Annotated in this window: 51 protein-coding genes and 1 pseudogene (1 of these 52 running past the window's edge); 26 read left to right on the top strand and 26 right to left on the bottom strand. The window is 58.9% G+C overall.

All coding sequences use genetic code 11. The features are described from left to right. Positions 1-2,340, bottom strand: the 5' portion of a protein-coding gene (locus C7477_RS12410) for a hybrid sensor histidine kinase/response regulator (protein ID WP_110752562.1). 1,029 nt of this gene lie to the left of the window's left edge; the window shows 2,340 of its 3,369 coding nt (coding positions 1-2,340); its start codon is at positions 2,338-2,340; the stop codon falls past the left edge of the window. Positions 2,341-2,605: 265 nt separating this feature from the next. Between C7477_RS12410 and C7477_RS12405 the strand changes: the two genes are divergently transcribed. From C7477_RS12405 to C7477_RS12365, 7 genes are all read left to right on the top strand, one after another. After that, the gene (locus C7477_RS12405) at positions 2,606-3,355 is read left to right on the top strand and encodes a transporter substrate-binding domain-containing protein (RefSeq protein WP_245411827.1); all 750 of its coding nucleotides are present in this window, start codon (positions 2,606-2,608) and stop codon (positions 3,353-3,355) included. Positions 3,356-3,602: 247 nt separating this feature from the next. Continuing rightward, positions 3,603-4,274 carry an amino acid ABC transporter permease gene (locus C7477_RS12395; protein WP_110752556.1) on the top strand — a complete coding sequence of 224 codons (672 nt, stop codon included), beginning with the start codon at positions 3,603-3,605 and terminating at the stop codon, positions 4,272-4,274. Then, on the top strand, positions 4,271-4,930 hold the full coding sequence (locus C7477_RS12390) for an amino acid ABC transporter permease (protein WP_110752554.1): 660 nt from the start codon (positions 4,271-4,273) through the stop codon (positions 4,928-4,930). Before C7477_RS12395 ends, C7477_RS12390 begins: the two co-directional genes overlap by 4 nt. Then, positions 4,908-5,633 (top strand): amino acid ABC transporter ATP-binding protein, encoded by a 726-nt coding sequence (locus C7477_RS12385; protein WP_110752551.1) that lies wholly within the window; start codon positions 4,908-4,910, stop codon positions 5,631-5,633. The genes C7477_RS12390 and C7477_RS12385 overlap by 23 nt, the downstream gene beginning before the upstream one ends. A gap of 221 nt (positions 5,634-5,854) precedes the next feature. After that, on the top strand, positions 5,855-6,793 hold the full coding sequence (gene puuE / locus C7477_RS12375) for an allantoinase PuuE (protein WP_110752549.1): 939 nt from the start codon (positions 5,855-5,857) through the stop codon (positions 6,791-6,793). Continuing rightward, the gene (gene alc / locus C7477_RS12370; RefSeq protein ID WP_110752547.1) at positions 6,794-7,816 is read left to right on the top strand and encodes an allantoicase; all 1,023 of its coding nucleotides are present in this window, start codon (positions 6,794-6,796) and stop codon (positions 7,814-7,816) included. After that, positions 7,813-8,319: an ureidoglycolate lyase gene (locus C7477_RS12365; protein WP_110752545.1), complete on the top strand. Its 507-nt coding sequence runs from the start codon at positions 7,813-7,815 to the stop codon at positions 8,317-8,319. The genes alc and C7477_RS12365 overlap by 4 nt, the downstream gene beginning before the upstream one ends. A gap of 179 nt (positions 8,320-8,498) precedes the next feature. Here the strand turns inward: C7477_RS12365 and C7477_RS12360 are convergent, their stop codons facing one another. The 5 genes from C7477_RS12360 to C7477_RS12340 all read right to left on the bottom strand — a co-directional run bounded on the left by C7477_RS12360 (position 8,499) and on the right by C7477_RS12340 (position 13,595). Continuing rightward, a complete protein-coding gene (locus C7477_RS12360; protein WP_110752543.1) occupies positions 8,499-9,230 on the bottom strand; it encodes an aspartate/glutamate racemase family protein in 732 nt (243 codons plus the stop codon). A gap of 33 nt (positions 9,231-9,263) precedes the next feature. Continuing rightward, complete coding sequence (locus C7477_RS12355) at positions 9,264-10,082, bottom strand: ABC transporter permease (RefSeq protein WP_110752541.1); 819 nt, start codon at positions 10,080-10,082, stop codon at positions 9,264-9,266. A gap of 1 nt (position 10,083) precedes the next feature. Then, a complete protein-coding gene (locus C7477_RS12350; protein ID WP_425373562.1) occupies positions 10,084-10,989 on the bottom strand; it encodes an ABC transporter permease in 906 nt (301 codons plus the stop codon). Positions 10,990-11,189: 200 nt separating this feature from the next. Continuing rightward, positions 11,190-12,473 (bottom strand): ABC transporter substrate-binding protein, encoded by a 1,284-nt coding sequence (locus tag C7477_RS12345; RefSeq protein WP_110752538.1) that lies wholly within the window; start codon positions 12,471-12,473, stop codon positions 11,190-11,192. A gap of 33 nt (positions 12,474-12,506) precedes the next feature. Continuing rightward, on the bottom strand, positions 12,507-13,595 hold the full coding sequence (locus C7477_RS12340) for an ABC transporter ATP-binding protein (protein ID WP_110752536.1): 1,089 nt from the start codon (positions 13,593-13,595) through the stop codon (positions 12,507-12,509). A 401-nt stretch (positions 13,596-13,996) separates the two neighbouring features. Here C7477_RS12340 and aztD point away from each other — a divergent pair, with 401 nt between their 5' ends. Next, positions 13,997-15,805 (top strand): zinc metallochaperone AztD, encoded by a 1,809-nt coding sequence (aztD, locus tag C7477_RS12335; protein WP_181418408.1) that lies wholly within the window; start codon positions 13,997-13,999, stop codon positions 15,803-15,805. A 302-nt stretch (positions 15,806-16,107) separates the two neighbouring features. On the opposite strand, the gene C7477_RS12330 is transcribed toward aztD, so the two are convergent. The 5 genes from C7477_RS12330 to wecB form a co-directional block, all read right to left on the bottom strand. Next, positions 16,108-17,448, bottom strand: a complete 1,341-nt coding sequence (locus C7477_RS12330; protein ID WP_146226097.1) for a hypothetical protein — start codon at positions 17,446-17,448, stop codon at positions 16,108-16,110. 29 nt (positions 17,449-17,477) lie between these two features. Further along, positions 17,478-18,056 (bottom strand): sugar transferase, encoded by a 579-nt coding sequence (locus C7477_RS12325; protein ID WP_110752532.1) that lies wholly within the window; start codon positions 18,054-18,056, stop codon positions 17,478-17,480. A gap of 17 nt (positions 18,057-18,073) precedes the next feature. Then, the gene (locus C7477_RS12320) at positions 18,074-19,564 is read right to left on the bottom strand and encodes an O-antigen polymerase (protein WP_110752530.1); all 1,491 of its coding nucleotides are present in this window, start codon (positions 19,562-19,564) and stop codon (positions 18,074-18,076) included. A gap of 94 nt (positions 19,565-19,658) precedes the next feature. Then, entirely contained in the window at positions 19,659-20,915 is a 1,257-nt protein-coding gene (gene wecC, locus C7477_RS12315) for a UDP-N-acetyl-D-mannosamine dehydrogenase (protein WP_110752528.1), read from the bottom strand. Positions 20,916-20,963: 48 nt separating this feature from the next. Further along, the gene (gene wecB / locus C7477_RS12310; RefSeq protein WP_281032542.1) at positions 20,964-22,097 is read right to left on the bottom strand and encodes a non-hydrolyzing UDP-N-acetylglucosamine 2-epimerase; all 1,134 of its coding nucleotides are present in this window, start codon (positions 22,095-22,097) and stop codon (positions 20,964-20,966) included. Positions 22,098-22,364: 267 nt separating this feature from the next. On the opposite strand from wecB, the gene rfbC reads away from it, so the two are divergent. Genes rfbC through rfbA form a run of 4 tightly spaced genes read left to right on the top strand, consistent with a single transcriptional unit; the run spans position 22,365 to position 25,815 of the window. Further along, the gene (gene rfbC, locus C7477_RS12305; RefSeq protein ID WP_110752524.1) at positions 22,365-22,922 is read left to right on the top strand and encodes a dTDP-4-dehydrorhamnose 3,5-epimerase; all 558 of its coding nucleotides are present in this window, start codon (positions 22,365-22,367) and stop codon (positions 22,920-22,922) included. Positions 22,923-22,940: 18 nt separating this feature from the next. Continuing rightward, on the top strand, positions 22,941-23,996 hold the full coding sequence (gene rfbB / locus C7477_RS12300) for a dTDP-glucose 4,6-dehydratase (protein ID WP_110752522.1): 1,056 nt from the start codon (positions 22,941-22,943) through the stop codon (positions 23,994-23,996). A 2-nt stretch (positions 23,997-23,998) separates the two neighbouring features. Further along, positions 23,999-24,874, top strand: a complete 876-nt coding sequence (gene rfbD, locus C7477_RS12295; protein WP_110752520.1) for a dTDP-4-dehydrorhamnose reductase — start codon at positions 23,999-24,001, stop codon at positions 24,872-24,874. 56 nt (positions 24,875-24,930) lie between these two features. Then, positions 24,931-25,815: a glucose-1-phosphate thymidylyltransferase RfbA gene (gene rfbA / locus C7477_RS12290; RefSeq protein WP_110752518.1), complete on the top strand. Its 885-nt coding sequence runs from the start codon at positions 24,931-24,933 to the stop codon at positions 25,813-25,815. A gap of 170 nt (positions 25,816-25,985) precedes the next feature. Here the strand turns inward: rfbA and C7477_RS12285 are convergent, their stop codons facing one another. The 7 genes from C7477_RS12285 to C7477_RS12255 all read right to left on the bottom strand — a co-directional run bounded on the left by C7477_RS12285 (position 25,986) and on the right by C7477_RS12255 (position 35,412). Continuing rightward, positions 25,986-27,176, bottom strand: coding sequence for a glycosyltransferase family 4 protein (locus tag C7477_RS12285; RefSeq protein WP_210206147.1), 1,191 nt, complete (start codon positions 27,174-27,176; stop codon positions 25,986-25,988). Continuing rightward, positions 27,173-28,810, bottom strand: a complete 1,638-nt coding sequence (locus C7477_RS12280; protein ID WP_110752514.1) for a heparinase II/III family protein — start codon at positions 28,808-28,810, stop codon at positions 27,173-27,175. The genes C7477_RS12285 and C7477_RS12280 overlap by 4 nt, the downstream gene beginning before the upstream one ends. Before the next feature lie 131 nt (positions 28,811-28,941). Next, the gene (locus C7477_RS12275) at positions 28,942-31,089 is read right to left on the bottom strand and encodes a bi-domain-containing oxidoreductase (protein WP_110752512.1); all 2,148 of its coding nucleotides are present in this window, start codon (positions 31,087-31,089) and stop codon (positions 28,942-28,944) included. A gap of 83 nt (positions 31,090-31,172) precedes the next feature. Then, complete coding sequence (locus C7477_RS12270; protein ID WP_110752510.1) at positions 31,173-32,897, bottom strand: family 78 glycoside hydrolase catalytic domain; 1,725 nt, start codon at positions 32,895-32,897, stop codon at positions 31,173-31,175. A gap of 11 nt (positions 32,898-32,908) precedes the next feature. After that, complete coding sequence (locus tag C7477_RS12265; protein WP_110752508.1) at positions 32,909-33,664, bottom strand: AglZ/HisF2 family acetamidino modification protein; 756 nt, start codon at positions 33,662-33,664, stop codon at positions 32,909-32,911. 3 nt (positions 33,665-33,667) lie between these two features. Next, positions 33,668-34,282 (bottom strand): imidazole glycerol phosphate synthase subunit HisH, encoded by a 615-nt coding sequence (hisH, locus tag C7477_RS12260; protein ID WP_110752506.1) that lies wholly within the window; start codon positions 34,280-34,282, stop codon positions 33,668-33,670. Beyond that, positions 34,279-35,412 (bottom strand): N-acetyl sugar amidotransferase, encoded by a 1,134-nt coding sequence (locus C7477_RS12255; protein WP_110752654.1) that lies wholly within the window; start codon positions 35,410-35,412, stop codon positions 34,279-34,281. The genes hisH and C7477_RS12255 overlap by 4 nt, the downstream gene beginning before the upstream one ends. 327 nt (positions 35,413-35,739) lie before the next feature. On the opposite strand from C7477_RS12255, the gene C7477_RS12250 reads away from it, so the two are divergent. The 9 genes from C7477_RS12250 (at position 35,740) to arsK (ending at position 46,330) form a co-directional block, all read left to right on the top strand. Next, entirely contained in the window at positions 35,740-37,032 is a 1,293-nt protein-coding gene (locus tag C7477_RS12250) for an oligosaccharide flippase family protein (RefSeq protein WP_110752504.1), read from the top strand. A 90-nt stretch (positions 37,033-37,122) separates the two neighbouring features. Beyond that, entirely contained in the window at positions 37,123-37,941 is an 819-nt protein-coding gene (locus C7477_RS12245) for a glycosyltransferase family 2 protein (RefSeq protein ID WP_110752502.1), read from the top strand. A gap of 221 nt (positions 37,942-38,162) precedes the next feature. Further along, complete coding sequence (gene xdhA, locus C7477_RS12240) at positions 38,163-39,647, top strand: xanthine dehydrogenase small subunit (RefSeq protein WP_110752500.1); 1,485 nt, start codon at positions 38,163-38,165, stop codon at positions 39,645-39,647. A gap of 2 nt (positions 39,648-39,649) precedes the next feature. Further along, positions 39,650-41,989 carry a xanthine dehydrogenase molybdopterin binding subunit gene (gene xdhB / locus C7477_RS12235; protein ID WP_110752652.1) on the top strand — a complete coding sequence of 780 codons (2,340 nt, stop codon included), beginning with the start codon at positions 39,650-39,652 and terminating at the stop codon, positions 41,987-41,989. Next, positions 41,989-42,810, top strand: coding sequence for a xanthine dehydrogenase accessory protein XdhC (xdhC, locus tag C7477_RS12230; RefSeq protein ID WP_110752498.1), 822 nt, complete (start codon positions 41,989-41,991; stop codon positions 42,808-42,810). Before xdhB ends, xdhC begins: the two co-directional genes overlap by 1 nt. A gap of 44 nt (positions 42,811-42,854) precedes the next feature. Continuing rightward, positions 42,855-44,120, top strand: coding sequence for a urate hydroxylase PuuD (puuD, locus tag C7477_RS12225; RefSeq protein WP_110752495.1), 1,266 nt, complete (start codon positions 42,855-42,857; stop codon positions 44,118-44,120). Continuing rightward, positions 44,107-44,625 carry a 2-oxo-4-hydroxy-4-carboxy-5-ureidoimidazoline decarboxylase gene (gene uraD / locus C7477_RS12220; RefSeq protein ID WP_110752493.1) on the top strand — a complete coding sequence of 173 codons (519 nt, stop codon included), beginning with the start codon at positions 44,107-44,109 and terminating at the stop codon, positions 44,623-44,625. The genes puuD and uraD overlap by 14 nt, the downstream gene beginning before the upstream one ends. A gap of 28 nt (positions 44,626-44,653) precedes the next feature. After that, positions 44,654-45,010: a hydroxyisourate hydrolase gene (gene uraH / locus C7477_RS12215; protein ID WP_110752650.1), complete on the top strand. Its 357-nt coding sequence runs from the start codon at positions 44,654-44,656 to the stop codon at positions 45,008-45,010. Between the two features lie 69 nt (positions 45,011-45,079). Continuing rightward, positions 45,080-46,330, top strand: a complete 1,251-nt coding sequence (gene arsK, locus C7477_RS12210) for an arsenite efflux MFS transporter ArsK (RefSeq protein ID WP_110752648.1) — start codon at positions 45,080-45,082, stop codon at positions 46,328-46,330. 73 nt (positions 46,331-46,403) lie between these two features. Here the strand turns inward: arsK and arsC are convergent, their stop codons facing one another. The 4 genes from arsC to C7477_RS12185 form a co-directional block, all read right to left on the bottom strand. Then, the gene (gene arsC, locus C7477_RS12200) at positions 46,404-46,832 is read right to left on the bottom strand and encodes an arsenate reductase (glutaredoxin) (RefSeq protein WP_181418407.1); all 429 of its coding nucleotides are present in this window, start codon (positions 46,830-46,832) and stop codon (positions 46,404-46,406) included. 37 nt (positions 46,833-46,869) lie between these two features. Then, positions 46,870-47,505, bottom strand: coding sequence for an NrsF family protein (locus tag C7477_RS12195; protein WP_110752489.1), 636 nt, complete (start codon positions 47,503-47,505; stop codon positions 46,870-46,872). Between the two features lie 167 nt (positions 47,506-47,672). After that, complete coding sequence (locus C7477_RS12190; RefSeq protein ID WP_110752487.1) at positions 47,673-48,239, bottom strand: sigma-70 family RNA polymerase sigma factor; 567 nt, start codon at positions 48,237-48,239, stop codon at positions 47,673-47,675. 90 nt (positions 48,240-48,329) lie between these two features. Then, positions 48,330-48,944, bottom strand: coding sequence for a TetR/AcrR family transcriptional regulator (locus C7477_RS12185; RefSeq protein WP_110752485.1), 615 nt, complete (start codon positions 48,942-48,944; stop codon positions 48,330-48,332). A 253-nt stretch (positions 48,945-49,197) separates the two neighbouring features. Here C7477_RS12185 and C7477_RS12180 point away from each other — a divergent pair, with 253 nt between their 5' ends. From C7477_RS12180 to C7477_RS12160, 5 genes are read left to right on the top strand one after another with little or no spacing between them, the layout of a single operon-like run. Continuing rightward, complete coding sequence (locus C7477_RS12180; RefSeq protein ID WP_110752483.1) at positions 49,198-50,526, top strand: tetratricopeptide repeat protein; 1,329 nt, start codon at positions 49,198-49,200, stop codon at positions 50,524-50,526. A gap of 21 nt (positions 50,527-50,547) precedes the next feature. Continuing rightward, positions 50,548-51,030, top strand: a complete 483-nt coding sequence (locus tag C7477_RS12175; RefSeq protein WP_110752481.1) for a hypothetical protein — start codon at positions 50,548-50,550, stop codon at positions 51,028-51,030. Between the two features lie 9 nt (positions 51,031-51,039). Beyond that, complete coding sequence (locus C7477_RS12170) at positions 51,040-52,668, top strand: thiamine pyrophosphate-binding protein (protein ID WP_110752479.1); 1,629 nt, start codon at positions 51,040-51,042, stop codon at positions 52,666-52,668. Beyond that, the gene (locus C7477_RS12165) at positions 52,637-53,788 is read left to right on the top strand and encodes an OpgC family protein (protein ID WP_281032541.1); all 1,152 of its coding nucleotides are present in this window, start codon (positions 52,637-52,639) and stop codon (positions 53,786-53,788) included. Before C7477_RS12170 ends, C7477_RS12165 begins: the two co-directional genes overlap by 32 nt. A gap of 7 nt (positions 53,789-53,795) precedes the next feature. Beyond that, the gene (locus tag C7477_RS12160) at positions 53,796-55,004 is read left to right on the top strand and encodes a CaiB/BaiF CoA transferase family protein (protein ID WP_110752475.1); all 1,209 of its coding nucleotides are present in this window, start codon (positions 53,796-53,798) and stop codon (positions 55,002-55,004) included. Between the two features lie 18 nt (positions 55,005-55,022). Here C7477_RS12160 and C7477_RS12155 read toward each other — a convergent pair whose 3' ends face one another. From C7477_RS12155 to C7477_RS12140, 4 genes and pseudogenes are all read right to left on the bottom strand, one after another. Then, a complete protein-coding gene (locus C7477_RS12155) occupies positions 55,023-55,481 on the bottom strand; it encodes a YHS domain-containing (seleno)protein (protein WP_110752472.1) in 459 nt (152 codons plus the stop codon). An 18-nt stretch (positions 55,482-55,499) separates the two neighbouring features. Beyond that, on the bottom strand, positions 55,500-55,916 hold the full coding sequence (locus tag C7477_RS12150) for a DoxX family protein (RefSeq protein WP_110752469.1): 417 nt from the start codon (positions 55,914-55,916) through the stop codon (positions 55,500-55,502). 63 nt (positions 55,917-55,979) lie between these two features. Further along, positions 55,980-56,522: a hypothetical protein gene (locus C7477_RS12145; protein ID WP_110752467.1), complete on the bottom strand. Its 543-nt coding sequence runs from the start codon at positions 56,520-56,522 to the stop codon at positions 55,980-55,982. A gap of 95 nt (positions 56,523-56,617) precedes the next feature. Beyond that, a pseudogene (locus C7477_RS12140) lies at positions 56,618-57,322 on the bottom strand (SDR family NAD(P)-dependent oxidoreductase); the annotation flags it as partial. Positions 57,323-57,671 lie beyond the last annotated feature (349 nt).

Below are 57,671 nucleotides of genomic sequence, written 5' to 3'. Positions count from 1 at the left end.
CGCGCGTTCATGCTCGAAGGCGATGCCCTTCGCCTGCGCCTGCGGGCGGAACATGTCGATGATCTGGTCGAGGAAATCGTGGATGTTGATCTCGTTGGAATAGACCTGCAGCTTGCCCGCCTCTATTCGCGAAATATCGAGCAGGCCGTCGATCAGGCCCGACAGATGTTCTGCGCTGCGCCGGATCGCCGTGATTGCCGGTTGGCGCGGGGCGGGAATGGTCGTGTCGCGTTCGAGCAGCTGGGCATAGCCGAGCACGGCGTTGAGCGGCGTTCGCAATTCGTGACTAAGGCCGGTGACATAGCGGCTCTTGGCGCGGTTCGCCGCCTCCGCCGTTTCCTTCGCATCCTGCAAAGCGGCGTCGGTCTTCTTGTGCGCGGCGATTTCCTTGAGAAGCAGCGTGTTCTGGCGCGACGATTCCTCTTCCGCCACCACCCGGCTGTCATGCGCCAGCACATAGAACCAGCAGACGACGCTAGCTGCGATGGCAAAGACGAAGAAGACAATCGCCACGGTGCGCTCGACTACATCAGCCGTTTCCGGCGACGCACCGCCGGCCTGATGCGCGATCAGCACAAGGATGCTGCCGATAGCGGAGACCGAGAGCACTGCCGAAATGGCGTAGCGGCCAAGCCGCGTCGCCAGCTTCTCGATGATGGGCTGGGGGAGAGCCAGACGGGCGACGAAGGCGGCCTGCGCGTGGAAGCGCGCCTTGGGCTTGCACATGTCGTGGCAGCGGCTGTCGAGCGAGCAGCAGAGCGAGCAGATCGGCGCCGCATAGGCCGGACACCACGCCATGTCCTCCGGCTCGAACGGGTGCTCGCAGATCGAGCAGGCGATGGTGTTTTGCAGGTGCCAGTTCCGCCGCGGCTTGCGCGCCAGATAGTATTTTCCCTCCGTCCACCAAGCGATCAGCGGCGAGGCGACGAAGGCGGCTGCGGCGGCAATGAAGGGCGCAAGCGAAGCGGCGACCCCGCCGAAGGCTCCGAAATGCGCGATGAGGGCGATGCCGGCGGAGAAAAGCATCGCGCCCAAACCGACCGGATTGATATCGTAGAGATGGGCGCGCTTGAACTCGACGCCTGGTGGAGACAGGCCGAGCCTCTTGTTGACAAACAAATCCGCCGAGATGGTGCAGAGCCACGCCATGGCGATAATGGAGAAAATGCCCAGCGTCTCCTCCAGCAGCCGGTAGATGCCGAGTTCCATCAGGAGAAGCGCGATTGCCACGTTGAACACCAGCCAGACGACGCGGCCCGGATGGCTGTGGGTCAGGCGCGAGAAGAAGTTCGACCAGGCGAGCGAGCCGGCATAGGCGTTCATCACGTTGATCTTCAACTGCGAGACGACCACGAAGGCGGCCATCAGCAGCAGCGCCGCCGTTTCCGACGGCAGCATATAGCCGAAGGCGGTGAAATACATCTGCGCCGGATCCGCCGCGCGGGTCGATGGCACGCCGGCGGAGAGCGCCAGCACGACGAGGAAGGAGCCGGCGATCAGCTTCGGCGCGCCGACGATGACCCATCCGGAACCGGCGAGGAAGATAGCGACGCGGTGCCGGAGCTTGCGCTTGCCGTCTGGCGGCAGGAAGCGCAGGAAATCCACCTGCTCGCCGATCTGCGCCATCAGCGCGAAGATGACGGCGGACGCCGCGCCGAACTCCACCAGCCGGAAGGGGGCGATGGTTCCCGGCGGCCCGGAGGCATGATGAATGCCGGCATAGGCAAGCCATTCGCTAAAACTCTTGCTGTCGGCAAAGGCGATGAAGATGAAGGGCAGGATGTTGAGCACGATCCAGAACGGCTGGGTGACGAGCTGGAACCGGGAGATAAGCCGCACGCCATAGGTGACGAGCGGGATCACCGCGACCGCGCTGACGATATAGCCGATCCACAGCGGAATGCCGAGCGCCAGCTCCAGCGCCCCGGACATGATCGAGGCCTCGATGGCGAAGAGGATGAAGGTGAAGCTGGCATAGATGAGCGAGGTGACGGTCGAGCCGATATAGCCGAAGCTGGCCCCGCGGGTGAGCAGGTCGATATCGACCCCGTGGCGGATCGCGTAGCGGCTGATCGGCAGCCCGACGAGGAGAATCATGACGCTCGCGACGGCGATGGCGGCGATGGCGTTGGTCGTGCCGTAGGACATGGTGATCGCGCCGCCGATCGCCTCCAGCGCCAGAAAGGAAATCGCGCCGATGGCCGTCTGCGAGATGCGCTGCGACGAGAAACGCCGCGCGCTCTTCGCGGTGAAACGAAGCGCGTAATCCTCGAGCGTCTGGTCGGCGACCCAGCGATTATATTCGCGCCGGACCGGAATGATGCGCTGGCGGGCGGCCATGGTTCCCCTTGTCGCGCGGCTTATTTTCACCGCTGCACGATTTCCTAGCATGATTGTTAGCTGCATGAAATCGGTGCAATGTTCCAGCACTGCCAAATATTTAGGCGCATTAGAAGCGAGCTGTCGGGAAATGGTACCAAATCCTCCGGCGGCCCGGCACTTGAGCAGTTGGCATGGGAATTGCTCCACCGAAAGCACCAAAAACACATAAGGGAACATTCGGATGAAGCGCAGACAGCTACTTGCCATTTTCGGGGCCGCTTTGATGGTCATGCCGTTATTGGCGCCAAAGACGGCTTTCGCCGATACTTTGGCCGATATCACGGCGCGCGGGGTGCTGCGCGTGGCGGTGCCGCAGGATTTCCCGCCTTTCGGCAGCGTCGGCACGGATATGGCACCGATGGGCTATGACATCGACGTGGCCAATCTGATCGGCGAGAAGCTGGGCGTGAAGACCGAACTGGTGCCGGTGACGAGCGCCAACCGCATTCCCTATCTCCAGACCAACAAGGTCGATCTCGTCATTTCCAGCCTGGGCAAGAATGCCGAGCGCGAGAAGGTGATCGATTTCTCCTCCGCCTATGCGCCGTTCTTCAACGGCGTCTTCGCGCCGGATGCGGTGAGCGTATCGAAAGCGGAGGATCTGGCGGACAAGACGATAGGCGTCACGCGCGGGGCGGTTGAGGATCTCGAACTGACCAAGATCGCGCCGCAGACCGCCGTGATCAAGCGCTACGAGGACAATAACGGCACGATCTCCGCGTTCCTTTCGGGACAGGTCGATGTGGTGGCGACCGGCAATGTCGTCGCCGCGGCGATCCTCGCCAAGAACCCGCCGAAGCGACCGGAACTGAAATTCCTGATCAAGAATTCTCCCTGCTATATCGGCCTGAGCAAGGATGAGCCGGCGCTTCTGGAAAAGGTGAACAGCATCATCGCCGCCGCCAAGGCCGATGGTTCGCTGAACGCCATTTCGCAGAAATGGCTGGGTGCCGGGCTTCCAGCCGGGCTTTAGATGGAAACGCTGGCGGGACAGCATACCCCCCTCTGTCCTGCCGGACATCTCCCCCTCAAGGGGGGAGATTACGCTGTCATCGCCGTTTCCGCCAATCGCCAACATTTCCAGAATAAGTACCGTCATCGATGCAGGCCAATCTCCCCCCTTGAGGGGGAGATGGCTGGCAAGCCAGAGGGGGGTATGTCTCGCGATTCCATTAAACCATGAACCGTTCCCTCTCCTGGAAAACGCACGGGGCTTTCCCTTGAAATATGTCTTCGATTTCGCGTGGCTGGCGCAATATTGGCCGGTGCTTCTGAAAGGCCTCGGCATCACCATCGAACTCATAGCCGTCGGCGCGGTTCTGGGCGTGGCGCTGGGCATCTTCTGCGCCTGGGCAAGGGCGCTGGGCCCGAAATGGCTGCGGCCCGCCGTCACCGCCTATGTGGAGCTAATCCGCAACACGCCGTTCCTGATCCAGCTTTTCTTCATCTTCTTCGGCTTGCCGTCGCTTGGCCTGCACATGAGCGAGTTGCAGGCGGCCAATCTGGCGATGATCGTCAATCTGGGCGCCTATAGCTGCGAGATCATCCGCGCCGGCATTCAGGCGACGCCGCGTGGCCAGTTCGAGGCGGGAGCAAGCCTGGCGATGTCGCCCATCCAGACATTTCTCCACGTCATCCTCGTTCCCTCGCTGCAACGGATATGGCCGGCGCTTTCGTCCCAGATCGTCATCGTCATGCTCGGCTCCGCCGTGGTTTCGCAGATCGCGGCGGAAGATCTGACGTTTGCGGCCAATTTCATCCAGTCCCGCACGTTCAGGGCATTTGAGGCCTATTTCGTCTCGACGGCGATCTATCTTCTGCTGGCGATCGCGCTCAGACAGTTGCTTGCCATGATGGGCACACTGATTTTCCCAAGGAGGGCGCGCCAGTGATTGAATTTTCCTTCTGGGATATCCTGCGCAATCTTCTTCTCGCCACGCGCTGGACCGTTCTCTTGTCACTCGTCGCCTTCATCGGCGGCGGTCTGGCGGGAATGCTGCTCCTGTTCATGCGGATCGGCCGCCGCCGCGCGCTTCGGCTTTTCGCCAGATATTATGTCGAACTCTTCCAGGGTACGCCGCTGTTGATGCAGCTTTTCCTGGCGTTCTTCGGCCTCGGGCTGTTCGGCATCAATGTGCCGGCATGGCTGGCAGCGGGGGTTGCGCTCATCCTCTGGACCGCCGCATTCCTCGTGGAAATCTGGCGCGGCTGCGTCGAGGCAATAAACAAGGGGCAATGGGAGGCATCCGCCAGCCTCGGCATGGGCCATATCCAACAGATGCGCTACGTCGTCCTGCCGCAAGCGCTCCGGATCGCCATTCCGCCGACCGTCGGGTTCTCGGTGCAGGTGGTCAAGGGAACGGCGCTGACATCGATCATCGGTTTCGTGGAATTGTCGAAGGCAGGCACCGTGGTGACGAACGCGACCTTCCAGCCCTTCACCGTCTATGGGCTCGTTGCCCTCATTTATTTCGCCCTTTGCTGGCCCCTGTCGAAGAGCAGCCAGATACTGGAAAGGAAGCTCAATGTCGCTCATCGAAATCACTGAGGTCCGCAAGAGCTTCGGATCCAACGAAGTGCTCAAGGGCATCAATCTCGATGTCGATCCGGGCGAAGTGATCGCCATCATCGGCAAGAGCGGATCGGGCAAATCGACGCTGCTGCGCTGCGTCAACGGATTGGAAAATATCGACAGCGGCTCCATTTCCGTTGCCGGCGCGCAATTGCAGCCGGATGAGCTGCATCTCAAGGCGCTGCGGCTGAAGGTCGGCATGATCTTCCAGCAATTCAACCTGTTCCCTCATCTGACGGCGGGCGGCAATGTCATGCTGTCGCAGACGGTGGTAAAGAAGGTGCCGAAGCCGCAAGCCGAGGCGATGGCGCGCAAGATGCTGGAGCGGGTCGGGCTGGAGCACAAGTTCGACGCTTATCCGGACGAACTTTCCGGCGGTCAACAGCAGCGCGTGGCCATCGCGCGGGCGCTCGCCATGCAGCCGATCGCGCTGCTTTGCGACGAGATCACCTCCGCGCTCGACCCGGAGCTGGTGTCGGAGGTGCTGGCCGTAGTGCGCGGACTAGCCAAGGAAGGCATGACGCTGATGATGGTGACGCATGAGATGAAATTCGCCCGCGATGTTTGTAGCAGGGTTGTCTTCATGCATCAGGGGCGAGTGCACGAAATCGGGCCGCCGGCAGAGGTGTTTGCGGATCCGAAAACGCCGGAGTTGAAGCAGTTTCTTGGGATGCTGTAGGGTGAATCATGTTTTGATGAAAGCGCCAGATACCCCCCTCTGGCCTGCCGGCCATCTCCCCCTCAAGGGGGGAGATTATGCCTTCATAGACGTGCGGCACCAATCGCAGACGTTGCAGAATGGAGACGGAACGACGTGTCAGCCAATCTCCCCCCTTGAGGGGGAGATGGCCGGCAGGTCAGAGGGGGGTGCTGCCCCACCAGCCTTTAAGGACCACCCCGATGCCAAGCGCTAATCCCCCCCGCAATTTCACCGGCTACGGCCGCAATCCGCCCGATCCGAAATGGCCTGACGATGCGCGGCTGGCCGTGCAGTTCGTCATCAACTACGAAGAGGGCGGCGAGAGTTCGATTCTCGACGGCGATCCGGCATCGGAACATCTGCTGTCCGAGATCGTGGGCGCTCAGGCCTGGCCCGGCCAGCGCAATCTCAACATGGAATCGATCTATGAATACGGCTCGCGCGCCGGCTTTTGGCGGTTGTGGCGGTTGTTCACCGATCTCAAAGTTCAGGCAACTGTCTATGGCGTGACATCGGCCATGGCCCGCAACAGGGAAGCCGTCGCGGCGATGAAGGAAGCCGGTTGGGAAATTGCCAGCCATGGCTATCGCTGGCTGGAATACAAGGATTTTTCCGAGGAGCTGGAGCGCGAGCATATCCGCGAGGCCGTCAGGCTGCACACGGAGCTGACGGGGACACGTCCTTACGGCATGTACCAGGGCAAGCCTTCCAAAAACACGCTGCGACTCGTCCAGGAAGAAGGCGGGTTCCTTTATTCCTCCGACTCCTATGCCGACGATCTGCCGTACTGGGTCGACGGCATCGACGGTGAGCCTTTCCTGATCGTCCCCTATACGCTCGATACCAACGACATGCGTTTTGCGACACCGCAGGGCTTCAATTCCGGCGACCAGTTCTCCACCTATCTCATGGATGCATTCGACACGCTCTACGAAGAAGGCAGGCAGGGCAGCCCGAAAATGATGTCGGTGGGCCTCCATTGCCGCCTCGTTGGCCGCCCCGGACGCACAGCGGCGCTGAAGCGCTTCATGGAATATGTGCTACAGCATGACCGGGTCTGGATGCCGCGCCGCATCGAGATCGCCCATCATTGGCATAGGCACCATAAGCCGATCCCATCCATCCTTCCGGAGACCTGAATGACCGAGAATGCCCCTCATACCCTGCCGGCTTTTGCGAACGGCGCAATCAATCTCGCGTCCGCGCGCCTCGACGCCAAGGGGCTCCATGCGACCGACGAATTCTTCGCGCCGCTGGAGCGTATGCTGCAGGATGCGCCGGCGCGCTTCGATCCTGATCTCTATGACGACAACGGCAAATACATGGATGGCTGGGAAAGCCGGCGCAAGCGCGTGCCGGGCCATGATCATGCGGTCGTGAAGCTCGCCATGCCGGGCCGCATCTTCGGCTTCGATGTCGATACCAGCTATTTCACCGGCAACTACCCGCCGCACTGCTCCATCGAGGCCGCCTACATCGAAAACGGCGACCCGACGGATGCGACCGTCTGGACGGAAATCCTGCCGAAGGCGCCGCTTGGGCCAAGCGGGCATCATTATTTCGAGAATGGCGACAAGGAAAAGATCTGGACGCATCTGCGCCTGCACATTTACCCGGACGGCGGTGTTGCCCGTCTTCGCGTCTATGGCGCGGCCCATTTCGACTGGTCTAAGGTCGCCGCGTCGCAAGAGATCGATCTCGCCTATATCTTCCACGGCGCCCGGTCGCTTGCCTGGTCGGATGCCCATTACGGCCATCCGGACAAGATGCTCGGCCTTGGGCGCGGCATCAACATGGGCGACGGTTGGGAGACCGCGCGACGACGCGGCCCCGGCCACGACTGGGCAATCATCCGTCTCGGCCATCCGGGCACCATCAAGCGGATGATCGTCGACACCGGATTCTATAAGGGAAACTTCCCGGATAGCTGCGAACTGCTTGGCGCTTATCTGCCGGATCTCGGCGACAGCTTGAGCGAAGCCGACATCGCCGCATCCGAAAAGTGGACGCCGATCCTTGAACGCAGCAAGCTGCAAATGGACCACATCCACGAATTTGGCAGCGGCGCGATAAACGATATCGGACCCATCACTCATGTGCGCTACGCCATGCACCCCGATGGCGGCACGATGCGGCTGAGGCTTTACGGGGTGGTGGCATGAGCGGCGCGTACCTGACCGTCGAGCCCCTGACGAAGGAAGCCTTCGAGCCTTTCGGAGAGGTGATCGGGCCCGATCCTTCTTCCATGCGGCTGATCAATGGGGGCACCACCGAGCGTTACCACGCGCTGTTCACGCCGGAGGCGGCGGGTGAGGATGCCCGCATCATCGTCAGCCTCTTTCGCGGGCAGCCGCGAAAGTTCCCTTATATCCTCGATATGATGGAGCGGCACCCGCTGGGAAGCCAGAGCTTCTCTCCGTTGAGCGGACGTCCCTTCCTCGTAGCCGTTGCCCCCGACGTAAACGGCAAACCGGACCGTCCACGGGTTTTTCTGGCAAAAGGCGGTCAAGGCGTGAACTACCGCCGCGGCACATGGCACCATCCGCTGATGGCATTGGGAGACGCAAGCGATTTCCTTGTCGTGGACCGCGAGGGACCGGGGAGTAATCTTGAGGAATATTTTTATGATGAGCGGTTTATTATCGAGGGGCCCTTCGCACTTTAATAGAATTACCAAGCGCCCTCGTCCTTCGAGGCTCGCTTCGCTCGCACCTCAGGATGAGGACTACTGCGGCGTTGCGGTCCCTTCATCCTCATGGTGAGGTGTGAATGTAGCGAAGCGAAATGAGCCTCGAACCACGAGGGTGAAGGGCGCACTACGTTTCCATCTAAGAAGCCGCTGCTCTATCCTATTCCAAACCCTGCCAACAAGCCCGTATATACCTTGGGCGCCGGAAAAGCATAAGCGCCCCGTTTGCTGGTGGAGAGCCCCAGCGCGACCAGCGCCTCCGCCTGCTTGACCGCAGCGCCGACGCCGTCCACGACAGGCACGCCGAACTCGTCCTGAAGCCTGGCGGCCAGATCCGCCATGCCGGCGCATCCCAGCACGATGGCTTCCGCCCCGTCCTCCTCCAGCGCTGAGGCCATTTGCGCCCGCAACTTCTCCGTTGCGCCGGAAAGCGGGTCTTCCAGCGAAAGCACTGGAATATCCGCCGCGCGAACCTTTGCCCGGCCCTCCGCGCCGTAGCGGCGGACCAGCGCCTCGATCGGCACGCGGGACCGCTGCGTGGTGGTGACGACAGTAAAGCGCTGGGCGATGAAGGATACTGTCGCCAGCGCCGCCTCGCAGATGCCGATAACCGGAATGCTGCTCATCGCACGAGCGGCATCGAGCCCCGTGTCGTCGAAGCAGGCGATGATTGCGGCATCCGCGCCCTCCCGCTCGCCTTGGCTGATCTCCTTGAGCAATCCCGGCACCGCTAGCGCCTCGTCATAATAGCCCTCGATGGAAGCGGGCCCCATGCTGGAAGTAACCGCTTCGATCACGGTCGAGTCGCCCGCCACACGACGCGCGGCGGCCTCGATGGTGACCGTCATGCTGGCGGTCGTGTTGGGATTGACGATGAGAATACGCATTGGGTGGGTGATCTTCCTTTGGAGCCGTATGATCTAGCCGCGCGCACGGCGCCGGTTGAGCCAGGCGATACAGCCGAGTGTAGCCAGAATAATGAGGAAGGAAAAAACGGTGGTGACCGTACCCAGCGCATAGAGTACCGGCGTGGTCACATTCGTGGTCATGCCGTAGATTTCCAGCGGTAGCGTGTTGTAGCTTCCCGCCGTCATCAGCGTGCGGGCGAACTCGTCATAGGAGAGCGTGAAGCCGAACAGGCCGACGCCGATCAGGCTGGGCGCGATCATCGGCAGGACGACATGGCGGAACGTCTGCCAGGGCGTTGCGCCAAGATCGCGCGCGGCTTCCTCGTAAGCGGGCGAGAAGCGGTTGAAGACGGCGAACATGATCAGCACGCCGAAGGGCAGCGTCCAGGTGAGATGCGCGCCGAAGGCGGACGAATACCAGGCAGGCTTGAGGCCAAGCTGCTGGAAGACCACGCCGATGCCGAGACTGACGATGATCGACGGCACGACGAGGCTGGCGACGCTCAAATAGAAAAGCGCCGATGCCCCCTTGAACCGCCGCCGGAAGGCCAGCCCGGCGAGAAGCGAGACCGCGACCGTCACCGCCATCACCATCAGGCCGAGCAGGAAGGAGCGCGTGAAGGACGCGCCGAAGTCGCCGACGGCCTGGCGCTCGAAGAGATTGCCGAACCAGTGCAGCGAAACCCCGTTCAGCGGAAAGGTCAGCCCGCCATCCGGCCCCTGGAACGAGAGGATGAGGATCGCCGACAGCGGCCCGTAAAGGAACAGCACGAAAAGCGTGAAGAAGGCGGCGAGGACATAAAAGCCGAGTGTGCGTTTCTCGTGGGGCATCTCAAAGCTCCTTGCGGATATCGACGACGCGCAGGATGCCGGCGACGATCATGAGGACCAGAACGAGCAGCACCACGGCATTCGCGGCTGCGGCGGGATATTGCAGCAGCGACATCTGGTTCTTCATCATCAGCGCAACCGATGCGCTCTGCCCGCCGGACATGACCTGCACGGTGGAGAAATCGGCCATGACAAGCGTGACGACGAAAATGGTGCCGATCGCCATGCCGGGTTTTGCGAGCGGTATGATGACATTCCACAGCGTCTGCCAGCCGGTGGCGCCCGCGTCTCGCGCGGCCTCGATCAGCGAGCGGTCGATACGCATCAGCGTGTTGAAGACGGGCGTCACCATGAAGAGCGTGTAGAGATGCACCATCGCAAGGACCACCGCAAACTCCGAATAGAGCAGCCATTCTATCGGCGCCGGGACAATGCCCGCCTGAACCAGCGTCGAATTGACGAGGCCGTTGCGCCCGAGAACCGGAATCCAGGAAATCATGCGGATGATATTGGAGGTCAGGAAAGGCACTGTGCAGATCAGGAAAAGCACCATCTGCATGGCGGTGGAGCGGATGTGGAAGGCGAGGAAATAGGCGACCCAGAACCCAATCACCAGCGTCAGCGCCCAGACGATGGCGGCATATTTGAGCGTGTTCAGATAAGTCTTCCAGGTCACCCATGAGCCAAGCGTGTCGGTATAGTTCATGGTCATGAAATCCGGGTAGATGCCCGCGAAATCATAATCCCAGAAGCTGACGATGATGATGGTGAGAATGGGCAGGACGAAGAAGAAGCCGAGGATCAGCGTGAGCGGCAGCGCCTGGAGATGGGATGCGGAGCGGGCGAAGCCGAAGCTTCGAGCGCGGGCGCCTGCGTGTACGAGCGGCTCATCGGCGGCGACGGTCATGGCTGCCATCCTCTAAAATTTTCTTTTAAAACGTCTGCGGGTGTACGCCTCCTTCCCCCTTGCGGGGAAGGTGCCCGCGGAGCGGGCGGATGGGGGTGGTAACGTTTGCGCTACTTATACAGACTGTAGCGCGCTGCCTTTACCACCCCCACCCGGCCCTACGGGCCACCCTCCCCGCAAGGGGGAGGGAGGGTGCGAACTCACGCCGCGATGAACTCGTTCCACCTGCGGACCATGTAGCGGTCCTCGTCCATCACCGAGTTCCAGCAGGCGACCTTGCCCATGCGCTCCTCGAACGAGCCGCCGTCACGCACCGCGCCGGCCTTTTCGAGCACCTTGCCTTCCGGCGACATGATATCGCCCTGCGCCGGCTTGCCCTCAACCCAATAGCCCCACTCGTCGGCGGACATATGCTGCTTGGCCGTTTCCATCGCCGCCGAGTAATAGCCCTGGCGGTTGAGATAGGCGCCGACCCAGCCGGAGAGGTACCAGTTGATATATTCATAGGCCGCATCGAGCTTGGCGCCCGTAAGATGCCGGGCAAGGCCAAGCCCGCCGCCCCAGGCGCGGTAGCCTTCCTTGAGCGGCTGGTATTTGCAGGCGATGCCCTTCGAGCGCACCGCCGCAACCGCAGGCGACCACATGGACTGGATGACCACCTCGCCCGACGCCATCAGATTGACGCTCTCGTCGAACGATTTCCAGAAGGCGCGGAACTGGCCGTCCTGCTTGGCCTTAATCATGAAATCGATGGTCTTGTCGATTTCATCCCGGGTCATATTGCCCTTGTCGGCATATTTGATGTTGCCCATCGCTTCCATGATCATGGCCGCATCCATGATGCCTATGGACGGGATGTTGAGGATCGCGGCCTTGCCCTTGAAAGCCGGGTCCATGATATCAGCCCAACTGGTGATATCCCGGCCAACGAGATCGGGACGGATGCCGAGCGTATCGGCATTGTAGATCGTCGGGATCAGCGTCATCCACTTGGTCGGTTCCTTGGCGAAGGTCTTGGCGTCGGGCGCCTCGACGAAGCCGACCGTATGCGGCGCGGTCCCCTGCGCGATCACGCTGTCCGGCTTGAGCTTGCCGTCTATAAACAGCGGCACGATCTTGTCGTAATATTTGATCCTGGAAACATCCATCGGCTGCATGACGCCGGATGGAAACACCTTCTTGGCGATCCAGTATTCGATATCGGCGATATCGTAGGAATCCGGCTGGGTGACGGCGCGCTGCGCGGCGGCGTCGGAATCCGTCGCCGTCATTTCCAGCGTGATGCCGAGGTCCTGCTTGCACTTCTCTGCGATGGCGTTGATGTTCGAAACGCCGGTGCCGAACTGGCGCAGCGTGATCGGATTCTGCGCCCAGATCGTCGGGAAGCCGGTAATGGCCCCCGAACCGGCCGCAAGACCGGCGGCAGCCGCACCCGTTTTGAGAAAGGAGCGGCGCGAAATTCCGCTTTTCGTCGTCTTGTTCATAGGCAGTTCCCCTTTTTCTTGTTTGGTGATTTTTTAGACATTCACACGGTCGAGAACGATGGCATCGTCGGCCCGCCATGCCAGCGGCACCGTGTCGCCGACCTTTATCGGGCTGGCGAAAAACGCCGTGTCGCCGATGATTGCAGTGAAATCATCGATGCCCGGCCCGGCCAAGGACAGCTTCACCGAGGAACCGCGATACTCGATATTGGCCACCCTGCCGGTGAAACCGAGCGTTGGCTCGCCCGCCTCGCCTATCCTCACCCGGTCGGTGCGGATGGCGATGTCGGCGCGGGTTCCATTCGGGCTACCCTCCCCCCTTGCCGCAAAGGTGTTGCCCCCGTCCATGCCTATGGTCACGGCATCCCCCGCGGTCCCGACCACCGTACCGGATAGTACGTTATGATCCCCCATGAAGCGCGCCACGAACGGCGTCGCGGGCCGCTCGAACACGGTGCGCGGCGGCGCGGCCTGCTCGATCCGCCCGTCATTCATCACAACGATCAGGTCGGCCAGCGCCATCGCCTCCTCCTGGCTATGGGTGACGTGGACGAATGTGATGCCGAGTTCCGATTGCAGCTTCTTCAATTCGGCCCGCATCCTTATCTTCAGGAAAGGATCGAGTGCCGACAGCGGCTCATCCAGCAACAAGGCTTCGGGATCGGTAATCAGCGCGCGCGCCAGCGCCACGCGCTGCTGCTGACCGCCCGAGAGTTGCGCCGGCCGGCGCCCGGCATGGTCCTGCATATGCACCAGACGCAGCATATCCAGCGCCTTGGCCTGACGCTCGGGCTTCGGCACCCCTTTCATCTTGAGGCTGAAGGCGACATTCTCCGCAACGGTGAGATGCGGGAACAGCGCATAGGACTGGAACATCATCGCCGTGCCGCGGCGCGCGGGCGGCAGATCCGTCACGACGGTTCCTCCAAGGCGGATATCGCCGGATGTGATGCTCTCGTGTCCCGCGATCATCCGCAATGTCGAAGACTTGCCGCAGCCGGACGGGCCGAGCAGGCAGCAATAGCTGCCGGCTGGAATCCTTAAAGATATTTCGCGCACGGCGGTCGCCGCGCCATAGGATTTGGTGACGGAAACAAGCTCAATCGCGGCTGCTTTGCTCATGCATTTCCCTCTTCATGGGAAAAGCAATGCATTCCGCGTGCCAATTCAGTCGCTCCGCATAAATTTTATTTTATCAAACGATTTCAGAAATCTAAGTGCGGTTAAAAAATCACCTCACAAAGAGACTGCCCAAATCATATGCATACCGTCTTCTATTTTGGCATGGATTGCATGCAACTTTGGTTGTGATCGGCTCAGATAAACGTGTCAGGCAGGCCGACGATTCATCACATCCTCGGGGTTGACAGCAACTGCTCAAGTAATGTTATTACATCCACAAATGAGGAGGTAACGTAATAACATTTCTCTGCTCTGCGGCGTTCGTCCCCGCTGCGCATCATAGGGCATCTCCATATCGCCGCAGACCGAGCCATCTCCGTCACAAATAAGAAAGGAACACGATGAGAATATTTCCCGCCTCAAGCAGCCTGATGGCTGCAATGGCTGCGACCGTCGCCTTTGCTGCGCAAGGCGCACTTGCCGGTGAAGACCACGGAACGAAGAAGGCATGGCGCCTGTTCGTCGCCGATCATACGCAGCCGGTCGTTCGTGCTATCGACTTCGAAACCGGCAAGGAACTCGGCCGCTACAATCTCAAAGGATATGCGGCGCTGGCCGCCAGCGCTTCCGGCAAGACCATATTTGCCACGCAACCGGACCATGACATCACGCATGTCATCAAGAGCGGCATCGACTTCTCCGATCATGGCGATCATCGCGACCTGGACGTCTCGGATACCGCGCTTCTGCCGGTGATTTTTGAAGGCCCACGCCCGGGCCATGTGGTTCCGCATGATGATCATGCAGTCCTCTTCTATGACCAGGGCGGCAGGGCGGACATTATCGACGAAGCGGCCCTTCTCGAAGGCAGGGCAGAGGTACGCAGCATAGATACGACGAAGCCCCATCACGGCGTAGCAGTCACCATGGGGCGCTACGTCCTTGTGTCCGCGCCCGATACGAAGGCGGAAACGGCGCCGGACAAGCTGCCGCCCCGCGTCGGCCTGCGGGTTGTGGATAAGGATGGCAAACAGATTGGCGAGATCGCCAAATGCACGGATCTCCACGGCGAAGCCACTTCGGCGCGTCTCGTCGCTTTCGGCTGCAAGGAAGGCGTTCTCATCGCGCGACCGGGCGGCATCGATGGGCCAAAGCTGCAAATGCTCCCCTACCCCGCCGATTTTCGCAAGAGCTATACCGGCACCCTGCTCGGCGGCAAGGCGATGCAGTTCTTCCTCGGCAACTACGGTGAAGACGGGGTCGTCCTCATAGATCCGGACGGCGAAGAACCCTACCGGCTGATCGAGCTTCCGACCCGGCGGGTCGATTTTCTGCTCGATCCCGCAACACCCCGCAACGCCTATATCCTTACCGAAGATGGCAATCTTCATGTGCTTGACGTGATCAAGGGTGAGATCGTCCGCAAGGCCAGAATCATCGAGCCCTATAGCAAGGACGGTCACTGGCGCAATCCGCGCCCGCGTCTGGCGGTTGCCGATGGCCGTATTGCGATCACTGATCCACGGAACTCGGTCATCCGCGTGATCGACCCGGAAACGCTGAAGGAAATCCGGACCATTCCTGTCGAAGGCCAGCCCTTCTCTATTGTAGCTGTCGGCGGCTCCGGCGCCGCTCATGATCATGAAGGTGATAAAGGTCACGCTCATGATCACGACGACCCGATCTACAAGGGATATTTTGAGGACAACCAGGTGAAAGAGCGGCCCCTCTCGGACTGGGCCGGAGATTGGCAGTCGGTCTATCCCTATCTGCGGGATGGGACGCTCGATCCGGTAATGGCGCACAAGGCGGAGCAAGGCGACAAGTCCGCCGGCGAATACCGGGCATATTACGAGATCGGCTACCGGACGAACGTCGAGCGGATCGAGATCAACGGCGACACCGTGAAGTTTTTTGAAAATGGAAAGCCGCTGGAGGCCCGCTATGCCGGCGACGGCTATGAGATCCTGACATATGCGAAAGGCAATCGCGGCGTACGCTTCATCTTCAAAAAGACAGGGGGCGACGAAGCCGCCCCGCAATACATTCAGTTCAGCGACCACAAAATCGCGCCGGAGGCCGCCGACCACTATCACCTCTATTGGGGCACCGATCGCGCCGCCTTGCTGGAGGAGGTGACCAACTGGCCAACCTACTATCCATCCTCTTTGAGTGCGAACGAGATCGAGCGCGAGATGATGGCGCACTGACCAGGGGACATTGCGCGCATCCTTTTGCGTCCAGCCCCAGGTCGAAAAGCGTTATCCCGAACCGAAAGGTCAGCGTCAGCAAAAAATTGCAGACTTTTCGGAAAAGATCATGCGTCAAAAACAAAGCATGATCCTGAAAAGTTGCAGACTTTTCAGAAAAAGATCATGCGCCAAAAACAAACGAGTTCCCCGTATGGCACAGGTGATGGCCGGCCCATCGCAAGGCGACATGCGGGGAGCGCCCGATCTCACCGTCCTGATGGAAAGCTTGAAAAATGGTTGGCTGCCGTCACTTGGCGGCTCTAATGAGTCCCGGATCCAAAGGCTGGTGCTACGACTTCTCTTCTTAGGAAGAATTTCTCGCCTATCGAGCTTGATCCTATCAGGTATCCGCTCAGTGTGAACAAAAGCGCCGGCACCACCTGGAAGTACAGAACATCATTGAACAGCGACTGTACTGCTATCGATGCGACGACGGCATATGTTGCATCCCGGCTAAAGCTTTTCTTCCTGAACCATAAGAGAATGAGGCTGCCAAACGCAACGCAAAGGTAGATGGCGGCGTAGATGACGCCACCTTTGAAAACGGCCGTCAATATAACGTTATGAAGGCTGGAGAACGGAAACTTCAAAACATCCGCAATGTTGCAGAAACCGCATCCCCCCAACAAAATTCGCGGCGTGATCCGGTTGAATGCGTCCCTATAAAGAGGCAGGCGACCCGTCGACAGCTTATCGAAATTGCCGTCCTTCAGGTAATCGATGCTTGTTTGGAATTTATGCGTTCCAATTCCTTCGGCGCCGACGACGTGACCGTTCGCTTCCCATGAAAGCAGGGACCGAGAATCCGCTTGCAAAAAATAGGCCCAAGGTCCCAGAAGAATAAGGAAGACGCCAAATGATACCCATGTTTCCTTGCGGCGGAACGCCATTACAATAAGAATTGCGTAGAATAGTATAACGCCGAGCATGACCTGCCGGGTCCATGTCGTGAACGATATGAACATTAGAAGGTTGGAGACGATCAAAACGAATATCTTGAAATTTCCCCTGAATGAGGAAGCTGCGGCGATCGACAATCCGGCGAGCATCATCGCTATTGTCGCCAGCGTAATCACCGCGTATTTCCCATAGAACGGAAAGACGGAGTTGATGAAGGTCGTTTCCGGAGCGGAATATGCTACCGAGTCGTATGCCGCCGATAAGATCAGGTTTCCATTCGTCAAGTATAGATCGACCATGAATATCACGGTAACCAGCACAGCAGCCACAGCGACCGGCTGCCAGAGCTTTGCGATATCGATGCTGTAGCTGGCAAAGACAAGCCCGACCAGAAGGTAAGGAAATCCGCTGGAGAAGCTTGCTGCTCCGATGAGGTTTTTAATCCTGCCATCGTTACCGACCATGCCGAGAAGTGCTAACAGGCCGCAAATGGCGAGAAAACCGATCACCACATAGATGGCTTTCTCGCTCGGCTTGGACAGAAGAAAGACGGCGGCGGCCAAGATCAAGGAAGGCGTTATCTCGAAACCGGGTACAGCGTAGATTTGAATGGGAAACGCCGCCAGAAGTAGGATTATCGTCGAAAGACGGTAGCGCCAGTCCGTATTCTTATTGCTCTGCGCCGTTACCATGAAACTCATCTTTTGGTTCTCTTTGGTATTGATGCCCCTCACCCTCTCTCCCCTTTCACAGCGTCGCCGCTTCCTCGCCCGACTGCCGTATGCAGAATGCTTTCGAGATCGCCGAGAAGAGTCGGATTCTTGGCATAGGCAGCATCGACCTCCGCCAAGCGGCGGGGTGTCGACATGTCGATGCCCTGCAGTTGCGCCGGTCCCGTGATTCCCGGCCTTACCCTGAATACGCCTCGTTCGGCCCGCTCCGCAATCAGCTCATGCTGGCTGGGCAGGCAAGGGCGAGGACCGACGAAGCTCATCTCGCCCAGCAACACGTTGAGGAGTTGCGGCAGTTCGTCGAGCTTGGTGCGGCGCAGGAAACGCCCGCTGCGGGTGATCTGGCTGGCTGCGACTTCATGGCTTGCACGATCACCCGTATCCAGAGACATGGTTCGCAACTTATAGAGCACGAATGGCCTTTTATGGCGCCCGACCCTGATCTGGCGGAAAATTGCCGGTCCCGTGCGCTCAAGTCGGATGGCGACCACGCAGAGAATGCACAAAAACAGCGCCGGAACGGCCAACAGCAGCGCCAGCGCCAGGTCGAAAGCGCGCTTGCCGACGACTACATACATGATCGAATCCTTACCCTTCAACTATGCCGCGGCGTCCCGCGCATCCGCGCGAACAACTCCGACATTTTTTTATCCGAACTTGTATGCAATGCGACAAGTACCAAAAAGAAGCCCATGGCTGCAGCATACACGCTGGGCCATATCAGCAGGCTGACCATGTAGGACGTATAGACAAAACCCCAAAAGAACACATAAAACGCCTGCGCAAAGGCAGCTTTTTCGATAGTGAGCATGCGGCGATACAGCAGGCTGGCGAGCCATCCACCGGCAAACATCGCTCCGATCGCCCCGACGATGGAAAAATCATAAATCAGGCCGCGAAACATCGTGTAGATATTGGTGCCTCGGATGTTTCCCCGCTGAAAATATTCGCCGAAAGACCCAATTGGAAGTGACGAGTAATATTCGGGCGATATAAATTTTCCGACCCCCATGAATGTCCAGAAGCCCCAGGTACGGAATTGCGGGTCCGTGTACGTCTTTGTTTGGATCGCACCTATTTCGTGGTCGAACCAGTCCGAGAATGCGAACAGATGCCCGAACGCATACGATCGACCCCTTTTAATGACCCCATCAGAGGGCGCGGGTGGTTCCGGCAGTGTTTTTGACAGCGCATCCTTGAACGTGTCCGTTCCCCCAGCAACTGCGCCTCCCCCGGCAACTGCGCCGATATTCGAAAATACCGTGACCGTACGATCAGTGCCGGCGCACTCGGTGTTTACGCGATTGAGCATGGCGACGGCAATTACCGGCGCGAGAACCAGCATGACGAGAATGCAGGTGCCGATGGTCTTTTTTGTAATCAGCGCCGTATTTCCGGCTGCAGTGCGTGCAACGATAACGGCGCCGTAAAAAAGGGCAGCGGTCAGAAATACGCCTCCCTTGTCCGCATAGAGAAGGGCGCTCAGCAGCGAAGGCAGAAAACTCAAGATGAGAACAGGCAAGCTCAGTGCCCAACCACGGCGGCTGGCAACAATGAGACCACCAATCGGCGCTCCGATATAATTGAGAACGGTACCTGCTCGGCTGAAGATATTGGCATCTAACGAACCGTTGTAACGCGCTGCAAGATATTTGCAGCTGACCATGAGCGGATCAGTGATCACCAAGCTCAACGAATATCCCTGAAGTTGCAGGTTAAGGGCCATAAAGACAAGCGTCAGCCCTTGCAGGACGAAGAACAGATAGATCGGCTCGCTTCCGGAAAAAGGAGTTGCCGCCGAGCCTCTTCTTGCCGCGACAACTGCGGCTGCGGGCCGCCAGTCCATGAAAAACGCCGGAAGCCCGAAGGCCAGCATGGCGGCGAAAATGAACGCCATGGCAGTGGGGGAGGCAACGAGTTCCGGCACGCCGAGAATGGGCGCAAGCGTCATTAGACACCAGAACAAGGCCATGACAACCGCCGGATGAGACCAGGACTGCGTTTTTCGGCGCAGCAGAAGGCCGAGAGCCCCTATCGCTAGGCTGAATAGAACAGTCACGGTCCACGCCGATATGGGCTCAGGCATACGAATTTCTCCGGATCGTATAGATTGCCGATTGCCGTTTTACATGCGTCAAGAGCTTTTGCGACCTCAAACGTAAAGACAATCGATAAGTACACTAATGTTGCCAAAGCCCTACGGCGTCGATCACGCTTCGGCTCAGCAAAACGTCCCGCGAAACATTCTTGAATGAAGAGTGCCCAACCAATGCAACGACGACGTCAGCTTGATGAATGGCGTCGTCGAGATCGCATTTTATTACATTCTTGCGGCCTGCCAGACCATTGGGCAGCTCATCGACATGCGGCTCCACCACCAATACTTCGAAACCCTCATCCGCCAGCGCCGCCGTTATCTGCAGCGCCGGGCTTTCACGCAGATCGTCGACGTCGGGCTTATACGCCAGTCCGAGGCAAGCAACCTTCGGTTGCTTGAACCGGTCCAGTTGCTTGCGAACCCGGTCGAGCACGTGGAGCGGCTTGCTATCGTTCACGTGGCGGGCGGCAGCCATCAAGGCAGTCTCTTCCGGAGCCGCGGAAATCAAGAACCAGGGATCGATGGCGATGCAATGCCCTCCCACGCCGGCACCGGGGCTGAGAATGTTCACGCGCGGGTGTCTGTTGGCGAGCGCAATAGCCTCCCAGACATTGAGCCCGAATTTTTCGCAGACGACCGAAAGCTCGTTTGCAAAAGCGATGTTCACGTCCCGGTAAGCGTTCTCGATGAGTTTTACCAGCTCCGCAGTCGCTGCCGTCGTTCTCAACAGGGCGCCGCGCACAAAAAGCTTGTACAGGGTTTCGGCCCGTTGGCTGCACGCCTCACTCATTCCGCCGATGATCCTGTCATTCTCGACAAGTTCGAATACCATTCTTCCCGGCAGAATCCGCTCGGGGCAATAAGCGACATTCACATCTCCCGCCCGCCCGTCGAGCGGAAGCTTCAAATCGGGACGCTCTTCGCCGATCCAGTCGCATATTTTGCGCGTCGTGCCGACCGGACTTGTCGATTCGAGAATGACGATGTCGCCTTTCTTTATAACCCGCGCCAGGGCGCGGGTCGCATTTTCGACATATGACAGGTCGGCGGATTTATCGTCCAGAAACGGGGTTGGAACCGCAATGATGAACGCATCGGCCGGCTGCGGCTCCGTCACCGCATGAAGCTTGCCGGTCTTGACAGCTGCCTCCAGAAGCATGGCAAGATCCGGCTCCGAAAAATGAGCCTTGCCTTCGTTGAGCCGGTCAACAACGGATTGCCTGATGTCCACGCCAATAACTTCCGGGCCACGGGTTGCCAGGGTGGCAGCTGTCGGCAAGCCGATATAACCCAGACCAATTACCGATACTGTCTTGAACAAGGGATTTTCAACGGTCATGAAGGAACTCTGGTTGCTCCGTAGGGAGATTGTCGGGATCGCTCACAATCAGAGTGAGAGATACTGCTTGCAAAGATCGGCAATTTTCGAGGCGGAGCTTCCGTCACCGTAGGGGGAAGCTCCACGGCTCATCGCAGCGTACGCGTTGCCGTCGGTCAACAATTTTACCGCCTCATCGAATATACGTTTGCGGTCGGAGCCAACGAGCCTGGCGACGCCGGCCTCTATAGCCTCGGGCCGCTCGGTTTCATCACGCAGAACCAGAACGGGTTTCCCCAGGCCCGGTGCTTCTTCCTGAATTCCGCCGCTATCGGTCAAGACGAGAGTCGAGTGCTTCATAAGAGCGACAAGGGTCTTGTAATCAGCCGGCGGGATTAGGCTGATCCGCGCATGTTCTCCGAGCAACTCATGCACCGGTCCATGAATGTTCGGATTTGGATGCACCGGATAGACGATTTCAACGTCCGCAAAGCGATCGTGGATATCGCGGAGCGCACCGCAAATTTCCCTGATCGGCGCTCCGAAATTTTCGCGTCTATGTGCCGTTACAAGGATCAAGCGACGATCGCTCCTGCTTGGGAAGCTACAGAAAACGTCACCATTTGCTACGCTCAACAGTGCGTCGATCACGGTGTTGCCCGTAATGTGGACGGTGGAAGGATCTTTCCCTTCGTCAAGCAGGTTCTGCGCTGCGCGGGCCGTAGGAGCGAAATGCAGTTGAGCCACCAGACCCGTGATCACACGGTTCAATTCTTCCGGGAACGGGCGCCCGATGTCATGGGTTCGCAAGCCTGCTTCCACATGCCCCACCGGAATATGCCTGTAGAAGCCTGCCAGCGAGGCTATCATGACCGATGTGGTGTCGCCTTGCACCAGGATGAGGTCGAAGCTTTCTTTTGCGAGAATCGGGTCGAGCGAAGCGAAAATACGGCTGCTGAGTCCAGCGAGAGTTTGGTCGGCAACCATGACGTCCAGATCGTGGTCGATCTCGATTTCGAACAGGCCAAGAAGGTCTCTGACCATTTCGCGGTGCTGGCCGGTGCTCACGACGACCGGCCTTGCCCAATCTTCCTGTTGAAGCGCTTTGATGACCGGCGCCATTTTAATGCACTCGGGCCGGGTTCCCACCAGGCATAAGATAGTTTTCTGCTTCTGCTGCACCACATCAGTCCCCAAGATCACCGGTTGGCTCGTCTATTATCCGATGAAATAGACGCGGAAAAGACGGAACGGGCAGTGTTCTGTTGATGGACCGCTTGCCTGGTCAAAGAAAGTGGCTGTTTTCCGGTCTTTCAAGGCTTATGGACGGGTTTCAATTGTCGTGGGACCGCGCGTTGACGGCAATCCTGCTTCCCCGGCGCTCTATCGATCAAAGTTCAGGATGTGTGATAAGGCTATTGCAAGCCGGTTCGATCGAATTACAAGGGATTGGTAACTGACAGGTGCGTGATGAAGATCGAACGTTTGCCGCTGGCCGGTCTGGCCATGATAACGCCGACAAGACTTGGCGATCATCGCGGATATTTTTCTGAAATATTCAAGGACGGGTGGTTCCGCGAGAACATTGAGGACGCGACGTTCGTGCAGGAGAACGAGTCTTTCTCAGCGGCCCCCGGAACCGTTCGCGGATTGCACTTCCAGATCGATCCATTCGCGCAAGGTAAGCTCGTGCGTTGTATCGCCGGAAAAATTTTCGACGTTGCCGTGGACATTCGCGCGGGCTCGCCGACTTACGGTCAATGGTTCGGCACCGAGCTTTCAATGGAAAAGGGGGAGCAGCTGTGGATTCCGGCGGGCTTTGCCCACGGCTTTGCCACGCTCGTTCCCGATTGCATCATTTCCTACAAGGTAACGTCGCCATATAGCGCTGTGAGCGATCGCGGCCTGCTGTGGAACGATCCGGCGATAGGCATCGAATGGCCTGTGCCGATCGACAACGCTATTCTGTCCGGCAAAGACAGGGCGCAGCCCCCATTGGCGGACCTGCCGCCCTTCTTCCAGTACTGAGCTTTTTCGGAGAGATCCATGCGTATTCTCGTAACAGGCGGAGCGGGCTTCATCGGTTCGGCCCTTGTCCGGCATCTGGTCAAAAATACCGGCGCCGAGGTGCTGAACATCGACAAGCTGACCTATGCCGGCAATATTGCCTCGCTGAAGGAAATCAACGGTGCATCGAATTATCGCCTTCTGAAGGCCGATATCTGCGACCTTTCCAAAATGTCGGAGGCGATCGATGGGTTCAAACCGGACCGGATCATGCATCTGGCTGCGGAAAGCCATGTCGACCGCTCAATCAATGGCGCCGGCGATTTCGTCCAGACCAATGTCATGGGCACATTCAGCTTGCTGGAAGCCGCGCGCCATTACTGGAGCGAACTGTCACCGGCCCGCAAGGAAGCCTTTCGTTTCCTGCATGTCTCGACGGATGAAGTTTATGGATCGCTCGGCGATGAAGGCCTGTTCGAGGAGCGCACGGCTTACGATCCGTCCTCGCCATACTCCGCTTCGAAAGCGGCGAGCGACCATCTGGCGATCGCATGGTGCCGTACGTACGGCCTGCCGGTGATCGTGTCGAACTGCTCGAACAATTACGGGCCGTATCATTTTCCGGAAAAGCTGATTCCGTTGATCATCCTCAACGCCCTCGACGGAAAGCCGCTGCCGGTCTACGGGCAAGGCACGAACATCCGCGACTGGCTCTATGTCGAGGATCATGCCCGCGCGCTCGATCTGATCGCCTCGCACGGGCGCCCTGGAGAAAAATACAACATCGGTGGACACAACGAGCGCCGCAATATCGACGTTGTACGCCGGATCTGTGAACTGATGGACCAATTGCATCCGAAGGCAAAGCCGTATGCGGAGCTGATATCTTATGTCACGGATCGTCCTGGCCACGATGCGCGTTACGCTATCAATGCCACAAAGCTGGAAACCGAGTTGGGTTGGAAGGCGCAGGAAACTTTCGACACGGGTATCGAGCGCACTGTGCGCTGGTATCTGGACAATGAATGGTGGTGGCAGCCCCTCAGGCAAGGCATCTATTCCGGCGAGCGGCTCGGCGTTCTGAAAAAAGGCTGATCATGCGCATCGCGGTGACGGGAAAACAGGGCCAGGTCGTCTCGGCTCTTGTGGAGCGCGGGGCTGGCGCCGGCGTGGAGATCATTGCCGCGGGGCGTCCGGAACTCGATCTGGCCGACCGGCAATCGATACGTGCGGTGCTTGCCGGAATCGCGCCGGATATCATCGTTTCCGCTGCCGCCTACACCGCGGTGGACAAGGCGGAGAGCGAGCCTGAACTGGCTTTGACGCTCAACGCCGAAGGGCCCGCGGCGGTTGCCGAAATAGCCGGGGAGCTCGGCATCCCGGTCGTGCACCTATCGACAGACTATGTGTTTTCCGGTGACAAGCAGGATGCGTATGTCGAGACGGATGCCACGGGGCCGGTCTCCGTCTATGGCAAGTCGAAGCTGGCCGGCGAGAAGGGCATTGCCGCGGTCAATCCAAACCATGTGATTCTGCGCACTGCGTGGGTCTATTCGCCCTTTGGCGCCAATTTCGTGAAGACGATGCTGAGGCTGGCGGAAACGCGCGATGCGGTGAGTGTCGTGGCCGATCAGCGTGGTACACCGACCAGCGCTCTGGATATCGCCGATGCGGTGATCACGATCGCAAGGCGGCTTGTAGAGGATCAGGCTCCCGAACTGCGCGGTGTCTTCCATCTCACCGGCAGCGGCGAAGCCACATGGGCAGATTTTGCCGAAGAGATTTTTGCCGGATTGCGGGCGAAGAGCGGCAAGACCATTTCGGTCAAGCGCATCACAACGGTCGATTATCCAACTCCGGCCAGGCGGCCCGCAAACTCGCTGCTTTCGAACAGCAAACTGAAGCATGTTTACGGAATAGTCCTTCCTGACTGGAAGCTATCCACACGGACCGTACTTGACCGTCTGCTCTGAGATTCGCGCGCCCCATACCGGAACCGCCCCATACTGGAACCAATGAAGGAAAAAGCATGAAGGGTATCATTCTAGCCGGCGGCTCCGGCACGCGCCTTTATCCGATCACCAGGGCTGTCTCCAAGCAGCTCATGCCGGTCTATGACAAGCCGATGATCTATTACCCGCTGACGACACTGATGCTGGCGGGTATCAAGGAAATCCTGATCATCACCACACCCTACGATAACGACGCCTTCAAACGGCTTCTCGGCGACGGCAGCCAGTGGGGCATCTCTATCGAATATGCGGTGCAGCCAAGCCCTGATGGCCTGGCGCAGGCCTTCATCATCGGCGCGGACTTTGTCGGGCGCAATCCGTCGGCGCTGATTCTGGGCGATAATATCTATTACGGTCACGGCCTGCCGGAGCTTCTTCGTTCAGGCGCTTCGATATCCAGCGGCGCTCGCATTTTTGCCTATCACGTCACCGATCCGGAACGGTACGGTGTGGTCGAATTCGATGAAACGATGAAGGCGCTGTCGATCGAGGAAAAGCCCGCCCTGCCGAAGAGCAACTGGGCGGTTACCGGACTTTATTTCTATGACGAGCAGGTCATCGACATAGCCGCCAACCTGAAACCGTCCGCGCGGGGCGAACTCGAAATCACCGACGTCAATCGTATGTATCTCGAGAGAAGCCAACTCGCTGTCGAATTGATGGGCCGTGGTTATGCCTGGCTCGATACCGGCACGCCGGACAGCCTCCTGGACGCCGCCGATTTCGTGGGAACGCTGGAAAAACGTCAGGGCTTCAAGATCGCCTGCCCGGAAGAAGTCGCCTTCCGCATGGGATATATTGGCGAAGACCAGTTGCACACACTGGCCATCGAGCTCGGCAAGAGCGATTACGGCCAATACCTGATGAAACTTGGCAAGACTAAATATGACTTCGGATTATGAATGCTTCGCCTGAAGCGTGATCCCGAAAAGTCTGCAACTTTTCGGGACGCGGTTAGAGAGCTTCCTCTTTTGATGGAATCGCTTGGGCTCAACGGTGAAACAGTCCGCACCGATAAAAGAATATCACCGTTTCAACCTAAAAATGAAATGCTCTAAAGATTGCCGTCACTTCATTTTCCTTCCCGCGCAACATCAAGTAGCCGTTGCGCCATGGTAGACATGATGCCGCTGCGCTCATATTTGTTCATGAAGGCCGCCCTAGGCTTGATTGCGAGTTCAAGACGCCCCAGCGCCATGATCCCGCTATCCGCGTCGCAAGGGGGAAACAGCCCGGCGTTATCGATTTCTTCGGAAATAAACCGGGCGCAAAAGCCGCTGACGCCCGCCAGAATCGGTTTCCCGGTAGCGGCATACTCGAACAATTTCGAAGGAATCACCCGTTCGAAAGCGGCAACGTCATTGAGATGCAGAAACAGGACATCCGCCTCGCGATAAATATCGATGAGCCTCGCTCGCGGAACAGGTGATTCCAGAATAACATTGGTCACGCCACTGTTCTCGACCGCCTCCCTCAGATCTTTCATGCGACCGCCGTCGCCGACTATCCTGAAACGCGCCCGACCGGCTGTTTTTGCGGCAAGGGCAGGTACGATGAGGTGAAGGCCTTGACCGTCGCCAATATTCCCGGCGTAGACGATATCGATAATGTCATCCTGCCTGGGTACCGGGGAAGAGAAGTCTCCTGCAAACGCCTCGTCTATCCCGTTCGTGAAAACGTCCGGATGGAGGCCCTTTCCGTAGCGTTCGTGGAAATAGGGGAGAAAACCGCCGGATACGACGTTAATCCCATCTGCCTGTCTTATGGTCCAGCGTTCCAGCTGATCCAGCACCTTGATCACATGGCCGAACATTCCGCCCTTGGATAGATCGGCCATGGTCTCGACGAAAATGTCGCGAATGTCGAGATAAAGCGGGGCGCCTTTCAGGCGGGAGACACCAGCACCCAGTACCGCTGTCATCAGCCGTGATGAGGTGGCGAATACGAGGTCATATCGCTTGCCGGCTGTGTGCCGGGTCGCCGCAAAGGCGAAACGCAAAAAGCGCCCAGCCTGGCTCGCGCGGCTGGCTCCGGGTTGCGGCAGTGGAATTCTGGTGACGGTAACCGGGCCCCAGGTCTCCCGTTCGGCTGCCTGCACACCCGCCACGGCTTCGTAACGGTTCGGCATGCTTGTGATGACGTCTATATGGACGTCGTCACCACCGGCGGCCGCCAGTGCCTTGACGAGCGCATCGGCACGAAACGATCCCGCCGACAGGTCGGGAGGGAAATAATATGTAAGGATAAGAATGCGTTTTGTCACTTTGAGACATGCTCGAATATCGTTGCGACCGATAATGAAGGCGTGGACATCTGCCATGTCAGTACCTTGCGTGGCAAGCGAATCCCGAACTCCGGGGCAAAGTGGCCATCCACCACATCGCAATCAACCGCGCCCTCGACACGAACCGCTATGATTTCGCCACTGCCAATGCGCAGAAGCCATCCCCCATCAGTACGCTGTTCGACATCGACCGACGGGTGCAATGGAAAGCGCGCGACGGCGTTGTGCTTGCCTAGGCTCGATATCGTGTCGGTCACCCGCACCAACCGCCCGGTGACACAAACCCTGCGTTCATGGACCGGCTTTCCTGTCAAAAAACGATACCCGTCGTGCGAGGCCTGCGCCTCCGTGGCATCCGCCGAGTATGTAACACCGGCAGGACGCGCTCTGCGCCCGACGCGAAAACTTCCCCAAACCTCGGATGAGCTCTTGCCGTCGATTTCGACCGTAGCGTGGGAGGATGTCGCTCTTTCCGCCCAACGCAAGGGGCTGTTTTCATATGTCGAGGTGCCCCCGTTCGTAACGATGCGCTCCACACCGAGCGATAGTTCGAAGGATAAGGTGTCGGCATGGGCGTGTCCCGGAATATAGTCAGGCCCCACCGGCGCCACGTCAAAAAGCGCCGTCCAAGCCCCGTCAGCCAGCCGAATATATCCGCTGTCCCTGAGCCATGCCTGGCTTGGACGGGATTTCGGGACGTCGAGACCCAATTCCTCCCCATATTTGCTGAGGGCCGCGAGATTGCGGGCTTCGTGGAACGCGGCATCGTTAAACAGCCCGATCTCACCGTCGGGATGGCTCATTGTTGCCAGCCAATCGAGCATCTGAGCCGCCTTGTTACACCAGTCCGCCTGGTATGATTCGAGCAGCGAGGGAAATAACCGGCTCAACTGGACCAGATCCAGCATGTCTTCCAGCAGCAGGGCGTGATACATCGGGCTTCGCTCGAAATGTCCGCCGTCGGCCAGAATCTGCTCATTGGCTTCCCTGGCCATAATGCGCAGGCCGCACCGGAGCCATTCCTCGGCTTCCGGACCGTCAAAAAAACAGCCGAGAAAAATCAGCGCCTTGGCATTCACAAAAAGATGGTTGCCGCGCAAATGATATTCGAGCGAACGCCGCAGCACCTTTCCCTGGATCGTCAGGCTTTCCAGGAAGCCGGCGGGCAGCGGTGCGCCGGACAATGCCGAAACGATCCAGTTTACCGTACGCCGGGAAAGAGGATAAGGCTCCCAGCCCGCCCCCTTCAACGGCGGATTCTCGCGGATCCACCTTTCGATAAGCTCCCGATGCCAAAGTTTTTTCTCGTCGGTCGCAGGCGATAGCAAATCGTCGAAATAGTGCAGATTGTAGATCCACAGGCGCGATGCCGACGGGTCATTCCAACCCGCGGCGCCATCGAGTTCGCGCTCTTCGGCAAGGAAACGGAACCGCGTCTCCGAAAGCATGCTCGCCGGGTGCGGCGCGTGGATCGTCCAGCGACCCGCTGCCTCGCGGCAAGCAAGCGCCGCGCCCGCGATGCCGCTTAAACGGGGAGGACGGCGAACGAGCCTGTTGATGATCTGGCCGGGCTGCAAATGGATAACAGTTCGCGCCAACCGGCCTACATTCATTGTTCTCTTCCATTTTCAAATACGGTGAACAGGGGACCGCGCGCGCAAGCGAAGTCGCCCCTTAATTCGCCATCCCGGCTGAATTTGCAATCCCCGCGGAAGGCAGCTCGCGGGATGACGCCCGGTTCGAATTACGGTTGCTGACGTAGAATTCGCGCGGCCTCCACTGTTGCGCGGGCAACTTCGAAGATTTCAGCCGCGGGAATGGGCGAGGCTTTCCCTTCCGTAATCGCATTGAGGAACGCGGCAGCGCAGGCGTCCTGGCCTTTATCCTGCGACCATCCGCCCATCCGCTTGAATCCAGGCCAACCGAAACCGGTCAGCTTGCGGAAATTATCGAGCTGGAGCGTGCGGCCGGCGCAAAACACTTCGACCCGTTCCTTGGGGAAACTCTTGGCGCCATTGGCAAAATAGTTGACCGTGCCGAACGAGCCGTCTGCAAAGCCGAGCACGATGACGGCTTTGTCTTCGGTAATAGCCACACCGGGCGCGTTGCCCATGCGGCGCGCCATGACCGAGACGATGGGGCTTCCCGCGAGAAAGCGCATCAGATCGATATAATGGCATGCTTCGCCGATAATGCGTCCGCCGCCGGCACTTATATCCTGCGTCCAGTGGTCGGCGGGAATGGCGCCTGCGTTCATGGTGAGGATAAAGGACTTCGGCTCGCTTACCGGCGCCAGCAATTCGCGCATCTTGATCACATGCGGCGCAAATCGCCGATTGAAGCCGACCATCAGCCGCGGCGCATTCTGCCCGCCGGCAGCTTCGGCATAGGCCGTTTCGACGGCGTCGATTTCCTCGTTCGTCAAGGCAAGCGGCTTTTCCACGAAAATATTCTTTCGCGCGCGCAATGCCCTGATGACATAATCCGCATGTGTGTCATGCCGGGTTGCGACCGCAACCGTGTTGATCGCCGGATCGGAAAGTATGGCTTCCGCATCGCTCGCCGCCTGTGCAAAGCCTGCCTGGCGACCCTGGATACCGCTGTTCGTGCCCCCCGACGTGACGATCGTGTGCAGTTGGGCGCCACCTTTCTTGAAAGCGGGAATGAGAACGCGCGACGCATAATTACCGCCGCCGATGAAGCCGCAGACCGCCCGATCTGCCGAGAACACGGGCATTTTATCGCTCAGCGGCACCCTGGTTTCCCGTAACACCGCCTCTTGCTGCGCGGCATAGGTCAGCAGAACGCCCAGCGCGGATTTGTCCGAGGTCAGCAGATCATAGGCGGACGGCGCTTCCTCGAACGCAATTCGTTTGGAAATCAGCGGTTCGACGTCCAGGCGTCCGCTTGCCATCATGTCCAGCACGGCTTCAAAATTGCGCTGTTCGGTCCAGCGCACGAATCCTACCGGATAGTCATGCCCCTGCAGTTCGTAGCCGGAATCGTAGCGGCCGGGCCCGTAGGAGCAGGAAACTTGAAAACTCAGCTCTTTTTCGTAGAAATCGGCCCGATTGAGTTCCAGTCCGGTAACTCCAACCAGCACGATCCGCCCGCGTTTGCGGGACATGCGCGCCGCCTGCGTTACGGGATCCGATGACGAGGTCGAAGCGGTGATGATAACGCCGTCAACGCCGCGCCCACGGCTGAACGCCATGCCGGCAGCGACAGGGTCTTCGCCCTCCGCCGGGTTGCAGGTTTCGGCGCCGAACCGGGCCGCCAGCTGCAATTTGGCCGGATCGAAATCGACCGCAAGAACGCGGCATCCCTGGGCGAGCAAAAGCTGCACCGTCAGAAGGCCGATGAGCCCGACGCCGACGACGACGAAAGCTTCCCCCAGCGTAGACTCCGCAAGGCGAATCCCCTGCAGGCCAATCGCGCCCAATATGGTGAAGGAAGCGGCTTCATCGCTGACATTGTCGGGAATCCGCGCGCACAGATTTTTCGGCACGCAGACGATATCCGCGTGAGGGCCGTTGGAGACCACGCGGTCACCGACCGAGTAACCTTCGCAGTCCCCCCCCGTCTCCATCACGGTACCGACATTGCAATAACCCAGGGGGAGAGGCTGGTTAAGCTTCGAGCGGACGGCGTCGATCGTGGGCAACAACCCATCGGTCTTGACCTTGTCGAGCACCATCTTCACGCGTTCCGGCTGCTGGCGTGCCTTCTGGAGCATCGAGGCGCGGCCGAAATCGACGAGCATGCGCTCGGTTCCCGTCGAAATAAGGCTGATACGCGTCGCGATCAACAAAGCGCCTTTGCGAGCGATCGGAGCCGGCGCCTCGGCCAGATAGGTAGAGCCGCCGCTCATATCCTGCAAAATCTGTTTCATCCTTGTCTCGCTCTCTTCACATGCTGTCTGGGAATGTCAGTTCGATGCACCGGCAAAAGCCAAGGTGCGGCCCTCCGATGCGGCTACACGTTTAGCACTTTCCAGTAGCCGCCCGCAGGCGGCTGGAATTTCGTCTCCGCCGGGGCTTGAACCGTGATGGTTCTATTCTGAGCGTCCACTTCCGCATGGATGGTTCCATGCGGCGTCGGTATCGTGGCGCGCATCGACTCCGCAACCCAGGGGTCCGGCTGAAGCGTCCAGCGAGCCCAGCGGGGCGCGAGCATCCGGGCGCCAAGAATGAAACGCTGCGTGATATCAAGGAATGCAGCTCCCCAAGCGTGCGTCCAGTCGATATTTTCCTTGAATTTCACATCCCAGGCTTCGTGCGTGACGGTTGCATCATACTTGTCCATCATGTGCAGCCATCCCCGTTCCGTGCGGTTGAGCATCAACGGCAATGCAATGTGGCCCGCCCCGTGCCGGAACAGCCCCTCAAGCAGGTATTGCGCTCCGTAGACGGAACAGGGGAAGCCGCCGCCATGCGCGGCGATACGCGTCTCGATATGCGCCAGCGACGCATTTACCTGCTCCGGCGGCACCAGATCGAAAGCCAGCGGGAAGAATGTCGAATGCGCTGCGGCGTGCGTGGAACCCAAACCATCCACGAATATGCCGCGCTGTCTGTCGATGAGCTTTTCCTGGATTTTCAATCGCAGCTTTTCCGCAGTACCCCGCAACGTGTTAGCATCGCGCGGCCGGCCGAGTTCATCCGCCATCGCAGCCATAAGAACAAAGCCGGCATGAACGAATGCGTTGACCACCGTATTATACGGCCGCATGTCATACCCGTCGCGTTCGCCTTGAGGCCAATCGACGATGTCTTCCAGATAATCGGCTTTGGTCCGCCTGGCGAAATTGTCAGCCAGCGCCTTGTTCGTGGTGTTGACGAGACCCGTATCGTCGACGAACCAGAAAAGCGTGTAGATTTTCAGCCGATCGAATATTTCTGCAAGGTAATCCTTGTCGCCTGTGGCCTGATAATCGGCCCAGACCATAAATATCAGCTGCACCATCCATTCGGACGGCCATGTCGGCGCCTTGAACAGCGCGTCGATCGTCCGGCGAGGCACGGTCCAATCGCCGGTCGTCATATACCAGCCAAGCTGGTTGATATAGCCATCCGCCTGATAGGGAATGCGTTCGCGGTCCCCATCGACGAACAGACCCATGAAGCTGGTGGCGGCCATGGTGTGTTCACCGAGCTCCATCAGGCGATTGAGCTGCGCGGCCGTCTCGCTGCCGCTTGTGAAGGTAATGCCCCCTCGCGCTTCGTATTTATCGGATACGACACTTTCCAATGTCACTGCCCCTTCGGGCAAAGCGCCGCGCCATCCCTCGATCTCCACGTAGCGAAACGGCATTGCCGGTTTGCCGCTTTCCATGCCACGCAGATCCGCAGGCGTGAGAGGAGGAGAAAAGGGAACGTCGCCGAGTGTCGTTTGAATCTCGTAGTAGCGAACGGTGCCGAACGGATGGCGGTCGATGCGCCCGTCCGTTCCAAGCTTTTCACCCAATCGGAGAATGACAGGCGTCCCTTTGTTTTCATCATCGGGAGTGATGATGATGTTGCCGAACCAGACCTTGCCGAAATCGACGAAATGGACGGCGCCATCCTGCCGGCTCCGCTTCGCGGTTACCGGTCGCCAGACGGTCGTTGATGCCGGACGCGAAAAAAAATATCCCGCGCCGCCTGCTAGAATCGTCGCGCCGGCTAATGCGGAGAGAACATGGCGTCGCCGAACGAGCATGGCTTCTCCCTTTACGGCAAAAGACGTTCAGGACGCGTATAATTGATCAGTACCGCGCGGTACGCTCCCCGGAAAACAAAGAGGCTTCCGGCACCGGCGCCGACGACGCCGACAGCATCGATGAGAGCCTGCAAATCGTCCACCGAACCAGCGCCACCGACGAAAGATAATGGCAGATCGACGGTATTTCGCGCATGTCGCGCAAGATCGAGATCATAGCCGCTCATGGTGCCGTCCCGGTCGATCGAGTTGATGACAATTTCACCGGCTCCGAGATCAACGACCTGCCGCATGAAATCGGCCAAGGGCACTTTCTGCTTGGTGCGGGCGTTATGCGTATAGATCGTGTATCCCGGCAAAAAGGCGTTCTTCTTGACGTCGATCGTCACGACCACGCTTTGGCTGCCGACTGCGGTCGCCATTTCGCGGATCAGCTGAGGACGGGCGAATGCTGCCGCGCTGACGGAGACTTTTTCAAAACCCAGCCCGATGATCCTCGCAGCCTGATCGGCGGTCGTCACGCCGCCGCCGTAGCACAGCGGCATGCGTGACTCGACCGCTATGTTACGCAAGCGGCCAAAGTCCGGCTCGCGCCCGCTGACGCTTGCATCGATATCCAAAAGCATCAATTCATCGACTTGCTTCTCGTTGTAGATCTTCACCGCATTGAGCGGGTCGCCTACATATTTTCCCGGCTTGAACTTCTCTGTCTTGACGAGGCCGCCATCGTGGATGAGCAGGCAGGGGATGATACGGGATCGCAGCATGTCTCAGGCCTCCGCGAAATTCCGGAAGACCGCCACGCCGTTGCTGTGGCTCTTCTCCGGATGGAACTGCAGACCGAAAACGTTTCCGCGCGCCACGGCGCAGGCAGTGTCGTTACCGTAGCGCACCGTCGCAATAACGTCCTCATCATTGTCAGCGTCGAAATAGTAGCTGTGCAGGAAATAGAAGCCACGCTCGCAATCCACGTCGCGCAGCAGCGGCACCTCGCCGCGTGTCGAAATCGAGTTCCAGCCCATATGAGGCAGTTTTGGCGCCATCTTGATGGTGCTGGCATCGATCCGCCGGATGCGGCCCGGGATCCAGCCGAGACCGTTTCTCTCTCCCTCATCGCTGGAACTGGCGAGAATCTGCATGCCGACGCAAATGCCCATCGCCTTTTTGCCGTTCCCCATAACCTGTTCGTTGAGCACTTCGATGATTCCACCCTTCGCCAAGTCGGCCATGACCGTGTCGAAAGCTCCGACGCCGGGAAGGATATATCGGTCCGCCGCGGCCAGCTGCTTCGGATCGCCGGTCACTGTGAAGGGGACCTTTAATTGCTTGTAGATGGTGGCGATGGCAGAAATATTCCCTGATCCATAATCGACGATCGCGATCATCGTTTTACCGCCCTCTCTACGCCGAGCGCCTTGAGCGCCTTGGATCCCAAATCAAACAGCCATTGCTGGTTGGCGTAATCCCGATAGGTTTTCAACGGCATCTCATGGTACTTGCGCAGCTCATCGACGCTTATGCCAAGCTTGGTGGCGATATATTCGAACTCCTCGTCGATGGTTGCAGGATCGAAGGCCGGCGAGGCAAGCTTCGCAAGCGCCTCTTCACGCGTCATCTGCCCGGTCAATATCAGGCTGGAATACTGCACACGCCTGGTATCATATCCAAAGCGCGTGGGGAGCCAGTAACCTTCGAAGAAGCGCGTGAACCGCGATTCGAAATGCTTCTGCGGATACGGCCGCCATCCATAAACTTCAGAGAGCGTCTTTGACGCGATTTCCTTTGTATACTCCATGTAATTCAGTGGCTTTACCACCTTTATCCCGCGGATATACCGCAGATACCCTTTATGATATAAAATATTGCTGAACGGATAGCTTTTCAGCTTTCGAGTCCCGAAACGGCGTTGGATATCCTTTATCTGCGCCATGTCGGTTCCATGATACAACCACTCCAGCGGATTACGGACGCACTCCGTAGCGTAGTTGCCGCCGTTCAAGATATATTTAATGTTATTCTTGTTGGCAAAATGATAAAGCGTGGCTATGAACGCGTGATCCTGTGGAATATCAAGATGCGGCACCCCGGACTTGAAGAACGATAACTGGAAATCACGCATCTCTTCCCAATTGATGACTTCCGTATAGAGGTCCAGTCCCAGTTTCTCGACCAGCATCTGGATATTGTTGACGGCAATGTCGGTATTCCAGCCGCCGTCGACGTGAAAAACAAGCGGCCGCATGCCGAATTCGGTCACCGCCAGATGCAGCAGGTATGAACTGTCCAGCCCGCCGCTCAAACCGATGATCGAGTCGAAAGGTTTTCCCTTGCCCGAGGCGCGTATCTGCTCCACCGTCTTGCGAAACATCGCATTCCCCTTCTCCGAGGGATGCCAGTTTGGCAGCACGTCTTTCTCGAAGCTTCGGCAATGATCGCAAACCCCATCCGCATCGAACTGGATCGCGGAATCACTGGTATCCATCACGCATTTGCAGCAGACTTGATAAGGTCTCATTAGGTCATCCGTTTTGGCGGTCATAAGGCCTTGGCACCGGGCTGAAAGATAGATGGCTTGATCATGGTGGACGGCTCGCGTCAAGTGCGGTCCTTTAACCTCCACTGGAATCGGCCGATTGATCTGCCCGAAAATTAGGGTATGACTGACGCCGGACGGCGACGAACCACAGCATGACATTCATGTCTTTAAGGAGGCTCTCCGAAAAAAGGAAGGGCCGCACCGGACCCCGTATCGGACCATTGAAACAGGTCTCGGTAATCCCGACAAACCAACCCGCCGCTGAGACCGGTTCCTCCTTCGGATAGTGACGCCTGCAGATATTCCATGGAAAAAACGAACGCCGAAGACACTGTATCCAAGCCGCGGCGGGGAGTTAAGCATGCTCTCCTCAATATCGGATCCCTGGCAGCCATCCAGGTAGCGAATGCGGTGTCGCCGCTCATCATCTATCCGTTTTTGCTGGCCGTGGTCGGATCGGAAGGATATGCTCAGGTCGCTCTTGCCGAAGCCCTGTCTCTGTTCCTCCTTACATTCGTTATTTACAGTTTCGATATCGATGGAGTGGCCGAGATCGTAGGGATATCTCCTGTGCGCGATAAGAAGCGCATCTCGGTCGTCCATTCGGAGATACTGATGACGCGGATCGCATTCTACGCGATCGGTCTTTGTATTCTGGAGGCGGCAGTCCTCCTCATCAATCCACAGCTTTCCATGCTGGTTCTCCAATGGTCCCTTGTCAGCCTGGCTTATGCCATCCAGCCGACTTGGCTTTTCCAGGCGCTGGAACGAAATCTTCCTCTAGCCATCATCTCCTTGATTTCCAGGGCCGGCGCCGTGATCACGATTGTCATGACCATCCGGCAACCCGGTGATTACGCGTTTGTACCGGGCATTATCGGGATATGGTATCTTGCAGGGGCCGTTATTGCGGCAGGCTACGCGTTGCGGAAATTCGGACTGACGCTGGAAGCTCCCGCGCCGCGCGTGATCGCTTCCTGGATCTGGCGCGGAAAAGAGGTCTTCCTGAGCAATGTCGGCGTTACCTTGTATCGGGACGCAAACGTGTTGCTGCTCGGAATCTTTGGTGTGCCAAGCACGGGAATTGCAGCTTACTCGGTGGCGGAAAAGCTGGTCAAAGCCATTCAGGCGTCTATCCGTCCGGTTAACCAGTTCTTCTTTCCGAGGGCCCTGGCGGTGGCAAAAGCGAATTCAAAACCGTCCCGCGCGGCTTTCATGGGCATCTTCAGGATAACCATGCCGCAGGTTGCGGTGGTCCTGTGCATCGTCGCCGGCGTGTTCGGCGGCTATTGGATCCTCGGCTCTTCGATTTCAGCGATAGCGCAAATCAAAGACATCGAACAAGTCGCCGGATTAGCCGCCATTATGAGCCTGGCGTGCTTTCCCGGTGTTGCCAACTTCATGTTTGGAAGCGCCGGCCTCAATGCGCTCGGTGCCCGCAGCTATTTGCTCGTTGCGGTCATGTTCACCGGCATTGCCAGTATTGCCGTCAATCTCTGTCTAATTCCGGTGATGGGTGTTACCGGCTCAGCCATTTGTTTCGTTTTGGCCGAAACCTTGTTGCTGGCATTGATTGCCCGGCGGTATTTCGTCTACTAGAGCACGATCCCGAAAAGTTGCAGACTTTTCGGATAAGATCATGCGGATAAAACAAAGCTCGCACTCAACATCGGCTCGACCGGGGAAATAATGCAAATCGGATATGTCTGCACGAACTTCAACAACAGCGCTGTTACCGAACAGGCGGTCAAGACACTACGAGCCAACAAGGGGCACGATGTTCATGCCGTCATCGTCGATAACGCGTCTTCCGCCGAGGAAGCGGAAAAGCTCCGGCAACTTGAGGGGCCCGGCGTCACGACTATCTGTCTTGCCGAGAATCTGGGATATTTTCGTGGGCTTAATGTCGGCATCCGCCATTTGCGTGAAATTCGTCCGGACGTGGAGTGGATGGTCGTCGGCAACAACGACCTCGAGTTTCCCGAGGACTTCGTCGGCAGCCTGGAGCGGCTCGCGGAAGAGTTGCGAATTCACCCTGTGATCTCGCCCGATATCGTGACAGGCGATGGCGAGCACCAGAATCCCCACGTCATTTCTCATATATCGAAAATGCGGGAGGTCTTTTACGATCTCTATTACAGCAACTATCATATAGGAATGTTCGTGCAGATGGCGGCGAAGAAATTGCGCCGGATTTCCGATCGTAGCGACGAACTGGAATGGCAAACCGCCCGTCATATCTATCAGGGGCATGGCTCCGTTTATCTGCTCGGCCCGCGTTTTTTCGAACTCTTCGAAGAGCTGTGGGCGCCCACTTTCATGATGTCGGAGGAGTATTTCCTCAGCAAGCAGCTCAGCGACGTTGGTGAAAAAATATATTACGACCCCCGCCTGACAATTCGCCATCTGTGGCACGCGTCGCTGGACCAGTTGCCCAGCAAACGCCGCTGGGAAATGGCGCGTGACGCTCACAGGGAATATCGGAAATACGTCAAAATCATAGGGTAGCATGCCGTTACCGCGCTGCGCGGAACGCCTTGACGCTCGGCGGACAATCGAAACCCAGCCGGATGGAAACGGCTGAAATCCTTTACCGCCAAGAACCCGGGCCGCGTCAATCAGCACTGTGTCTCACCGCCCCCCGCAGGCGCGGTGAAGATCACTCTTGTTCGAACGCGAGTTTCTCCATTACCCTCACGTTTTCGCTGCAGCCTGAGGATGAGTAAATCATGACAACATGGGAGCCACGCAGCATCGAGTTTGTTTTAAACGATACGGCAATCTCGCTGGACCGTGTGCGTCCGACCGAGACCCTCCTCGATTTTCTCCGGCTGGGGCGGCGGCTGACGGGCACGAAGGAAGGCTGCGCGGAAGGCGATTGCGGCGCCTGTACCGTGCTCGTCGGGCGGCTCATCGAGGGCAAGCTGGTCTATGAAACCGTCAATGCCTGCATCCGCCTGGTGGGCTCGCTGCATGCGACCCATGTGGTGACGGTCGAGCATCTGGCTGCCAGGGATGGAACGCTGCACCCGGTGCAGCAGGCCATGGTCGATTGCCACGGCTCGCAATGCGGCTTCTGTACGCCGGGCTTCGTCATGTCCCTTTATGGGCTCTGGCTGACGACGGAAAAGCCGACCCGGGCGCAGATAGAAAAATCACTCCAGGGCAATCTCTGCCGTTGCACCGGCTATGAGCCGATCATCAAGGCAGCCGAACAGGTGAGCCAGATGCGGCCGAGCGCCCTTTTCGACCCGCTTGAGAAGGCGCGTGCCGAGATTGCCGCCCGCCTCGGGGCGCTGCAGGGCAACAGCACTATCTCCATGCGCTCTCCCGAGGGAGACCGCCTGTTCGTGCCGGGGTCCGTTTCCGAACTTGCGCATATCCTCACTGAGCATCCGGAAGCGACCATCGTCGCCGGTTCCACCGATGTGGGCCTCTGGATAACCAAGCAAATGCGCAGGCTCGACCCCGTCATCTTCATCAACCATCTCACCGAACTGCAGGAGATCAAGGCGGAAGCGACCGGCGTCCAGATCGGCGCGGGCGTCACCTATAATCGCGCTTTTGACGTGATTTCCAAAAAAATTCCGGCGCTTGCCCGTCTCATCGACCGCATCGGCGGCGAGCAGGTGCGCAACATGGGCACGACAGGCGGCAACATCGCCAACGGCTCGCCGATCGGGGACATGCCGCCGCCGCTGATCGCGCTCGGCGCGACAGTGACGCTGCGCTCGGCGGCAGGCACCCGCACGTTGCCGCTGGAGGATTTCTTCATCGGCTATGGCAAGCAGGATCGCAAACCCGGCGAATTTGTCGAAAGCGTCTTCGTCCCCTACCCTCCTGAAGGCAGCCGCTTTGCCGTCTACAAGATATCCAAACGCCGCGACGAAGATATTTCAGCGCTATGCGGCGCGTTCCATCTATCTCTTGACGCCAGAGGCAACGTCGCCGGCATCCGTATCGCCTTCGGTGGCATGGCCGGCACGCCGAAGCGCGCCCGCGCGGTGGAGGCGGAACTCATAGGCAAGCCGTGGACGGAGGCGACGGTGCTTGCCGCCCGACTCGCCTTCGAGGCCGATTACATGCCGCTGACCGATTGGCGCGCCACCGCGCAATACCGGCAGCTGGCAGCAAAAAACCTGCTTCTCCGCTTCTATCTGGAAACGTCAGGCGCGCCGCAGGAATTGAAGCGCTTTGCCGCTGCGGAGGGATGATCATGGACAAATCGGCCTTTGAGAAACGCGAATCCATAGACGGCCCCATGCATGCCTCGCAGCCCCACGATTCGGCGCATAAGCATGTCACGGGCGCGGCCGATTACATTGACGATCTACCGGAACCGGCGGGCCTTCTCCATGGCACCCTCGGCCTCTCCGACCGGGCGCATGCGGAGATCATCGCCATCGATCTTTCCGCTGTCACGGCCTATCCGGGCGTGGTTCGCGTTCTCACCGCCCGGGACATCCCCGGCGCCAACGACACCAGCTCCAGCGGCATGCATGACGAGCCGCTCCTTGCCGAAAGCAAAGTGGAATTCCACGGGCAGCCGATCTTCGCCGTGATCGCCGAAACGCGCGAGGCCGCCCGGCGCGCGGCGCGCCTCGCCAGGATCGACTATCGCGACTTGCCGCACTGGACCGACATCGACGGCGCGCTGGCGAATGGCTCTCCTCTCGTCTGCGAGCCGATGACGCTGAAACGCGGCGAGCCGGAAAGCGCGATGGCCGGCGCGAAGCACCGCATCAAGGCGCGGATGCGCATTGGCGGACAGGAGCATTTCTATCTCGAAAGCCAGATTGCGATGGCAATCCCCGGCGAGGATGAGGAGGTCACCGTCTGGTCCTCGACGCAGCATCCGAGCGAGATCCAGCACATCGTCGGCCATGTGCTGGGCGTTCCCTCCAATGCGGTCACCGTCAATGTCAGGCGCATGGGTGGCGGCTTCGGCGGCAAAGAGACGCAAGGGTCCCTGTTCGCCGCGCTTGCCGCTGTCGCCGCCAAGACGCTTGGCCGCGCCGTCAAGTTCCGCCCGGACCGCGACGAGGATATGGTGGCGACCGGCAAGCGCCATGATTTTCTCGTTGATTACGAGGTTGGCTTCGACGATGAGGGCCGCATCGAGGCGGTCGATGCGGCCTATGCCGCCCGCTGCGGCTTCTCTTCCGACCTATCGGGACCCGTCACCGACCGCGCGCTGTTCCATGCCGATTCCAGTTATTATTATCCCCACGTGCGTCTGGTTTCGAAGCCTCTCAAGACCCACACAGTCTCCAACACCGCCTTTCGCGGTTTCGGCGGCCCGCAGGGGATGCTCGGTGCCGAGCGGATGATCGAGGAGATCGCCTATGCGCGGGGCAAGGACACGCTCGATATCCGCCGCGCCAATTTTTATGGCCAGCCCGGATCGGGGCGAACCCTGACGCCATATCATCAGGAGGTGAGCGACAACATTATCCACCGCATCGTCGATGAGCTTGAGGAAAGCGCCGATTACCGGGCGCGCCGCGAGGCGATCGTGGAATTCAACCGCTCCAGCCGCGTCGTCCGCAAGGGCATCGCGCTGACGCCGGTCAAATTCGGCATTTCCTTCACCATGACGGCTCTCAACCAGGCCGGCGCCCTCGTGCACATCTATCAGGACGGTTCGATCCACTTGAACCATGGCGGCACCGAGATGGGTCAGGGCCTCTACACCAAGGTGGCGCAGGTGCTCGCCGACAGCTTTCAGGTCGATATCAACAGGGTGAAGATATCCGCGGCGACGACCGGCAAGGTGCCCAACACTTCCGCCACCGCCGCCTCATCGGGCTCGGACCTGAACGGCATGGCGGCCTTCGACGCTAGCAGGCAGATCAAGGAACGCCTCGTCGCCTTCGCCACGCGAAAGTGGGGCGTCAGCGCCGGGGAGGTGCAATTCCTGCCGAACCGCGTGCGCGTCGGCCATGATGAGGTTCTCTTCCCGGATTTCATCAGGCAGGCCTATCTCGCCCGTGTGCAGCTTTCAGCTGCCGGCTTCTACAAAACCCCGAAGATTCATTGGGACCGGAAGGCCGGGCGCGGCACGCCCTTTTATTATTTCGCCTATGGCGCGGCCTGTACGGAGGTGTCGGTCGATACGCTGACCGGCGAATATCTGGTCGACCGCACGGACATTCTTCATGACGTTGGCCGGTCGTTGAACCCGGCAATCGACACCGGTCAGGTAGAGGGCGGCTTCGTGCAAGGCATGGGCTGGCTGACGACCGAGGAACTCTGGTGGGATGCCGCGGGGCGGCTATGCACCCATGCCCCCTCCACCTACAAAATTCCGCTCGCCTCTGACCGGCCGAAGATCTTCAATGTGAAGCTGGCGGAATGGTCGCAGAATCTCGAGCCCACCATCGGCCGCTCCAAGGCTGTCGGCGAGCCGCCACTGATGCTGGCGATTTCGGTTCTGGAAGCCCTGTCCATGGCCGTCGCCAGCGTCGCGGACTATCGCGTCTGCCCGCGTCTGGATAGCCCCGCCACGCCGGAACGGGTGCTGATGGCGGTCGAGCGACTGAAGGGGATGGCTTGATGCCCGTAGTTTCCCTTCGCCATTTTCTCGCTGACCACCCCGATGCCGTTCTGATCGAGATCACAGCCGCCCAAGGCTCGACACCGCGGGAGGCCGGCGCGTTCATGCTCGTTGCAATGGACGGCTTCCTGGGCACCATCGGCGGCGGCCAGCTCGAATACCGCACCATGGAAAATGCCCGCAAGCTTATAAAGGGTGATGGCGGGGTAGAGGCCATGGATATCCCGCTCGGGCCCGAAATCGGCCAATGCTGCGGCGGGCGGGCGCAACTGCGCTTTCGAAAAGTCACGGATACGATCATCGAGGAGCTTCAAGCCCGGTGCCGCGCTGCGGAGGAGACCTTTGCGAAGGTGTATATCTTCGGCGGTGGCCATGTGGGCCGCGCGCTGGCGCTCGCCATGGCCCCTCTCCCCCTTTCGCTCACCTTGATCGAAACCCGCGAAGAGAAACTAGTCGGCTTGCCGGACCGTATAATCACCCGGCTCACCGCCATACCCGAGGCGCTGGTCGAAACGATCCCGCCGGCTGCCGCGCTCATCATCGTCACCCACGACCACGCCCTCGATTTCCTGATCGCCCGCGAAGCTTTGGCGCGGGACGATCTTGCCTATACAGGGATGATCGGCTCGCTCACCAAGCGCGCAAAATTCTCCAGCTGGCTGGCGCATGAGGGTGACGGGGACAAAAACTGGCTCTCCCGCCTGACGCTCCCCATCGGCGGCGGAGCCGTCAAGAACAAACGCCCGGAAGTCATCGCCGCGATGACGGTGGCGGAAGTTCTGACCGCCCTTGAAAATTATCGTTCAGAGCGGGGTACTTAGCCGGGAATTCCGTCGAAATAAAAATAATAAGGGGAACCTCCTTCATGTATGAATATGCGATCGCATGGGAATGGATGGCCTTTGCCGTCCGCTGGCTGCATGTGACGACCGCCATCGCCTGGATCGGCTCATCCTTCTATTTCATCGCGCTCGACCTGGGGCTCGTCAAACGGGCGCATCTGCCGCCTGGGGCCTATGGCGAGGAGTGGCAGGTGCATGGCGGCGGGTTCTACCACATCCAGAAATATCTGGTCGCGCCGCCGCAGCTGCCGGAGCATCTGACATGGTTCAAATGGGAAAGCTACGCCACTTGGCTGTCCGGCTTCGCCATGCTCTGCATCGTCTATTACGGCAGCGCGGATCTGTTTCTCATCGACCGTTCGGTGCTGGATCTCACTCAGGTTCAGGCCATTTTTCTGTCGCTCGCATCGCTCGCCATAGGCTGGCTGTTTTACGATTTCCTCTGCAAGTCACCGCTCGGCAACCACACATGGGGGCTGATGGCAGTGCTTTACGCCGCGCTGGTGGCGATGGCGTGGGGGTATACGCAGGTATTCTCCGGCCGCGCCGCCTTCCTGCATCTGGGCGCCTTCACCGCCACCATCATGTCGGCGAATGTGTTCCTGATCATCATTCCCAACCAGAAGATCGTCGTCGCCGACCTCATCGCGGGGCGGACGCCCGACCCGAAATACGGGCGCATCGCCAAGCAGCGCTCGCTGCACAACAATTATCTGACGCTGCCCGTCATCTTCTTCATGCTGTCGAACCACTATCCGCTGGCCTTCGCCACGCAGTTCAACTGGGTCATCGCGGCCATGGTTTTCCTGATGGGCGTCACCATCCGCCACTGGTTCAACACAATCCATGCCCGCAAAGGGGAGCCGACCTGGACATGGCTCGTGACGGCGATCCTTTTCATCATCATCATGTGGCTTTCCACCGTGCCCAAGGTGCTGACCGGCGAACAGCGGGAAAAGGCAGCCGCGCTCTCCCCCATCCAGCAGCGTTTTGCCGATGATGCCCACTTCGCCAACGCTCGCGATGTGGTCCAGACGCGCTGCGCCATGTGCCACGCCGCCGAACCGGTCTGGGAAGGGGTGCATTTCACGCCGAAATCGGTGAAACTGGAAACGGACGGCCAGATCGCCGCCCATGCCCGTGAAATATATCTGCAGGCAGGCCGTAGCCATGCCATGCCGCCGGGCAACGTCACCGGCATCACGCCGCAGGAGCGCGCGGTGCTCGTCGCCTGGTATGAATCCTCGGTCAACGAGCCGAAGAAGGAGAATGCGGATGCCGGACACTGACATCAATGCCCCCGGTATCTCGCGCCAGCAATTCGTCTCCCGTTTCGGCGGCGTCTTCGAGCACTCGCCCTTTATCGCGGAACGAGCCTATGCTGCCAGCCTCGTGACCGGCGCCCTCACCGCCAGCCATGTGCATGCGGCGCTCGTCGCCAGCTTCCGGGCGGCTAGCGATGAGGAACGTCTCGGTGTGCTGTGCGCCCATCCCGACCTGGCGGGGCGGCTGGCGATATCGGGCGAACTGACGCGGGACAGCCGGGAGGAACAGTCCGGCGCCGGCCTCGACCGCCTGAGCCCCACCGAGCATGCCCGCTTCACCGCGCTCAATACGGCCTATGTCGAAAAATTCGGCTTCCCCTTCATCATCGCGGTGAAGGGCCTCGATAGGGATGCCATCCTCGCCGCCTTCGAAAGGCGGATCGGCAACAGCCGCCACGAGGAATTTTCGACCGCGACGGCTGAGGTCGAAAAGATCGCGCGCTTACGCCTTTCTTCCATGCTTCCCTAAACCTGAACGATATATGGAGCCCAAATCCATGACCGGACTGACGACGCATGTTCTGGATACGGCCCTCGGAATTCCCGCCGAGGGGTTGCATATCGACCTCTATCGCCTGACGGGCGAGGCGCGGGAAAAGGTGAAGAGCGTCGTGACCAACAGCGACGGACGCATCGACGGCGGCCCGATCCTCTCCGGTGCGGATTTCCGCACGGGCGAGTACGAACTCGTCTTCCATGCCGGGCAATATCTGCGGCGCCAGGGATTTGCGATTTCCGAACCACCCTTTCTGGATGTGATCCCGATCCGCTTCGGCATTAGCGATGAGCAGGCGCACTATCACGTTCCCCTCCTGCTTTCGCCATTTGGCTACTCGACATATCGCGGAAGCTAAACAGCGGACCTGGTTGCGGAAAACTGCTGTATGAGGCATTCCAACACCCGGAAAGCATCGAGCGGTTCGATGCGTGCTGTACAACAGAAGTTACTCCCAGCGAGGATTTGTCCCTTGCCTAACCCGAAGGTACCCGTCGGCACCGTCTGCGCGCTCGGCCTCACCCAAATCATCGGATATGGTAGCCTCTATTACAGCTTCAGCATCCTGGCACCTGGAATAGCGGCCGATTTCGGCCTGACCCTGGCGCAGGTCTTTGCCGTCTTCTCCGTGTCGCTGTTCGCCGGCGGTTTGACAGCGCCCTACATCGGCAGGCAATTGGACCGCATCGGTGCTGCGACTGTGATGGCAATCGGCTCGGTCCTGTCTGCTCTGACCCTGATCCTCTGTGCTTGGTCGCCGTCTACGGCGATCTTTGCGCTCGCGATCGTCCTGCTGGAGATGTCATCCGGCATGGTCCAGTATCAGGCCGCTTTCGCTGCGCTGGTGGAAGCCGAGCCCCGGTCCGCCTCAAGAAGCATTACCTATCTCACGCTTATCGCCGGCTTTGCCTCCACGATTTTCTGGCCGATTTCGGCGACGTTGCTGAGCTATATGTCCTGGCGCGAAATTTATCTCGCCTATGCTGGGCTGAATCTTTTCGTCTGCCTGCCGCTGCACCTTTGGATCAGGCGGACTGGAAAGGCCGCCGTAGCTGGAGGACAAAAACCGCTGCGGGAGTCTGTTGCCGGCGCAATCCCGCCGGAGCGGCGGCGCGGTGCGGTCGTCATTGTGTCAGCTGTTTTTGCATTTCTGGGTTTCACCCTGACCTCGATGCTTGCGCATATGGTGCCGATGCTGGGTACGCTTGGTCTTGGAAGCGCCGCCGTCGTCATCGGTTCGCTATTCGGTCCGGCGCAGGTCTTAAGCCGCCTGATCAACATGATTTTCGGCACGCGGCTGGCTCCACCGGGCCTGGCTGTCATATCAGCGGCGCTCATGGTCTTCGGCATCGTTATTCTGGCGCTGTCCGGCGGTCAGCTTCCGGGGGCCGTCGCCTTCTCGCTTTGCCTCGGCCTCGGATCGGGCATCAACAGCATCGCACAGGGCAGCTTGCCTTTATATCTGTTCGGATCGGAGGGTTACGGCGCGCTCACCGGCAAAATGGCAGCGGCAAGGCTGGTTGCCGGTGCCGCCGCCCCCTTCGTCTTTGCGGCGGCGATGGAGCAGTTGGGCATAAGTGCTTCGCTCCTGGCGAACGCCGCCCTTGGCTCCATCGGCATCGTTGCCTTTGCCGCCGTCGCAGTGGCGGCGAAGCAAACCGCCGACACGTCAAATTGACTTCGAGAAAGCCGGGCGCAGGGCCTCAAGATCCGCTGGATGCAGATATTCCGTGTACAACGCGGGGAATGTATCAGGCGATGCGCTTTCCTTCCGGGTCCAGAACCTGCTCGCCGTCTTCCTTGAAGAAAGGTCCTTTGAACGTCTCCGGCAAAATATCGAGAACGAGTTCCGACGGACGCGCCAGCCTTGTGCCGAGCGGTGTCACGACAAATGGCCGGTTGATCAGGATCGGGGTGGCAATCATGGCGTCGAGCAACCGTTCATCAGTCAGTTCAGGATTATCGAGCCCGAGTTCGGCATAGGGTGTGCCCTTCTCACGGATCGCCTGCCGAACATTCAGCCCCGCGTCCGAAATCAGCTTCGCAAGCTGCTCGCGCGTCGGCGGTTCCTTGAGATATTCGATCACGGCCGGTTCAATGCCCGCCGCGCGGATCAGCGCTAACGTGTTACGGGACGTTCCGCAGGCCGGGTTGTGGTAGATCGTGACATCCATGCTCATTGCCTTTCGCTGATGATGGTTCGGGAAACGGCAGGGGCTACCACCGAAGAAAGCGGAGACCTGCGAAATATCCAATCGCAACGACTGCCAGGGTCGCGGCTGAATACCATATGGCCACAAACAAAGGGCTGTCGTCGGGACAGTTGGAGGCATAGAGGGTGGCCGCAATTCCGGCTGACGCCAGCGCGGCGATGGCGCCGGCCTGTCCCGGATTGTCCGGAGCCCCGTTTCTCATGGCCCGAAATAAAAACACGCCTGGAAAGAAAGACAGAAGCGGGATCACGATCAGGCAATGCACGGCATTGCTGCCGATGAGCCGGACGCCCCACAAACCGGATGGCGTAACAATCAACTCTACGATCACGGCTCCAAGCAGCAGGATCGGAACGAGAAGCAACAGCCAACGTCGGGCGGTCGCCCCTTGGCCCGGACGGACCATGGCGCTCAACAATGACGAAGCGATCGAAAAAAGCGAGAGCGTGACCAGGAATTTGAATGCAAATCGCCCAGTCTCGATAGCGTCCGCGACGTCAGGGCGAAATCCCAAAACGGCAAAAAACAGCACGCACGATGTCGCGGCTCCCATGACAAGAGCAAGCAAAAGCGCTTTCGAGACTTCGACCGGCGGTCGGGTGTCCTGCGCAATCAGATTGATCAGGTCGTCTGTTCTCACGCGACTTCTTTCCTGCTCGCAACAAAATAAGCGATTACACTCTGCCCATCCTGGTACCCAGGTCTCGCATCCGCAGACGGATTTCAACCTCTCGCTCGACATACTGCCATTCCTCGGTCGCGCGCAACCGGTTGAGCAACGTGTCGAACTGGGGCCTGGCGCTCAGATCATCCGTTTTCATTGGCTCGCTCCGAATAAAAAGCGGCCAACGCTTTCAAAGCCCGATGCAGCGAGACGCGAACCGCCACTTCGGTCATCTTCAATTGTTCCGCCGTTTGACGCACACTGACCCCTTCGATCGAAATTGACCGAACGATCGTGCGTTGCGGATCTTTCAATCGACCAAGAATCCGTTCTATATCGATACGGTCGGACACGCTGACACGTTCGTCACTTTCCAGTGAGGCGATAACGTCCTCCAGCGGCACATTGATATTGCGGCCTCGTCGCCGCAGGCTATCGATGAGCTTGTTGCGCACGATCGCCGAAATCCAGGGCCCCAATGGTCGCGCAATGTCCCATGTTCCCCGCTTTAGATGGATTGCCAGCAGCACTTCCTGCACCACGTCCTCAGCCTCGCTCGCCGGCGCGCCGAACTGTTCACACCGTTTGCGAGCCATTACCCGTATATACGGAGTGATTGCGTTCAACAGTTTATGATAGGCCTTACTGTCGCCCGCCATTGCGGAGCGCATCCAGGAGGCCCACTCTTCCTCGCGCGCCAGATTTTTCATCCGATACCGACCAATTCGTCGAAACACTCGACTTTGTTACACAACGTCATCCATTTATTGGCCTGTCCCGCTTTCGAGACATGAGATCGGCTATACCAGGGCATTGTACGGCTTTCGTTCTGCGCGTGGTTCCAAAAGGGTGAAAATGGGTTTGATCAGACCTTCGAGAAGATCCTTTTCCGGTCGTGTTCTTGCCAGGACCCGAATTCCCAGAAGTGTTCCGAGCAATGTGCGGGCCAAGTCGTCCGCAGCTTGATCGCGGCTGATCGTCTCGTCTGCCTGACCAGCCTCGATACAACGTCGAAAGAATGCTTCCACCTCCACAAGAACATGAGCGACAACGCGCTGGAACTCTGGATCGTGCGGCGCAACCTCCAGGGCGGAATTGACGAGCATACAGCCCCTTCGTTTTGCGTCGTTGAGTGACCTGTCGATAATTTCATCGAAAAACGCGCCGATAGCCTCACGCGGCGGTTTCTGTTCGAACCGGCCCACCCGATCCCCGAAGCTTCGCTCCACATAAAAGTCCAGGGCACGGCGATATACCGCTCGCTTGTCGCCAAACGCGTTGTAGACGCTTGCAGTGGTCAGCCCCATCGCCGTGGCGAGATCCCGGATTGAGGTTGCTTCGTATCCGTGTTCCCAAAACTGTTCCACGGCTTTTAGCAGGACCTTCTCCTCGTCGAATTCTCTTGGCCGGGCCATTGTCAGCCTCTCAAAAAATTAATCCCGCAGACACAATGGCCTCGAAATTCGTGGTGTATTTTAGAACAAGCGAGTTAAAACGCAACCGCACTGCGCTTACTGCCAGCTGGATGTCTGAGACGGTCGCATCGAGGCAAAAAATCAAAGCCTCCCTGTAACAAACCACTGCGGTGCACCCGTAATGGGTTTGTCAGACGACAAGCAGTGGACCCGATAGGTTCCCTGCCGACGTCCTTCGTCAGGGAGCACTTGGATGAAACGCGATGCTTACGGCCTCATGACCAGTACTGACAGCCACGAAGCGCAAAGGGCCTTCGAAAGCGCCGTTTTCGGTCTGGCAGCGCATCGCCCAAACGTCGGTACAGCACTCCAAACAACGCTCACTGCAGATCCGGATCACGTCGCTGGACATGCGCTAAAGGGCTTTGCGAACCTGATCCTCGCCAAGTCTGAACTTACGGCACCTGCCGCTGCCGCTTTCCAGGACGCGCGCGCCGCAATGGCGAGCAAGGACGGAGGCACCGGGGATGAGAGAATTCTTGTCAAAGCCCTGGATGCCGCGGTTAACGGCTCCTTCGCGCATGCTGCGGAACTTCTGGACCATGGCTTCGAGGATCGCAGTGCAGCCTTTCTTCCGTTCAAGATCTCGCATGCGCTGCGTTTCATGCTTGGTGATGCCGCGGGCATGCTGGGGGCGAGTACGCGGGCCGTTGATCGTCTGGGGTCTGGTACGCCGGCCGCCGGGTTTTTTCTTGGATGCCATGCCTTCTCGCTTGAAGAACACGGATATTACGACGAGGCGCTCGCTGCTGGACAGCGAGCTGTAAGCCTGCAGCCCGACGATTCCTGGGGCCTCCACGCCGTTTCGCATGTCTTCGAAATGCGCGGCGACACCGCCGAAGGGATCGACTGGCTGGAAAATAGCCGCAAGGCCTGGTCGCGCTGCAACAATTTCTCTTTCCACATGGCCTGGCATCTCGCTTTGCTGCATCTGGAACGCGGCGATCACGACCGCGTCCTGCAAATTTACGACGATGAAGTTCGCCCGCAACAGACCGACGATTTCCGTGACATGGCGAATGCCGTTTCGCTGCTGTGGCGAATGGAGCAATCGGGGATACATGTCGGCAGCCGCTGGATGGAGGCCGCCGAAGTCGCTTACCGCCGCCGGACAGATACGACGCTGATTTTCGCCGCTCTTCACAACCTCGCAGCAATGGTCGCCGTCGGCGACCGGCGCGGCGTGGAAGAACTCGTCGCCCAGATAGATGCAAAGGCAATGGGGACGGATGATCAGGCCCGCATCGCCGCGGAAATCGGCGCGCCGATGGCGCGCATTCTGGCGGGACTGGATGCGCCGGCTGACCGGCGCGTGCTTGAAAAAATGGTGGCGAACCTCCCGAAAATCGGTGGCAGCAACGCGCAGCGCGACTTTTTTGTCCTTGCGCTCGCCAAGGCGGTTGGCGGCGGCGGAGACAATGCCGGTGTGTCGCGCATTGGCCAGATTCGTCAACGTCTCAAAGCCGAAGACCGTCTCTTCAGATCCATTGAATACTCGTCCGGCATGGCCTTATCGGCCTGACTCCAAGAAGGAAAAACCTTGATGTCCATGATGGAAATGCAAAAAACCAGCGTCTTTCCCGAGATTCAGCCGGGCCTGGTACGCACGATCATATTTTCCGGGCTTGCGGCCGATATCACCTGGGAAATCTGGGCGCGCCTGATCACGCCGCTTCTGGTCGGTGGAGCGCTGGAACCGGCCGCTCTTGTCCAGTCGGTGTTCGGTTTCAACAACCGGCTGGCCGCCGAGGCCATTCATGCCATCGTAGGCATTGTCTTTTATCCGATCGGCTATCTGTTCATCGCCCGTCCACTGCAGCGGCTCATATTTCCAAAACTGCCGCTCCTCCTGACCGGTATCGGGTTCGGAATCGGTCTGTGGATATTCGCTCTTTATGTGATGGCGCATCTCTTCGGCGGGCAGCCGCCCTTCCTCGGTTTCATCCCGCTGACCTGGGCATCGCTTTTCGGACATATGCTTTTTGGCACCGTCGTTGCGTTCGTCGTTCGTACGATGGAACGCTAGCCCGTGGCCATGCGCGAAATCACCTCTGACCAGCGTGTCGCCGATATCCTCGCCAGGACACTTCACGCGCATGGCGTCCGGCATGCGTTCGGCGTGCCCGGCGGCGAGGTCGTCACGCTCATCGATGCGTTGCAGGCGGCGGGAATCGTCTTTCACCTCGCCCGTCACGAAACGTCGGCCGCCATCATGGCGGCGGGTGCCAGTACGATCAGCGGCAACCCCGAGCTGCTCGTGACGACCGTCGGTCCCGGCCTTGCAAACGCCGTGAACGGCATCGCCGACTCCTTTCAGGAGCGCATTCCCCTTATCGTCATATCCGGTATCGTCGATCGGGAGACACGCGCCCGCTACACGCATCAGGTGATCAACCATGCGCAACTACTGCGCCCTGTCGTGAAAGCATCGTTCGAAGTCGAGCCGGAAAGCGTTGCTTCGACCGTGGCGCGGGCTTTGGCGATCGCGACGGCGGAACCCATGGGGCCGGTGCATCTGGATCTCTCGCCGGCAGTGGCCGCGGCATCCAGCCCCGGCAAGACCGTGATCTTTCCGCCGGCGCAATTCGGCGCTGTGGCTTCGGTCACGGATCCCGCCGTTCGCTTCCTGGCAGAGCGAATCCGGACAGCCGAACGGCCGTTGATCCTGGCGGGTCTCGAAGCAGCGCGCAGCCGTGCCGGACCGGCATTGCAGCAACTGGCAGTGACGATTGGCGCTCCGGTGCTCACGACATATAAAGCGAAGGGCATCTTCCCAGAGGATCACCCGTTGTCGCTGGGGGGAGCCGGCCTGTCGCCGCTCGCCGACCGGGTTCTGCTTCCCCTCGTTCAAGCTGCGGATCTCGTGCTTATGGTTGGCTATGACCCGATCGAGATGCGCCTTGGCTGGCTGGATTTCGTTGCGGACCGCGACAAGCTGGTGGATATCACCAGAGCGGTGTCCGATCACGGCATGCACCATGCCGGCGCCCGAATTTCCGTCGATCCCAAGACCTTGCTGCAGGCGCTGAACGGCGCGGTGACCGAGCGCAGAAGCTGGATCGGAGCAGAGCCTGCCAAGGCGAAAATGGAGCTCGATAACATCTTCTCGACCAGGACTGCGTGGGGGCCTCATGCGATCATCGACCACCTGCACCGGACGGCAGGCGATGACAGCCTGGTCACCGTAGACAGCGGGGCTCACCGCATTCTGCTATCGCAGAAATGGCTCGCTGCAAAACCGCTGTCGCTGCTCCAATCCGCGGGGTTCTGCACCATGAATGCCGCGCTGCCCCTCGCAATCGGCGCCCAGGTCGCCGATCCGTCCAGGCGGGTATTTGCGGTGATGGGCGACGGTGGCCTCGAAATGGGAATCGGCGAACTTGCGACCGTTCGCGATCTCGCTCTGCCGCTGACGATCGTGCTGTTTCAGGATCGCAGCCTTGCGCTGATCGCCATGAAGCAGGCATCCGCCGGCTTGCCTCCGGCTGGCGTCACGCTCGGTGAAACGGATTTTGCCGCTGTCGCGCGAGGGTTCGGCGGTTACGGTGTGAATGTGGGGAATGAGGATGAATTTCGTAACGAGCTTGAAGCAGCCGATAAACGCAAAGGCTTCAGTCTCATCGCCTGCAGGTTTGACGCAAGCGCATACGACGGCGCCTTCTGAACCTGCCCAGCCGGCCGTTCACAGGATAAAGCGTCCGCGGGATCCGCGCCTTGATTTCTTTCGTGGCGTCGGCATGCTCATCATCCTGCTCGCTCATATCCCCAACAATAACTGGGCGCTCTGTATCCCGGCCCGCTTCGGCTTTTCAGACGCGACCGAGATGTTCGTCTTCCAATCAGGGATGGCTTCCGCCGTCGCTTTCGGATCGACTTTCGACCGCAACGGTCCGGTCGCCCTCATAGCACGCGTGGCGCAACGCATCTGGCAGATCTTCTGGGCTCATATCGCCGTCTTTATTACCGTCACAGCCATCATGATCGTCGCGGGGACACGATATGATGGCGTCACCTACGTCGAAAGCCTGAACCTCGCGCCGTTCATCCAGAACCCGGGCCATCTGCTGGTCGGTCTGCTGACCTTGACCTACGTGCCGAACTATTTCGACATTCTGCCGATGTATATCGTCATTCTGGCATTGATGCCGGCGATGATCCTTGCGTCAAAAATCCATCGCTTCCTGCCGTTTGCCATGATGGTTGCCTTGTGGCTGGCAACTCAGTTCGACCTAACCGGCCTGCCGGCGGAGTCCTGGTCGGACCGCCGATGGTTCTTTAACCCCTTCGGATGGCAGTTGCTGTTCTTCACCGGTTTCTTCCTGATGCGCGGCAACCTTCCGGCCCCCGGCTTCGATCCTAGGTTGATGGCGTTTGCGGTTGTCGTTGTGATCCTGACCGTGCCGTTTGCTTGGGTACGGTTCCAAGAAGCCTATCCAGCCTTCCAAATGGCCGCCAACACGCTTTTTCCCCTCACTGACAAGACCGATTTCGGCCTTCTGCGCTTCGTCCACTTCATGGCGCTTTGCTACATCGCCGTGCATCTCGTCGGTGAAAAGGGGGCGCGGTTGCGCGGACCCATGGTGCGTGTCCTGACCGTGATCGGCCAACAGTCGCTCGCGGTGTTCATCACCGGGATGGTGATCGCCCAGCCGATAGGCATCGCGCTCGATCACGCAGGGCGAACCACCTTGGCGGAAGCCGTCGGCAACCTGTTCGGCTTTGCCACACTCATCGGCGCCGCCTATCTGGTGCGCTGGTTCAAAAGCTCACCGTGGAAATCGTAAGGCACTCATGTCCGACCATCAGAAACCGGCAAGCCTCGAAGGGCTGCGCATCCTCGATCTCTCCCGCATCCTCGCAGGGCCGACTGCGACCCAGCTTCTCGCCGATCTCGGAGCCGATGTCATCAAGGTCGAGCGACCGGGACCCGGCGATGATACGCGCAGCTGGGGGCCCCCCTTCGTGCCGAACCCCGATGGAAGCGATAGCGATCTCAGCGCCTATTTTCTCGCAGCCAATCGCAACAAGAGATCCATCGCCATCGATCTTGCGAACGATGACGGCGTCGCTCTCGTCAAGAGGCTGGTGGCTATATCGGACGTCGTCGTCGAAAACTACAAGCCGGGCGATCTCGCGCGGCGCGGACTGGGCTATGAGGATATCCGCAAGATCAAGCCCGATATCGTCTGGTGCGCGATTTCCGGTTTTGGCCAGACAGGCCCCTACTCCGAGCGAACTGGCTACGATTTCCTCATCCAGGCGATGGGAGGTATCATGAGCATCACCGGCGAAAGCGATACGGCCGGTGGCCGGCCCCTCAAGGTCGGCCTGGGGATTGCGGACGTGATGTGCGGCATGTATGCGACCGTCGGCATCCTCGCCGCCCTTCGCCATCGCGACCGCACCGGCGAAGGCCAGTATATCGACCTGGCGCTTTATGACACGCAAGTTGCCTGGCTCATCAATGCTGCAACGAACCACCTGGTTTCGGGAAAGGTGCCCGGACGGATCAGCAACCGGCATCCGAACATCGCTCCCTACCAGACCTTTACAACGGCTGCTGGCGACATCGCTATCGCAGTCGGAAACGATCAGCAGTTCGCCCGATTCAGCGCGGCGATCGGCCTTCCTGATTTGGCCGACGACGAGCGGTTTCGCCGCAACCGGGATCGGGTGACGAATGTCGATGCACTGGACCGGCTCGTGACCGAGGCTCTGCAAGCCGACACCGCCGAAAACTGGGAGCAGCGTCTTGTCCATGCCGAAATCCCTGCAGGCCGGGTCGCCACGATCGATCAGGTCGTGGCCAATCCGCATACGCTGGCGCGTGAAATGATCATGCCCATGGAAACAGTGGACGGACAAACCGTCCGCCTGCTCGGCAACCCGCTGAAGATGTCCGCAACTCCGGTTCGCTTCGATCGGGCGCCGCCGCATGTCGATCAGGATAAGGAAGCCATCCTTCGCGAGCTCACGATGCTCGAAGCTGCCCGGACTTGATTGGGCCGCCATCGGGACTTATGGATCAGGTTGTACCCTGACCTTACCCCAGTTTGCGTCGGCCTTTTTGATATACCCGCTGACGTCCTGCTTCCACGTCTTGAGGACGCTGTCGTTGTAGTTGAGGTAGAGCTTGTTATCGACCACGGTAAAAGCTTGGGGCTCTGTCGACGCCTTGTAACCTTGCGCCGCTCCAAAGGCGCAATAGCCGCCATACTGCGGAGCAAAATGTCCGGGATTGGCGGAGAATGCATCGCGATGTGCGGCGGATACAAAGCGGAACGTCGCTCCTTGATAGGTTGCCGAATATTTGTCCGATCCTTTCACCGGCTTGTGGTCGGTGAAATAGGCAACAGGATCATAACCGTTGATGGCCACGCCATTGGTCGTAAAAATCTCGGCGGCAAAGGCGGTAGAGACCGAGGAAAGCGTAAGAGCAACGACAAACGGCAGAATGGACCGTGATGAGATCACCATGGAGTTATCCTTATGGAGTTATCCTTTTGCTGGACGAAAAAACGCCGCCTTTTTTTCGTCACGATGCGCCCAGGCTACCATCATGCTCAGAGCGAAGAGCACCATTGCGGGAACGGGCGAGCCCGGAAGCACGAAGAGATGGGTCAAGGTGGCGCCGATCATGATCGCGGCGAGCAGAAGCGCGCCGAGCGAGGCCACAGCCGGGACGAATAGCGCGGCTGCGCCGATCAGCTCGAGTGTTCCGGTGAAATACCGAAACCACTGCCCGAGCCCGATCTGCTCGAAGTTCTGAACGAGCATCGGCACGCCGTAGAGGTTGGCGCAGCCGGCGGCGATGAAGACCGCGGCAAGGAGAAGCTTGACGGTCCACAGTCCGATTTGACGCCACCGCGGCGGCGCCTCATTCTTTATCGTCGGGCTGTCTGAATTCTGCATGGTAAACTCCCTCATATGGAACAATCAATTCTACGACTGCGTGCGCCTGCCCGAACAATGGGTTCATTGCGAACACATCGAGAGCGCCGCCTTCCCTTCCAGTTCCCGGATTTTGCGATCTTTCTCGGAAGCTTCCCTGATCATCTGCTCCATGCGGGCGTCAGGCGCACGCGAGATCTCCCAGAAGGCCACGGTGAAAATCACAGGTACGGTGGCGGCATCTTTATCGTCGGTAGCGACCAAGTGATCTGACCGCTGCGATGCGACATGGCCCCAAAGCTTCAGTAAGCAATCGGCGCCGGCATCGCAGCGAACGAAGGCTTCCACTGCTGCTTCGCGTCGAACAACGGCGCGGCGAAACGCCGTGCTTTCGACGTGCGCGCGAAACGTGGATCCATCGATGACATGGGGAAGCATCGCAACACTCGACACGGTCTCGAATACAATGCCGGGGCGTATCCGGGAATAATCGATCGCCAACTCCCGCTGCGCCTCAACCAGATGAGCAATGCTCGGAGTGATCGTCTGCCCCCACACGGCCGCGCCTTCTCCGAAATGATGAACGCCAGCATGGCCGATGGTTGGGCACGTGATTGATTGCAGCATGAGGGTGCTCCCTTGTAATCGTCTCTTGCTGCCTACCAATTCGTAGAAATGCAGGCCCTTGTTACAAAGGATCTTCGTTTATTTTGCAGCCCGGTTCATTTGGGAAAGCCCACCGCTGGCCGTCGAATGATATCGATGCCCGTCAACTCGGCTGAAAGTCGCCACAGTCGTTCAGCATGCTCGGGATCAGCCGCATACGGTCGGACGCCAACAAACGAAGGAACATCGCCGTCATCGACCGGTGCAACCTCGCAGTCTTCGCAATAGACGCCTCCACGATCATTAAGCAGTTCCGATGTGGCTGCCCAAACATGAGTAGCAGCACCCTGAGCCGGCGATTTAAACGTGGGGTCAGCGGGGCGCCCTTGCTCATCAAGCCAGCCCGCCTGCGTCATTTCAGCTTGAGAGAGATAACGCTGGAGGGGGGTGAATATCTTTCCAGGATGAACGGAATATGCCTGGATTCCTCTCTTTTCACCCAGCCGATTCAAATGAACAGCAAATAGGGCGTTCGCCGTCTTGGATTGTCCGTATGCTATCCATTTATCGTAGCCAGTATTGAAGGAAATGTCTTGCCATCGGATATCAGAATGGTGATGGCCCGCTGACGATACGGAGACTATACGCCCCGAATTTTTAATGACACCCCATAGCTTGTTTACCAGAACAAAATGTCCCAAATGATTTACAGCAAACTGAGATTCCCAGCCTTTGCCGACGTATCGTTCAGGAGTTGCCATTATTCCAGCATTGTTAATAATTATATCGATTGAACCGAGCTGAATAATCTTCTCACAAAACGAGTCCGGTCCTGGACTTCAGTGGTTATTTAAACATGTAAGCTTAACCACCTATTCGAAAATTATAATTCCATGGATTGATTAATTAGTCCGCTGGAATCTTAAATGCAGCATTGTTTATTGAATAATAAGGGGAGCGATCAATATGACTGCAGGTCTTAACGCCGAACCGCGTCTATCTTATATTATTGAGCTTCTTCGGGAGCTGTTTCAACTCACGGACAAAACCAAATTCCGGGTTCTGGCCTATATTCGTAAGCATCCGGCCTGGGCCGTGGCTGCTTTCGGCGCTTCGGGCTTTGGGTTGCGGAGGCTGTCGATAATTTAGTTAAATTTGCAAGCTTAACCA

Source organism: Paramesorhizobium leguminum, from assembly GCF_003217235.1.
GTDB lineage: Bacteria > Pseudomonadota > Alphaproteobacteria > Rhizobiales > Rhizobiaceae > Paramesorhizobium > Paramesorhizobium leguminum.
The sequence above is the reverse complement of the archived record's forward strand: the minus strand, read 5'-3'. Positions and strand labels throughout refer to the sequence as shown.

Excerpts from the sequence above, each read along its gene's own strand:
- C7477_RS12405 (WP_245411827.1), top strand. The coding sequence starts at position 2,606 with ATGGTCATGCCGTTATTGGCGCCAAAGACGGCTTTCGCCGATACTTTG.
- C7477_RS12385 (WP_110752551.1), top strand. The coding sequence starts at position 4,908 with ATGTCGCTCATCGAAATCACTGAGGTCCGCAAGAGCTTCGGATCCAAC.
- puuE (WP_110752549.1), top strand. The coding sequence starts at position 5,855 with ATGCCAAGCGCTAATCCCCCCCGCAATTTCACCGGCTACGGCCGCAAT.
- alc (WP_110752547.1), top strand. The coding sequence starts at position 6,794 with ATGACCGAGAATGCCCCTCATACCCTGCCGGCTTTTGCGAACGGCGCA.
- C7477_RS12365 (WP_110752545.1), top strand. The coding sequence starts at position 7,813 with ATGAGCGGCGCGTACCTGACCGTCGAGCCCCTGACGAAGGAAGCCTTC.
- C7477_RS12360 (WP_110752543.1), bottom strand. The coding sequence starts at position 9,230 with ATGCGTATTCTCATCGTCAATCCCAACACGACCGCCAGCATGACGGTC.
- C7477_RS12355 (WP_110752541.1), bottom strand. The coding sequence starts at position 10,082 with ATGCCCCACGAGAAACGCACACTCGGCTTTTATGTCCTCGCCGCCTTC.
- C7477_RS12350 (WP_425373562.1), bottom strand. The coding sequence starts at position 10,989 with ATGACCGTCGCCGCCGATGAGCCGCTCGTACACGCAGGCGCCCGCGCT.
- C7477_RS12345 (WP_110752538.1), bottom strand. The coding sequence starts at position 12,473 with ATGAACAAGACGACGAAAAGCGGAATTTCGCGCCGCTCCTTTCTCAAA.
- C7477_RS12340 (WP_110752536.1), bottom strand. The coding sequence starts at position 13,595 with ATGAGCAAAGCAGCCGCGATTGAGCTTGTTTCCGTCACCAAATCCTAT.
- aztD (WP_181418408.1), top strand. The coding sequence starts at position 13,997 with ATGAGAATATTTCCCGCCTCAAGCAGCCTGATGGCTGCAATGGCTGCG.
- C7477_RS12330 (WP_146226097.1), bottom strand. The coding sequence starts at position 17,448 with ATGAGTTTCATGGTAACGGCGCAGAGCAATAAGAATACGGACTGGCGC.
- C7477_RS12325 (WP_110752532.1), bottom strand. The coding sequence starts at position 18,056 with ATGTATGTAGTCGTCGGCAAGCGCGCTTTCGACCTGGCGCTGGCGCTG.
- C7477_RS12320 (WP_110752530.1), bottom strand. The coding sequence starts at position 19,564 with ATGCCTGAGCCCATATCGGCGTGGACCGTGACTGTTCTATTCAGCCTA.
- wecC (WP_110752528.1), bottom strand. The coding sequence starts at position 20,915 with ATGACCGTTGAAAATCCCTTGTTCAAGACAGTATCGGTAATTGGTCTG.
- rfbC (WP_110752524.1), top strand. The coding sequence starts at position 22,365 with ATGAAGATCGAACGTTTGCCGCTGGCCGGTCTGGCCATGATAACGCCG.
- rfbB (WP_110752522.1), top strand. The coding sequence starts at position 22,941 with ATGCGTATTCTCGTAACAGGCGGAGCGGGCTTCATCGGTTCGGCCCTT.
- rfbD (WP_110752520.1), top strand. The coding sequence starts at position 23,999 with ATGCGCATCGCGGTGACGGGAAAACAGGGCCAGGTCGTCTCGGCTCTT.
- rfbA (WP_110752518.1), top strand. The coding sequence starts at position 24,931 with ATGAAGGGTATCATTCTAGCCGGCGGCTCCGGCACGCGCCTTTATCCG.
- C7477_RS12280 (WP_110752514.1), bottom strand. The coding sequence starts at position 28,810 with ATGAATGTAGGCCGGTTGGCGCGAACTGTTATCCATTTGCAGCCCGGC.
- C7477_RS12275 (WP_110752512.1), bottom strand. The coding sequence starts at position 31,089 with ATGAAACAGATTTTGCAGGATATGAGCGGCGGCTCTACCTATCTGGCC.
- C7477_RS12270 (WP_110752510.1), bottom strand. The coding sequence starts at position 32,897 with ATGCTCGTTCGGCGACGCCATGTTCTCTCCGCATTAGCCGGCGCGACG.
- C7477_RS12265 (WP_110752508.1), bottom strand. The coding sequence starts at position 33,664 with ATGCTGCGATCCCGTATCATCCCCTGCCTGCTCATCCACGATGGCGGC.
- hisH (WP_110752506.1), bottom strand. The coding sequence starts at position 34,282 with ATGATCGCGATCGTCGATTATGGATCAGGGAATATTTCTGCCATCGCC.
- C7477_RS12255 (WP_110752654.1), bottom strand. The coding sequence starts at position 35,412 with ATGAGACCTTATCAAGTCTGCTGCAAATGCGTGATGGATACCAGTGAT.
- C7477_RS12250 (WP_110752504.1), top strand. The coding sequence starts at position 35,740 with ATGGAAAAAACGAACGCCGAAGACACTGTATCCAAGCCGCGGCGGGGA.
- C7477_RS12245 (WP_110752502.1), top strand. The coding sequence starts at position 37,123 with ATGCAAATCGGATATGTCTGCACGAACTTCAACAACAGCGCTGTTACC.
- xdhA (WP_110752500.1), top strand. The coding sequence starts at position 38,163 with ATGACAACATGGGAGCCACGCAGCATCGAGTTTGTTTTAAACGATACG.
- xdhB (WP_110752652.1), top strand. The coding sequence starts at position 39,650 with ATGGACAAATCGGCCTTTGAGAAACGCGAATCCATAGACGGCCCCATG.
- xdhC (WP_110752498.1), top strand. The coding sequence starts at position 41,989 with ATGCCCGTAGTTTCCCTTCGCCATTTTCTCGCTGACCACCCCGATGCC.
- puuD (WP_110752495.1), top strand. The coding sequence starts at position 42,855 with ATGTATGAATATGCGATCGCATGGGAATGGATGGCCTTTGCCGTCCGC.
- uraD (WP_110752493.1), top strand. The coding sequence starts at position 44,107 with ATGCCGGACACTGACATCAATGCCCCCGGTATCTCGCGCCAGCAATTC.
- uraH (WP_110752650.1), top strand. The coding sequence starts at position 44,654 with ATGACCGGACTGACGACGCATGTTCTGGATACGGCCCTCGGAATTCCC.
- arsK (WP_110752648.1), top strand. The coding sequence starts at position 45,080 with ATGCGTGCTGTACAACAGAAGTTACTCCCAGCGAGGATTTGTCCCTTG.
- arsC (WP_181418407.1), bottom strand. The coding sequence starts at position 46,832 with ATGAGCATGGATGTCACGATCTACCACAACCCGGCCTGCGGAACGTCC.
- C7477_RS12190 (WP_110752487.1), bottom strand. The coding sequence starts at position 48,239 with ATGAAAAATCTGGCGCGCGAGGAAGAGTGGGCCTCCTGGATGCGCTCC.
- C7477_RS12185 (WP_110752485.1), bottom strand. The coding sequence starts at position 48,944 with ATGGCCCGGCCAAGAGAATTCGACGAGGAGAAGGTCCTGCTAAAAGCC.
- C7477_RS12180 (WP_110752483.1), top strand. The coding sequence starts at position 49,198 with ATGAAACGCGATGCTTACGGCCTCATGACCAGTACTGACAGCCACGAA.
- C7477_RS12175 (WP_110752481.1), top strand. The coding sequence starts at position 50,548 with ATGTCCATGATGGAAATGCAAAAAACCAGCGTCTTTCCCGAGATTCAG.
- C7477_RS12170 (WP_110752479.1), top strand. The coding sequence starts at position 51,040 with ATGCGCGAAATCACCTCTGACCAGCGTGTCGCCGATATCCTCGCCAGG.
- C7477_RS12160 (WP_110752475.1), top strand. The coding sequence starts at position 53,796 with ATGTCCGACCATCAGAAACCGGCAAGCCTCGAAGGGCTGCGCATCCTC.
- C7477_RS12155 (WP_110752472.1), bottom strand. The coding sequence starts at position 55,481 with ATGGTGATCTCATCACGGTCCATTCTGCCGTTTGTCGTTGCTCTTACG.
- C7477_RS12150 (WP_110752469.1), bottom strand. The coding sequence starts at position 55,916 with ATGCAGAATTCAGACAGCCCGACGATAAAGAATGAGGCGCCGCCGCGG.
- C7477_RS12145 (WP_110752467.1), bottom strand. The coding sequence starts at position 56,522 with ATGCTGCAATCAATCACGTGCCCAACCATCGGCCATGCTGGCGTTCAT.